Origin of the sequence: Bradyrhizobium sp. NDS-1 (genome assembly GCF_032918005.1) — a bacterium.
Classification (GTDB): Bacteria; Pseudomonadota; Alphaproteobacteria; order Rhizobiales; family Xanthobacteraceae; genus Bradyrhizobium; species Bradyrhizobium tunisiense.
The window spans coordinates 2,742,941-2,800,611 of sequence record NZ_CP136628.1; the positions used below are offsets into that span (position 1 = coordinate 2,742,941).

47 protein-coding genes (1 of these 47 cut by a window edge) are annotated in these 57,671 nt (G+C 64.9%); 35 read left to right on the forward strand and 12 right to left on the reverse strand.

Going from position 1 to position 57,671, the window contains the following annotated elements; genetic code table 11:
* Window positions 1-2,563, forward strand: the 3' portion of a protein-coding gene (locus RX330_RS12750; protein ID WP_317243244.1) for a GNAT family N-acetyltransferase. Its footprint begins 644 nt before the window's first position; 2,563 of the gene's 3,207 nt are visible here — the last part of the coding sequence; its start codon lies beyond the left edge, outside the window; its stop codon occupies window positions 2,561-2,563.
* Window positions 2,564-2,570: 7 nt separating this feature from the next.
* Here RX330_RS12750 and RX330_RS12755 read toward each other — a convergent pair whose 3' ends face one another.
* The gene (locus RX330_RS12755; protein WP_212090941.1) at window positions 2,571-3,056 is read right to left on the reverse strand and encodes a phage holin family protein; all 486 of its coding nucleotides are present in this window, start codon (window positions 3,054-3,056) and stop codon (window positions 2,571-2,573) included.
* Entirely contained in the window at window positions 3,057-3,449 is a 393-nt protein-coding gene (locus RX330_RS12760; RefSeq protein WP_249153543.1) for a hypothetical protein, read from the reverse strand.
* Window positions 3,450-3,507: 58 nt separating this feature from the next.
* Between RX330_RS12760 and RX330_RS12765 the strand changes: the two genes are divergently transcribed.
* Genes RX330_RS12765 through RX330_RS12775 form a run of 3 tightly spaced genes read left to right on the forward strand, consistent with a single transcriptional unit; the run spans window position 3,508 to window position 6,521 of the window.
* Window positions 3,508-4,644: an ABC transporter permease gene (locus RX330_RS12765; protein ID WP_317243209.1), complete on the forward strand. Its 1,137-nt coding sequence runs from the start codon at window positions 3,508-3,510 to the stop codon at window positions 4,642-4,644.
* Between the two features lie 2 nt (window positions 4,645-4,646).
* Window positions 4,647-5,414 carry an ABC transporter ATP-binding protein gene (locus RX330_RS12770; protein WP_317243210.1) on the forward strand — a complete coding sequence of 256 codons (768 nt, stop codon included), beginning with the start codon at window positions 4,647-4,649 and terminating at the stop codon, window positions 5,412-5,414.
* A gap of 3 nt (window positions 5,415-5,417) precedes the next feature.
* Window positions 5,418-6,521, forward strand: a complete 1,104-nt coding sequence (locus RX330_RS12775) for an ABC-type transport auxiliary lipoprotein family protein (RefSeq protein WP_212090962.1) — start codon at window positions 5,418-5,420, stop codon at window positions 6,519-6,521.
* Between the two features lie 3 nt (window positions 6,522-6,524).
* Here the strand turns inward: RX330_RS12775 and RX330_RS12780 are convergent, their stop codons facing one another.
* On the reverse strand, window positions 6,525-6,842 hold the full coding sequence (locus tag RX330_RS12780; RefSeq protein WP_212090965.1) for a c-type cytochrome: 318 nt from the start codon (window positions 6,840-6,842) through the stop codon (window positions 6,525-6,527).
* 154 nt (window positions 6,843-6,996) lie between these two features.
* Here RX330_RS12780 and RX330_RS12785 point away from each other — a divergent pair, with 154 nt between their 5' ends.
* The 3 genes from RX330_RS12785 (at window position 6,997) to RX330_RS12795 (ending at window position 8,934) form a co-directional block, all read left to right on the forward strand.
* A complete protein-coding gene (locus tag RX330_RS12785) occupies window positions 6,997-7,710 on the forward strand; it encodes a helix-turn-helix domain-containing protein (protein WP_212091669.1) in 714 nt (237 codons plus the stop codon).
* A 92-nt stretch (window positions 7,711-7,802) separates the two neighbouring features.
* Complete coding sequence (locus tag RX330_RS12790; protein ID WP_317244061.1) at window positions 7,803-7,931, forward strand: hypothetical protein; 129 nt, start codon at window positions 7,803-7,805, stop codon at window positions 7,929-7,931.
* Window positions 7,932-8,205: 274 nt separating this feature from the next.
* Window positions 8,206-8,934, forward strand: a complete 729-nt coding sequence (locus tag RX330_RS12795; protein WP_212090980.1) for a Crp/Fnr family transcriptional regulator — start codon at window positions 8,206-8,208, stop codon at window positions 8,932-8,934.
* A gap of 4 nt (window positions 8,935-8,938) precedes the next feature.
* Here RX330_RS12795 and RX330_RS12800 read toward each other — a convergent pair whose 3' ends face one another.
* Complete coding sequence (locus RX330_RS12800) at window positions 8,939-9,721, reverse strand: cyclase family protein (RefSeq protein WP_212090983.1); 783 nt, start codon at window positions 9,719-9,721, stop codon at window positions 8,939-8,941.
* Between the two features lie 292 nt (window positions 9,722-10,013).
* On the opposite strand from RX330_RS12800, the gene RX330_RS12805 reads away from it, so the two are divergent.
* From RX330_RS12805 to RX330_RS12825, 5 genes are all read left to right on the forward strand, one after another.
* Window positions 10,014-10,985: a TRAP transporter substrate-binding protein gene (locus RX330_RS12805; protein ID WP_212090986.1), complete on the forward strand. Its 972-nt coding sequence runs from the start codon at window positions 10,014-10,016 to the stop codon at window positions 10,983-10,985.
* 64 nt (window positions 10,986-11,049) lie between these two features.
* Window positions 11,050-11,598 (forward strand): TRAP transporter small permease, encoded by a 549-nt coding sequence (locus RX330_RS12810; RefSeq protein ID WP_212090989.1) that lies wholly within the window; start codon window positions 11,050-11,052, stop codon window positions 11,596-11,598.
* Window positions 11,589-12,881, forward strand: coding sequence for a TRAP transporter large permease (locus RX330_RS12815; RefSeq protein ID WP_212090992.1), 1,293 nt, complete (start codon window positions 11,589-11,591; stop codon window positions 12,879-12,881). The genes RX330_RS12810 and RX330_RS12815 overlap by 10 nt, the downstream gene beginning before the upstream one ends.
* A gap of 22 nt (window positions 12,882-12,903) precedes the next feature.
* Window positions 12,904-13,710, forward strand: coding sequence for an SDR family NAD(P)-dependent oxidoreductase (locus RX330_RS12820; protein WP_317243211.1), 807 nt, complete (start codon window positions 12,904-12,906; stop codon window positions 13,708-13,710).
* A gap of 155 nt (window positions 13,711-13,865) precedes the next feature.
* Window positions 13,866-15,980: a molybdopterin oxidoreductase family protein gene (locus RX330_RS12825; protein WP_317243212.1), complete on the forward strand. Its 2,115-nt coding sequence runs from the start codon at window positions 13,866-13,868 to the stop codon at window positions 15,978-15,980.
* On the opposite strand, the gene RX330_RS12830 is transcribed toward RX330_RS12825, so the two are convergent.
* Window positions 15,953-17,329 (reverse strand): caspase family protein, encoded by a 1,377-nt coding sequence (locus tag RX330_RS12830; RefSeq protein WP_317243213.1) that lies wholly within the window; start codon window positions 17,327-17,329, stop codon window positions 15,953-15,955. The two genes, RX330_RS12825 and RX330_RS12830, sit on opposite strands and share 28 nt — an antisense overlap.
* 168 nt (window positions 17,330-17,497) lie before the next feature.
* On the opposite strand from RX330_RS12830, the gene RX330_RS12835 reads away from it, so the two are divergent.
* Window positions 17,498-18,280, forward strand: a complete 783-nt coding sequence (locus RX330_RS12835) for an enoyl-CoA hydratase/isomerase family protein (RefSeq protein WP_317243214.1) — start codon at window positions 17,498-17,500, stop codon at window positions 18,278-18,280.
* 168 nt (window positions 18,281-18,448) lie between these two features.
* Here RX330_RS12835 and RX330_RS12840 read toward each other — a convergent pair whose 3' ends face one another.
* Window positions 18,449-18,877: a GlcG/HbpS family heme-binding protein gene (locus tag RX330_RS12840; RefSeq protein WP_317243215.1), complete on the reverse strand. Its 429-nt coding sequence runs from the start codon at window positions 18,875-18,877 to the stop codon at window positions 18,449-18,451.
* Window positions 18,870-21,878 carry an FAD-binding and (Fe-S)-binding domain-containing protein gene (locus RX330_RS12845; RefSeq protein WP_317243900.1) on the reverse strand — a complete coding sequence of 1,003 codons (3,009 nt, stop codon included), beginning with the start codon at window positions 21,876-21,878 and terminating at the stop codon, window positions 18,870-18,872. The genes RX330_RS12840 and RX330_RS12845 overlap by 8 nt, the downstream gene beginning before the upstream one ends.
* Window positions 21,879-22,083: 205 nt before the next feature.
* On the opposite strand from RX330_RS12845, the gene RX330_RS12850 reads away from it, so the two are divergent.
* The 7 genes from RX330_RS12850 (at window position 22,084) to RX330_RS12880 (ending at window position 33,058) form a co-directional block, all read left to right on the forward strand.
* Window positions 22,084-23,283: a pyridoxal-phosphate-dependent aminotransferase family protein gene (locus tag RX330_RS12850; protein WP_317243216.1), complete on the forward strand. Its 1,200-nt coding sequence runs from the start codon at window positions 22,084-22,086 to the stop codon at window positions 23,281-23,283.
* Window positions 23,284-23,328: 45 nt separating this feature from the next.
* Complete coding sequence (locus tag RX330_RS12855; protein ID WP_317243217.1) at window positions 23,329-24,126, forward strand: enoyl-CoA hydratase/isomerase family protein; 798 nt, start codon at window positions 23,329-23,331, stop codon at window positions 24,124-24,126.
* 564 nt (window positions 24,127-24,690) lie between these two features.
* Entirely contained in the window at window positions 24,691-28,599 is a 3,909-nt protein-coding gene (locus RX330_RS12860) for a beta strand repeat-containing protein (protein ID WP_317243218.1), read from the forward strand.
* Between the two features lie 200 nt (window positions 28,600-28,799).
* Window positions 28,800-29,774: a Bug family tripartite tricarboxylate transporter substrate binding protein gene (locus RX330_RS12865; protein WP_317243219.1), complete on the forward strand. Its 975-nt coding sequence runs from the start codon at window positions 28,800-28,802 to the stop codon at window positions 29,772-29,774.
* 181 nt (window positions 29,775-29,955) lie between these two features.
* Window positions 29,956-30,498, forward strand: coding sequence for a tripartite tricarboxylate transporter TctB family protein (locus tag RX330_RS12870; RefSeq protein WP_317243220.1), 543 nt, complete (start codon window positions 29,956-29,958; stop codon window positions 30,496-30,498).
* Between the two features lie 12 nt (window positions 30,499-30,510).
* Window positions 30,511-32,028, forward strand: a complete 1,518-nt coding sequence (locus RX330_RS12875) for a tripartite tricarboxylate transporter permease (protein ID WP_317243221.1) — start codon at window positions 30,511-30,513, stop codon at window positions 32,026-32,028.
* Window positions 32,029-32,188: 160 nt separating this feature from the next.
* Window positions 32,189-33,058, forward strand: a complete 870-nt coding sequence (locus tag RX330_RS12880) for an outer membrane protein (RefSeq protein ID WP_317243222.1) — start codon at window positions 32,189-32,191, stop codon at window positions 33,056-33,058.
* A 78-nt stretch (window positions 33,059-33,136) separates the two neighbouring features.
* Here RX330_RS12880 and RX330_RS12885 read toward each other — a convergent pair whose 3' ends face one another.
* Together RX330_RS12885 and RX330_RS12890 are read right to left on the reverse strand one after the other, a co-directional pair.
* Window positions 33,137-34,330, reverse strand: a complete 1,194-nt coding sequence (locus tag RX330_RS12885; RefSeq protein ID WP_317243223.1) for a CaiB/BaiF CoA transferase family protein — start codon at window positions 34,328-34,330, stop codon at window positions 33,137-33,139.
* Between the two features lie 116 nt (window positions 34,331-34,446).
* Window positions 34,447-34,752 (reverse strand): hypothetical protein, encoded by a 306-nt coding sequence (locus tag RX330_RS12890; RefSeq protein ID WP_212091037.1) that lies wholly within the window; start codon window positions 34,750-34,752, stop codon window positions 34,447-34,449.
* A 186-nt stretch (window positions 34,753-34,938) separates the two neighbouring features.
* On the opposite strand from RX330_RS12890, the gene RX330_RS12895 reads away from it, so the two are divergent.
* From RX330_RS12895 to RX330_RS12910, 4 genes are all read left to right on the forward strand, one after another.
* Window positions 34,939-37,557, forward strand: coding sequence for a M10 family metallopeptidase C-terminal domain-containing protein (locus tag RX330_RS12895; RefSeq protein WP_317243224.1), 2,619 nt, complete (start codon window positions 34,939-34,941; stop codon window positions 37,555-37,557).
* 487 nt (window positions 37,558-38,044) lie between these two features.
* Window positions 38,045-38,893, forward strand: a complete 849-nt coding sequence (locus tag RX330_RS12900; RefSeq protein WP_317243225.1) for a right-handed parallel beta-helix repeat-containing protein — start codon at window positions 38,045-38,047, stop codon at window positions 38,891-38,893.
* A gap of 63 nt (window positions 38,894-38,956) precedes the next feature.
* Complete coding sequence (locus RX330_RS12905) at window positions 38,957-39,805, forward strand: right-handed parallel beta-helix repeat-containing protein (protein ID WP_317243226.1); 849 nt, start codon at window positions 38,957-38,959, stop codon at window positions 39,803-39,805.
* Window positions 39,806-39,927: 122 nt separating this feature from the next.
* Window positions 39,928-40,485 (forward strand): tetratricopeptide repeat protein, encoded by a 558-nt coding sequence (locus RX330_RS12910; RefSeq protein ID WP_317243227.1) that lies wholly within the window; start codon window positions 39,928-39,930, stop codon window positions 40,483-40,485.
* 231 nt (window positions 40,486-40,716) lie between these two features.
* On the opposite strand, the gene RX330_RS12915 is transcribed toward RX330_RS12910, so the two are convergent.
* On the reverse strand, window positions 40,717-41,307 hold the full coding sequence (locus RX330_RS12915) for an A24 family peptidase (RefSeq protein WP_317243228.1): 591 nt from the start codon (window positions 41,305-41,307) through the stop codon (window positions 40,717-40,719).
* Between the two features lie 4 nt (window positions 41,308-41,311).
* Window positions 41,312-43,690, reverse strand: coding sequence for a type II secretion system secretin GspD (gene gspD, locus RX330_RS12920; RefSeq protein ID WP_375848841.1), 2,379 nt, complete (start codon window positions 43,688-43,690; stop codon window positions 41,312-41,314).
* A gap of 139 nt (window positions 43,691-43,829) precedes the next feature.
* On the opposite strand from gspD, the gene RX330_RS12925 reads away from it, so the two are divergent.
* The 9 genes from RX330_RS12925 to gspM are packed head-to-tail and all read left to right on the forward strand — an operon-like array spanning window position 43,830 to window position 51,317.
* Window positions 43,830-45,518: a GspE/PulE family protein gene (locus RX330_RS12925; protein WP_375848839.1), complete on the forward strand. Its 1,689-nt coding sequence runs from the start codon at window positions 43,830-43,832 to the stop codon at window positions 45,516-45,518.
* 3 nt (window positions 45,519-45,521) lie between these two features.
* Window positions 45,522-46,733, forward strand: coding sequence for a type II secretion system F family protein (locus RX330_RS12930; protein WP_212091112.1), 1,212 nt, complete (start codon window positions 45,522-45,524; stop codon window positions 46,731-46,733).
* A 39-nt stretch (window positions 46,734-46,772) separates the two neighbouring features.
* On the forward strand, window positions 46,773-47,228 hold the full coding sequence (gene gspG / locus RX330_RS12935) for a type II secretion system major pseudopilin GspG (RefSeq protein WP_212091116.1): 456 nt from the start codon (window positions 46,773-46,775) through the stop codon (window positions 47,226-47,228).
* Complete coding sequence (locus RX330_RS12940) at window positions 47,191-47,685, forward strand: prepilin-type N-terminal cleavage/methylation domain-containing protein (RefSeq protein ID WP_317243231.1); 495 nt, start codon at window positions 47,191-47,193, stop codon at window positions 47,683-47,685. The genes gspG and RX330_RS12940 overlap by 38 nt, the downstream gene beginning before the upstream one ends.
* A complete protein-coding gene (locus RX330_RS12945) occupies window positions 47,663-48,058 on the forward strand; it encodes a type II secretion system protein J (protein WP_212091122.1) in 396 nt (131 codons plus the stop codon). Before RX330_RS12940 ends, RX330_RS12945 begins: the two co-directional genes overlap by 23 nt.
* A 26-nt stretch (window positions 48,059-48,084) precedes the next feature.
* Window positions 48,085-48,789: a type II secretion system protein J gene (locus RX330_RS12950; protein WP_249153564.1), complete on the forward strand. Its 705-nt coding sequence runs from the start codon at window positions 48,085-48,087 to the stop codon at window positions 48,787-48,789.
* Window positions 48,786-49,700 (forward strand): general secretion pathway protein GspK, encoded by a 915-nt coding sequence (locus tag RX330_RS12955; protein WP_317243232.1) that lies wholly within the window; start codon window positions 48,786-48,788, stop codon window positions 49,698-49,700. Before RX330_RS12950 ends, RX330_RS12955 begins: the two co-directional genes overlap by 4 nt.
* A 1-nt stretch (window position 49,701) precedes the next feature.
* Window positions 49,702-50,739, forward strand: coding sequence for a PilN domain-containing protein (locus RX330_RS12960; protein ID WP_317243233.1), 1,038 nt, complete (start codon window positions 49,702-49,704; stop codon window positions 50,737-50,739).
* Window positions 50,736-51,317: a type II secretion system protein GspM gene (gene gspM, locus RX330_RS12965; protein ID WP_212091133.1), complete on the forward strand. Its 582-nt coding sequence runs from the start codon at window positions 50,736-50,738 to the stop codon at window positions 51,315-51,317. The genes RX330_RS12960 and gspM overlap by 4 nt, the downstream gene beginning before the upstream one ends.
* A gap of 30 nt (window positions 51,318-51,347) precedes the next feature.
* Here gspM and RX330_RS12970 read toward each other — a convergent pair whose 3' ends face one another.
* Window positions 51,348-54,965, reverse strand: coding sequence for an autotransporter domain-containing protein (locus tag RX330_RS12970; protein WP_317243234.1), 3,618 nt, complete (start codon window positions 54,963-54,965; stop codon window positions 51,348-51,350).
* 328 nt (window positions 54,966-55,293) lie between these two features.
* Here RX330_RS12970 and RX330_RS12975 point away from each other — a divergent pair, with 328 nt between their 5' ends.
* Both RX330_RS12975 and RX330_RS12980 read left to right on the forward strand, forming a co-directional pair.
* The gene (locus RX330_RS12975) at window positions 55,294-55,974 is read left to right on the forward strand and encodes a hypothetical protein (protein ID WP_317243235.1); all 681 of its coding nucleotides are present in this window, start codon (window positions 55,294-55,296) and stop codon (window positions 55,972-55,974) included.
* Between the two features lie 196 nt (window positions 55,975-56,170).
* Entirely contained in the window at window positions 56,171-57,670 is a 1,500-nt protein-coding gene (locus RX330_RS12980) for a lipopolysaccharide biosynthesis protein (protein ID WP_317243245.1), read from the forward strand.
* Window position 57,671: the final 1 nt, after the last annotated feature.

Below are 57,671 nucleotides of genomic sequence, written 5' to 3' on the forward strand. Positions count from 1 at the left end.
CGGCCTCGTCAATCCGCGCCATGCCGAAATCGGCGGCGTCGCCGCGGTGAAGAGTCTGGACCGGTTGGACTTCGTGCCCGAGCTCGTGGTCATCACGGCGCCAGCGCGCGAGATTCCCGCCATCATCGACCAGGCCGGGCGTCGCGGCTCGGCGGGCGCATTGATCGTTTCGGCCGGGCTTGGCCATGGACCGGGATCTCTGTACGAGGCTGCGATCACCGCGGCCCGCAAATACGGCATGCGGCTGATCGGACCGAACTGTCTTGGCATCATGATGCCGGGGGTCAGCCTCAATGCTAGCTTTGCGGCGCATATGCCGGGGGCGGGCAGCCTCGCACTGATCTCGCAATCGGGCGCGATCGCTGCCGGCATGGTGGACTGGGCTGCGCAGCGCGGCGTCGGCTTCTCCGGCATCGTCTCGATCGGCGATCAGATCGACGTCGATCTTGCCGATCTGCTCGACTATTTCGCGATGGATCACAAGACGCGCGCGATCCTTCTCTACATCGAGTCCATCAAGGATGCGCGCAAATTCATGTCGGCGGCGCGTGCCGCCGCGCGCGTGAAGCCCGTCGTCGTGGTGAAGTCCGGCCGCATGGCGCAGGGCGCGAAGGCGGCGGCCACGCATACCGGCGCGCTCGCCGGCGCCGACGCCGTGTATGACGCGGCGTTCCGCCGGGCGGGTGTGGTGCGGGTCTCCGATCTGCGTGAGCTGTTCGATTGCGCCGAGACACTCGGCCGAGTCGAATCGCCCGCGGGGAAGCGTCTCGCTATTCTGACCAACGGTGGCGGGATCGGCGTCCTCGCCGTCGATCGATTGGTCGAGCTCGGCGGAATCCCGGCGACCATCTCGGCTGAGGCGCGCAAGACGCTCGACGCGGTCCTGCCGCCGACCTGGTCCGGGGCAAACCCCGTCGATATCGTGGGCGACGCCGACGCCTCGCGCTACGCGGCGGCTTTGGAGGTGCTGCTGGCCGATCGCGACAATGATGCGGTCCTGGTCCTCAACGTGCAAACGGCGATTGCCTCGGCGGCCGACATCGCGACGACCGTGACGAACCTTGTCGGAAAATATCGCGAGGAGCATCGTCGCTGGGCGAAGCCCGTATTGGCGGCCTGGGTTGGAGCCGATCAGCACATCATTCAGGCGCTTTCCGGCGCCGGTATGCCGAACTACCCGACCGAAGACGACGCCGTGCGCGGCTTCATGCATCTGGTCCGACACCGCGAAGTGGTAGAGGAGCTGAGCCAGGTTCCTCCCGCGATGCCTGATACGTTCGTTCCGGACGCCCGGGAAGCGAGGCAGATCGTCATCGCCGCGATTGCGGACGGCCGCGAATGGCTCGAGCCTGTCGAGATCAAGAACCTGCTCGAAGCCTACGACATCGCGATGGTCCCGACCTATGCGGCAGCCGATGTCGAGCAGGCGGTGAGCTACGCAAAGGAGATCTTTGCACAGGGCGGCACCGTGGTGCTGAAGATCATGTCGCGGGACATCATCCACAAATCCGATGTCGGCGGTGTCGTTCTCAATCTGACGACGCCCGAGGCCGTGCGAGCGGCCACGTCCGACATTCTCGCCCGGGCGAGAAAGCTGCGGCCCGAGGCCCGCATTGGCGGCGTCATCGTCCAGGCGATGGTCGTCAAGGCGAAGGCGCGCGAACTCATCCTGGGCCTCGCCGACGATCCGACTTTCGGCACCGTGGTCGTCTTCGGCCGTGGTGGCACCGCGGTCGAGATCATCAACGACAAGGCGCTTGCGCTGCCGCCGCTCGATTTGCAACTGGCCCGCGACCTGATCGACCGCACCCGCGTGTCGCGGTTGCTGCCTGCTTATCGGGACGTGCCGGCGGTGAAGCCAGATGCCGTCGCCATGGTGCTGGTCAAGCTCGCGCAGATGGCGGCCGACATTCCCGAGATCCGCGAATTCGACATCAATCCGCTGCTGGCGGACGAAACCGGCGTGACCGCGGTGGATGCCCGCGTCGCGGTCGGGCCGCCGCAACGGAAGTTTGTCGGCTCCGGCCCGGCCAATTTCGCCGTTCGCGCCTATCCGTCGCAATGGGAGCGCCGCCTCAAGGTCAAGGACGACTGGCGCATCTTCGTGCGGCCGTTGCGTCCCGAGGACGAGCCGACCATCCACGAATTCCTGCGCCACGTCACGGCGCACGACCTTCGCCTGCGTTTCTTCGCGCCGATGAAGGAGTTTACCCACGAGTTCATCGCACGCCTCACCCAGCTCGACTATGCGCGCGCGATGGCCTTCATTGCATTCGACGAGGCCACCGGCGAAATGGTCGGCGTGGTCCGGCTCCATTCGGACTCGATCTACGAGAGCGGCGAATACGCGATCCTGCTGCGATCCGATCTCAAGGGCAGGGGGCTCGGCTGGGCCCTCATGCAGCTGATCATCGACTACGCCAAGTCGGAAGGTCTGAAGGTCATATCGGGCGACGTGCTCAAGGAGAACATCGTAATGCTCGAAATGTGCCGGGACCTCGGCTTCGAGGTCAAGCCGGATCCCGCCGAGCCAGATATCTGCGACGTCAAGCTGAAGCTCTGAGCGCGCTCTAGGAGCCCGCTTCAGTCGACGTTGCGGCAGACTTCCTGGCCGTTGTGCGCAAGTTCTTGACGATGATCGCGATCAACGGCACCAGCACAGGCACGATCGTGCTGAGCGGATGATGCACGGCGCCCGACACCTGGGCCTGGAGGGCTCGCGCTTCGAGCTGGAGAGCCTCGATGGAGGTGTCGTGAATTTCGCTGGCTAGTTCGAGGTCGCGCCCTGACGGAGCGCGGCCGGCGATCGCGAAGAGAACAGCCGCAATGGCAAAATTGACGGCGCCGAGGATGGCCGCCGCGGCAATCGCACTCCAGATCTGGACCAGCGCGAAATAGGCAGACAGCTCCAACATCAGAAGCCCGAACGCCGCGATCAGCGCCGCAAAGGCGCGCAGGCCGAGGCCGATCAACAGATGGCGCAGCCTGATGTCCGCGATGATCCGGTCGGTGCGCCACAGCGCGCGCAGATGTTTGACCACATTCTCGGTATTCACTTAGTGTCTCCTCAGCATGAAGCCGACAATCACGCCGAGTGCGAACGCGGAGGCGAGCGATGTGATCGGGCGCTCCGCGATGAGCCCCTGAAGCTGCTCCTGCTCGTCGTCGACGGTCTCGCCGAGTTCGGTGAGCGCGGCCCGGATCTGATCGGCGAGCGCCTCGGCGCGATCCTTCGAGCTCTCGAACATCTCTTCGCCGGCGGTGCTCAGCAAGCGTGTGACATCGACCTTCAGCGCCCGCAGTTCTTCGCTCATCCCGTCACTGTTGAACATGGACTTGGTATCCCCATTGAACGTGAGCAAGCCTAGGACCCGCGCGCGCGATCGCGCTTGATTTGCGTCAATCCGCGGCGTGGTCCGGGTCTTGAGACAGGTCAAGCCGGCGGCCATATGCTGGCCTAGAAATGCTGTCTGACTGGGGGCCAATTGCCCCGATGAGGTGGAACGCGTGAACCACGAACCGCTGTTGCTCGCAACGCCGTCCGGCGACGTGCTGAACTTGCGTCCCGAAGGGCCCTGGACCGCCGCGAATGTGGTCACGCTCGAGACGTTGTCGCGGTCGGTGGGACCCGACGTCGATCGGTCGCGCGTCGTCACCATGGACATGTCGGGCGTCAGCGCGCTCGACACGCTCGGGGCCTGGGTCCTGGAAAAGCTGTCTCGCAGGGCTTCGTCATCCGGCAGATCGACCGAGTTCGTCGGTGTCGCCGATCATTTCAGTGGGCTGATGGACGAGGTACGTCAGGTCAACCGCAATGCGCCGGCGCCGACGGCTGCGCCCAATCCGGTGCTGGCGAGGCTCGGCGATTTCGGAAAATCTACGGTTGGCGCGCGGGAAGACGTCACGATCTTCCTCCAGATGCTCGGCGCATTGTTCATGGCGGTGATCGGTGTGCTGCGACGGCCGCGTTCGCTGCGGTTGACGTCGCTGGTGTATCAGCTTTACCGCATCGGGTGGCAGGCGATTCCCATCGTCGCGCTGATCACCTTCCTGATCGGCGCCATCATCGCCCAGCAGGGCTTCTTCCATTTCCGCAGATTCGGCGCGGAGTCCTACACCGTCGACATGGTCGGCATCCTGGTGCTGCGTGAGCTCGGCGTGCTGATCGTCGCCATCATGGTCGCCGGCCGGTCGGGAAGCGCCTACACCGCCGAGCTCGGCTCGATGAAGATGCGCGAGGAGATCGACGCGCTCTCGACCATGGGGCTCGATCCCGTCGAAGTCCTGATCCTGCCGCGCGTTCTGGCCCTCATCATTGCGCTGCCGATTCTCACCTTCATCGGATCGATTGCCGCGCTCTATGGCGGCGGTCTCGTCGCGCAGTTCTATGGCGACATGGGGCCGGCGATCTACATCGCGCGGCTGCACGAGGCCATCACAGTCACACATTTCGAGGTGGGCATCCTGAAGGCGCCGTTCATGGCGCTGGTGATCGGGATCGTGGCCTGCAGCGAGGGATTGCGCGTCAAGGGCAGCGCGGAGTCGCTCGGACGGCAGACCACGACGTCGGTGGTGAAGTCGATCTTCCTGGTGATCGTGCTCGACGGCCTGTTCGCGATCTTCTTCGCGTCGATCGGAATGTGACGATGGATGCATCGCAAGACCAGTTCGCGATCCGCGTTCGCGACCTCGTGGTCGGCTTCGGCCGCCAGATCGTGCTCGACCATCTGTCGCTCGACGTCCGCCGGGGCGAGATCCTGGGGCTGGTGGGGGCGTCCGGCGGCGGCAAATCGGTGCTGATGCGGACCATCATTGGCCTCATTCCGCGCCAGGGCGGGGCCATCGAAGTCATGGGACAACCCACCGGTGGTCACGGCCGCGGCGCAGCCACGACATGGGGCATCCTGTTTCAGCAGGGCGCGCTGTTCTCCTCGCTGACGGTCCGCCAGAACGTCCAGTTTCCCTTGCGTGAAAATCTCGTCCTGTCGCAGGAGCTGATGGACGAGATTGCGATCGCCAAGCTCGAAATGGTGGGCTTGCGCGCCCAGGACGCGGACAAATATCCGGCGGAGCTGTCCGGCGGCATGACCAAGCGCGTGGCACTGGCGCGCGCGCTCGCGCTCGATCCGCCGATCCTGTTCCTCGATGAGCCGACATCCGGCCTCGATCCGATCGCCGCGGGCGATTTCGACGCGCTGATCAAGACGCTGCAGAAGACGCTGGGGCTGACCGTGTTCATGGTCACTCACGACCTTGCGAGCCTGACCACGGTCTGCGACCGCGTCGCCGCGCTCGCCGACGGCAAGATCGTGGCGATCGGCCCGATGCGCGAATTGCTGCAATCCGAGCATCCCTGGGTGCGCGCCTATTTCCACGGCAAGCGCTCGCAGATGCTGCAACACGAGATGAGATGAGACATGGAAACCCGCGCTCCCTACGTGCTGATCGGCAGTTTCGTGCTGGCCGCGATCCTCGCGGTGTTCGGCTTCGTCTATTGGCTGAACAACACCGGCGGCATCGGGCCGCGCACGAACTACCACGTGCAATTCCAGGGGCCGGTCCCGGGACTTCTGGTCGGCGCCGGCGTGCTGTTCAATGGTATTCGTGTCGGGGAGGTGACCCAGCTCGGGCTCGCGCCTGACAACCCGCGCTTCGTCAACGCGACGATCTCGGTTGCCACCGCCACTCCGGTGCGTTCCGACACCAAGGTCGGTCTCGAATTCCAGGGTCTGACCGGCGTGCCGGTGGTGACGCTGGAAGGCGGTGTGATCATGGCCAAGTCCGGCGAGCCCCTGACCCTGATCGCCGAGGCCGGCGCCGGTCAAAGCATGACCCAGGCCGCGCGCGATGCCCTGCGGCGGGTCGACACCGTCCTCGAGGACAATTCCGGTCCGCTGAAGGACACGATAGCCAATCTGAAGACGTTCTCCGATGGGCTGGCGCGCAACACCGGCAAGATCGACGGCATTCTGGCGGGCCTGGAGAAGATGACCGGCGGCGGTACGCCTGCGCAGAAGGTCACCTACGACCTGCACTCGCCGCAGAACCTCGGTCCGGCCGGCAAGACGCTCATGGCGTCGCTGGCCATTCCCGAGCCGAGCGCGGTCGCAATGCTGCAGACCCAGCGCATGCTGTTCGCGCCCGCCGGGGACAGACCGGGCTTTGCGGACTTCCTCTGGTCCGACAGCATTCCGAAATTGTTCCAGGCGCGCCTGATCGACAGCTTCGAGAATTACGACATCGCTCACGCCCCGCTGCGCACGTCCGACCTCGGCCAGGCGGATTATCAGCTCCTGATCGACATTCGGCGCTTTCGGATTGCCACGGAGGGTGAGCCACGGGTCGAGATCGGAGTGTCGGCGCGGATCGTCGACAAGAACGGCAAGGTGGTCGCCTCGCGCCTGGTCGAGACCAGCGAAAAGCTCGACAAGGTCGAGCCGGCCGCCTCAGTCGCCGCCTTCGACGCGGCCTTTGCCCGCATCGCCAAGGAGCTGATCGGGTGGACCGTGCAGGCGGTGTGACGCCTATTGCAGCGTCTTCAGGTAGGACAGAAGGTCGTGGATCTGGTCTGGACTGAGCTCGAAGGCGGGCATGTCGGCGTGACCGGTGTAGATCCCTTCGGCCAGCGCCTCACCGAGGGTCTCGATCGGATACCACCGATGCAGGGTGCGCAGCGGCGGCGCGCCCTCGAGCGGACTGCGGGAAACGCGGTCGATCGCGTGACAGCGTGCGCAGTTGGCCCGCGCAAAGGCCTTGCCGCGCTGTTCGGCGGTGGGAGCCGCCAGCGCAGGCGTAATCAGAAGCAGCCCAATCAGGCCGTGACGCAGGGCGCCTTGCAGCATGGAAAGTGATCCTGTCGAACGCTGGATGCAGAATAAGACGGGGATGCCACCCGAATTTGATCTGAGTCAACTGGCTTTGGCGCAGTGCAGTAAAATGCAGATGCGTGGCCGGCTCGGCCGGGGGGCGGAGCTGGATCGACGCGAGGAGCGGTGGATGAAGCCTTCCGTGGTCACGATTGAGCCGAGCGGGCACTTCTGCGACGATTGCGCCGTGCGAGGAGCGGCGGTTTGTTCGTCACTGGATGCGGCCGAGCTCAGGGAGTTCGAACATCTGGGACGCCGCGTTCATTTTGGCTCCGGCGAGACCGTGTTCTCCGAGGAGGACATCACCAGTTCGTTCTACAACGTTCTCGAAGGCGTCATGCGTCTGTACAAGCTGCTGCCCGACGGCCGGCGACAGATCGTGGGCTTTGCCTTGCCCGGCGATTTCCTGGGGATGAATTTGTCCGGCCGGCACAATTTTTCTGCCGATGCGATCGGCGCGGTCACCGTGTGCCAGTTCGGCAAAGCGCCGTTCGGCCGCTTCATCGAAGACCGGCCGCAGCTGCTCAGGCGGATCAACGAGCTGGCCGTTCGCGAGTTGAGCCAGGCGCGCGACCATATGGTCCTGCTCGGCCGCCGCTCCGCCGACGAGAAAGTCGCAGCCTTTCTGCTCGGCTGGCGTGGACGGCTGGTCGCGCACAATGGGCTGTCCGATACGGTCCCGCTTCCGATGAGCCGTCAGGACATCGCCGACTATCTCGGCCTGACCATCGAAACCGTCAGTCGCACCTTCACCAAGCTGGAGCGTCACGGCGTGATCGAGATCATTCACGGCGGCATCAGCCTGCTCGATCCTGCGCGCGCCGAAGCGCTGGCCGCAGCCTGACGGTCCGTCCGCGGCGCCCTGATCCTTTTTTGATCTCAATCAATGACGCCGGCCGGCCGCGGCAAATAATGGCGCAACCATCAGGGAGGAGCATGATGCCCGCTGACGCATTGTTGATGTCCATTGTCGTCGTCGCGATCTTCGTCGCATTCGCCGCAGCTCTGGCTTGGGCGGACCGGCAAACCAGCGCCGGCCGGCTCGATCCGGATTCCAAGCGCTGAAGCGCCTGAAGTCTTCGTCCGCTCAGACGAGCCAGCGGCCGACGCTCGTCCGGCTGGCTTAGGCCAGCGTCTCAACGCAATCGCGCGTTGCGCGGCCTGCAACTCTGCATCAATTAAAACGCATCGACGCATCCTTCGGATGTGGACTTCCGGCATGACCGCGGCTTTTTCGCGGCATTTGCCTCAAACCGCGCGCGTGCTTTCCGGTTGAAAAGCCTGATAACGTTGACTACGCAGGAACCTCAGTGCCTCGTAGTCTTAGGAGCCCCGCGGCGTGCCTCAGGACAAGACCGGCGACCCCCGACAGTCGGCGGGCAACAAACTATCGGTCCTGCGCAAGCACCCGATCTTCGCGGATCTGGAGCCGGAGGCTCTCGATCAACTCTGCCGCTACGCCAAGCACACCACCGTGAAGCGCGGAGCGACGATCGCCGCCAAGGGCGATCCAGGCAACAATCTGTTCGCGGTGATCTCGGGGACCGTGAAGATCTCCTCCTCGTCGCCAGATGGGCGGAACGCCATTCTCAATCTGATCGGTCCCGGGGAAATCTTCGGCGAGATCGCGGTGCTCGACGGCGCGCCCAGGTCCGCCGACGCCACCGCCAACACCAATTGCGAGCTCTATATCATCGACCGCCGGGACTTCCTGCCGTTCGTGAAAAGCCAGCCGGCTCTGGCGATGAAGTTCATCGAGCTGCTCTGTGCGCGGCTGCGCTGGACCAGCCAGCAGGTCGAGCAGGTCATTCTCCAGAACCTGCCGGGGCGGCTCGCCAGCGCGCTGCTCGGTCTCACGGAGGAGCGCAAGTTCGACTCCGGCAGCGGCACACTGGCCATCACGCAGCAGGAGATCAGCGAGATGGTGGGAATGACGCGCGAGAGCATCAACAAGCAATTGCGCGCATGGGCCGGCCGCAACTGGGTTCGCCTCGAGCACGGCGCCATCGTCGTGCTGGATACGGATGCGCTGCGCGAACTCGCCGAGAGCGGCCTCAACGGCGAGTGATGCCTCAGGCCTGATCGTCGATAATGGCGACCGCGCGGGTCCAGCCCGCGGAGGCGCGTTCGATCTTCACCGGGAAGCATGAGACCGTGAACCCGGTCGAGGGCAGTTGATCGAGATTGTGCAGCTTCTCGAGATGGCAATAGCCGATGTGCCGTCCGGCCTTGTGGCCTTCCCAGATCAGGCCGGCATCCTTTGTCTCGGCGTATTTCCTCGCGGTGTAGACGAACGGCGCGTCCCAGCTCCAGCCGTCGGTGCCGGTCAGGCGAACGCCGCGTTCGAGCAGGTACATGGTGGCCGCATAACCCATGCCGCAGCCGGAATTGACGTATTCGGCTTGGCCGAATTTGGCCCCGGCGCTGGTGTTGACGACGACGATCTCCAGCGGCGACAGCGTGTGTCCGATGCGCTTCAGTTCGTTCTCGACGTCGTCGGCGCTCGCCACATAGCCGTCAGGCAGATGCCGGAAGTCGAGCTTCACGCCGGGCTGAAAGCACCATTCCAGCGGGACTTCGTCGATGGTCCATGACCGCTCGCCGCGGTTCATGGTCGGATGGAAATGCCAGGGCGCATCGAGATGCGTGCCGTTATGGGTCGAAAGCGAGACCTGTTCGACGGCCCAGCCCTGTCCGTCCGGCAGATCCTGCGCCTCGAGACCATCGAAGAACTGCAGCATCCGGGGCAGGCCTTGCTGGTGATCGATATACTGGATCGTCGGATGGTTGCCCGGCGGATCGGCCGTCACGTCGTTTCGCAGCGGCACCGAGATATCGATCAGCTTCCGCGGCATGGGCATTCCCTCAACATGGTCCGCTGTTTCGAATATCTTGAGGGGCCCCTGTTGCCGGCGTCAAGTCACGTGGCGGCGACGATGGACACCAGCCGTACCCGCCATAAAGCGAATTGCGTCAGAAATTGATCGATGCAACTCTTGCATTGATCGATGCTGGAATTGGGTTGGACAGAGAATGCCGTCCGCCCTAGGGACGACTTGGTGCTTGACTTCACGCCTGAAGTGGAGCGACCCAAGGCGGCCCGCAGCCTGCCCGACAACGAAATAATCAACCCCGGAGGAAGCCCAGATGAAGACACTCACCGGTATCATCACAGCCGTTGCGCTGGCGCTCTCGGCGCCTTTGGCGACCGCACGCGATTTCCGCTCGGCCGACGTCCATCCGGCAGACTATCCGACCGTCGAGGCCGTCAAGTTCATGGGCAAGCAGCTCGCGGCGGCGAGCGGCGGCAAGCTCGGCGTCAAGGTGTTTCCGAACGGTGCCCTGGGCTCCGAAAAGGACACCATCGAGCAACTCAAGATCGGCGCGCTCGATATGATGCGGATCAACGCCTCGCCGCTGAACAATTTCGTGCCCGAGACCATCGCGCTGTGCCTGCCCTTCGTGTTCCGCGACACGCAGCACATGCGCACCGTCCTCGACGGGCCGATCGGCGACGAGATCCTGGCGGCGATGGCGCCCGCCGGCCTGGTCGGCCTTGCCTATTACGACAGCGGCGCCCGCTCCATCTACACCGTCAAGGCACCGGTCAAGTCCCTCGCCGACCTCAAGGGTCTGAAGATCCGCGTCCAGCAATCCGACCTGTGGGTCGGCATGATCCAGAGCCTCGGTGCCAATCCGACGCCGATGCCATATGGCGAAGTCTATACCGCGCTCAAGACCGGGCTTGTCGACGCTGCCGAGAATAACTGGCCCTCCTATGAGTCCTCGCGCCACTTCGAGGCCGCCAAGTTCTACAACATCACCGAGCACTCCCTGGCGCCCGAAGTTCTCGTGATGTCGAAGAAGGTCTGGGACACGCTGAGCAAGGAAGACCAGGCGATGGTCCGCAAGGCAGCCAAGGAATCGGTGCCCGTCATGCGCAAGCTCTGGGACGAGCGTGAGCAGGCCTCGCGCAAGACGGTCGAGGCGGCTGGCGTCCAGGTCGTGACAATCGCCAACAAGCAGGAGTTCGTCGATGCGATGAAGCCGGTGTACCAGAAGTTCGCCGGCGACGAGAAGCTGCAGGGCCTCGTCAAGCGCATCCAGGACTCGAAGTAAGCACAACGGCGTCGGGTCCGGAGTCGCCGACCCGCGACACCGGACCCAGGCGGGGAGGCGCGGGATGACAGACCCACACGTCGCAGATCATGAGCATGAGGCGGTCGGACGACCGTCCACCGGCTTGCTGTCACGGATCAACGCTCCAATTGCTCGCATCGGCATGTATCTGTCCGTGGCCGGCCTGCTCGTCATCGTCACCATCGTGTTCTATCAGGTGTTCGGGCGCTACGTTCTCAATTCCAGCCCGACCTGGACGGAGAACCTTGCACTGGTTCTGATCCTCTATGTCACGCTGATCGGGGCCGCGGTCGGCGTGCGCGATGCCGGACACATCGGCATGGATAGTCTGCTGGTCATGCTTCCGGATCATATGCGGGAGAAGATCGAGCTCGTGATCCACGTCCTGGTGGCCGTGTTCGGCATTGCGATGGCCTATAACGGCTGGATCCTCGGGTCTTCGGTCGGCACCGTGAAGATCCCCAATCTCGGCCTGCCCGAGGTGATCCGCTACGTGCCGCTCATCGCCTCCGGTCTCCTGATCGTTTCCTTTTCCATCGAGCACATCATGGCTCTCTTGCGCGGCGAAGAGGTCGTCCCCTCATGGAACTGATGATCCTCGGCGCCACCTTCTTCGGCTTCCTCGTTCTTGGCGTTCCCGTCGCCTTCGCCATCGGCCTCTCGGCGATCTGCACTATTCTCTACGAAGGCCTGCCCGTCGCGGTCATCTTCCAGCAGATGATGTCGGGAATGAACATCTTCTCCTTCCTTGCCATTCCGTTCTTCGTGTTCAGCGGTGAGCTGATGCTGCATGGCGGTGTTGCCGACAAGATCGTGCAACTCGCCAAGAATCTCGTCGGGCACATCCGCGGCGGGCTCGGCATGTCGAACGTGGTCGCCTGCACGCTGTTCGGCGGCGTCTCCGGATCGCCCGTGGCCGACGTGTCCGCCATGGGCGCGGTGATGATCCCGATGATGAAGAAAGAGGGTTTCGACACCGACTACGCCGTCAACGTCACCACCCACGCCTCGCTGGTCGGAGCTTTGATGCCGACCAGCCACAACATGATCATCTATGCCCTGGCCGCCGGCGGCAAGGTCTCGATCGGCGCGCTGATCGCCGCCGGCCTCCTGCCGGCGATCGTGCTGATGGTCTGCATGCTCGTGGCCGCCTACGCTGTCGCGGTGAAGCGCGGCTATCCGGCCGGCAAGTTCCCGGGCTGGGCCGAGGTGTTCCGCTCGCTCGCGGCCGCGCTGCCGGGTCTTCTGATCGTCGGCATCATCTTGGCCGGCATCCTGTCCGGCGTCTTCACGGCAACCGAATCTGCGGCCATCGCGGTCACCTACACGATCCTGCTGACCTTCTTCATCTACCGCACCATGACCTGGGGCAACTTCCTGCGTGCCGCGGCCAAGGCCGTGAAGACGACGGGCGTGGTGCTGCTGCTGATCGGGGTCTCCACCATGTTCCAGTACCTGATGGGACTCTACGAGGTGGCCGACCTGGCCGGCGAGATGATGAGCAAGGTGTCGACGCAACCCTGGGTCATCTTCCTGCTCATCAACGTCATCCTGTTCGTGCTCGGCACGTTCATGGACATGGCGGCGACCATTCTGATCTGCACTCCGATCTTTCTGCCGATCGCGATGAAGGCGGGCATGGACCCGGTGCAGTTCGGCATGCTGATGCTGATCAACTGCGCGCTTGGACTCAACACCCCGCCGGTCGGAACCACGCAGTTCGTGGGCTGCGCCATCGGCGGCATCTCGGTGGGTGCGGTGATGCGCACCATCCTGCCGTTCTATGCCGCGCTGATCGCAGCACTGATGTTCGTGACCTACGTCCCTGCATTCTCGCTGTGGCTGCCTCGCCTGTTGATGGGCTACAAGGGCTAGCAGCACCAGGGAGACACTATCAGTGACGGACTATCGCAAGCTCTTCGATCTCACCGGCAAGACGGCAGTCGTCCTCGGTGCCGCATCCGGCATCGGCAAGTCGTCGGCCGAGGCCCTCGCCGGGTTAGGGGCCCGTGTCGTTTGCGCCGATCGCGCGCTTGACGCTGCGGAAGCGACGGCCGCAGGTATTCGCGACAAGGGCGGCTGGGCGGAGGCAGCAGCGTGCGACGCCGCAAGCGCTGCGGACGTCAACGCGCTCGCCAGAATCGTGATGCAGAAATTTCCGCGGCTCGACATCGCCGTGACGACGCCCGGGCTCAACATCCGCAAGATCATCCTCGACTACACCGAGGAGGATCTCGACCGCGTCCTCAACCTGAACGTCAAAGGCACCGTCTGGTTCTTCCAGGCGTTCGGCCGCATCATGGTCAAGCAGAAGGGCGGCAGCATCATCGCCTGCTCCTCGGTGCGCGCGGTGACCATCGAGCCGGGCCTTGGTGTCTACGGCTCGACCAAGGCCGCCATCGGCCTGCTGGTCAAGGGCTTTGCCTCCGAGGTCGGCCACGCCGGCGTGCGCGTCAACGCGATCGCGCCGAGCATCGCCGAGACCGCGCTGACTGGCCCTTTCAAGCAGCGCCCCGACATCTACAATCTCTACGCCGGCCACACCGTGTTCAACCGCTGGAGCAGCGCCGATGAGGTCGCCACCGCCGTGGCCTATCTCGCCTCGGACGCCGCGAGCTATGTCAGCGGCAGCACTCTGTTCGTCGATGGCGGCTGGACCGCGGTCGACGGCCCGCCGACCGGTCTCACCCAGCTGCACAAATAGGTCGATCGGCGCACGAAAGCCGCGCCTCGTTCGGTGTTCCGGCTGCATTTCGCAGTTGCGACAAGACCTTGCAACGGGCACGGCTTGAGCAAATCGCATGGCAGTGCCGGATAAATGCGCTCGGCTGGCTGGTATTTTGGTGTTACCAATCTGCCATGAACCAGCACGCCAAGATCGAAATCCGCCATTCGACCTGCCCGCATGATTGCCCCTCGGCATGCGCTCTCGATGTCGAGGTGGTCGACGGCCGCAGCATCGGCCGCGTCCGTGGTTCGAAGCGGCAGACCTATACCGCTGGCGTCGTCTGCGCCAAGGTCGCGCGCTACGCCGAGCGCATCCATCACCCCGAGCGGGTGATGTTTCCGATGCGCCGCACCGGGCCGAAGGGTTCAGGTCAATTCGTGCGGATCTCCTGGGACGAGGCGCTGGACGAGATCGGCCATCGCTTCAATGCAGCCGAGCGCGAGTTCGGCGCAGAATCGATCTGGCCCTATTACTATGCCGGCACGATGGGCCTGGTGATGCGCGACGGCCTCAACCGTCTCACGCACGTCAAAAAATACTCCCGCTTCTATCAGACCATCTGCGCCAATGTCGCGCGCATCGGCTATGCCATCGGCACCGGCAAGATCGCCGGCGTCGATCCGCGCGAGATGGCGCTCTCCGACCTCGTCGTGATCTGGGGCACCAATCCGGTCAACACCCAGGTCAACGTGATGACGCACGCTTCCCGCGCCCGCAAGGAGCGCGGCGCGAAGATTGCCGCGGTCGACATCTACGACAACGAGACCATGAAGCAGGCTGATATCAAGATCATCCTGCGGCCCGGCACCGACGGTGCCTTTGCCTGCGGCGTCATGCACGTCCTGTTCCGCGACGGCTATGCCGACCGCGCCTATATGGACGAATACACCGATTGCCCTGCCGAGCTCGAGGCGCACCTGAAGACGCGCACACCGGAATGGGCGTCTGCGATTTGCGGCGTCCCGGTGGCGGAAATCGAAGCGTTTGCGAAAGCGGTTGGCGAGACCAAGCGCACCTTCTTCCGCTTCGGCTACGGCTTCACGCGCAGCCGCAATGGCGCCACGCAGATGCACGCGGCCAATTGCATTCCCGCGGTGACCGGCGCCTGGCAGCATGAAGGCGGCGGCGCCTTCTTCAACAATTACGCCCTGTGGCATTTCAACGAATCCATCATCGAAGGCCACGATGCCATCGACCCAAATGTGCGCGCGCTCGACCAGTCCAAGATTGGTCGCATCCTCACCGGCGATGCCGAAGCCCTGCGCGGCAAGGGCCCGGTCAAGGCGATGCTGATCCAGAACACCAACCCGATGACGGTGGCGCCGGAGCAGGCGCTGGTGCGCGAGGGTTTTGCGCGCGAGGACCTGTTCGTCGCAGTGCATGAGCAGTTCATGACCGAGACGGCGCTGATGGCGGACATCGTGCTGCCGGCGACCATGTTCATGGAACACGACGATCTCTATTACGGCGGCGGCCATCAACATATCTCGGTCGGGCCGAAGCTGATCGACCCGCCCGGCGAATGCCGCTCCAACCATCAGGTGCTGCAGGGACTGGCGCCGCGGCTCGGTGCCAGGCATCCGGGTTTCGAGATGACGCCGCGCGAATTGATCGACGCGACGCTGAAGCTCAGCAATCACGGCGACATTGCCGGCCTCGAAGCCGACCTCTGGCGCGACCTGCAGCCGGACTTCCGCACCTCGCATTATCTCGATGGCTTTGCCCATGCCGACGGGAAATTCCATTTCAGGGCGGACTGGGCCCATCCGCCGTTCGGCGTGACCATGGGCGATTTCGACAAGATGCCTGATCTGCCGGACCATTGGGCGGTGATCGAGCATTCCGACCAGGCCCATCCGTTCCGGCTAGCGACCAGCCCCTCGCGCAGCTTCCTCAACACCACCTTCAACGAGACGCCGTCCTCGCAGGCGCGCGAGGGCAAGGCGAGTGTGATGATCCATCCGCTGGATGCGGCCGCGCTCGACATCGCCAACGGCGATGCGGTGACGCTCGGCAATACCCGTGGCGAGACCACGCTGGTCGCGACGCTGTTTGACGGCGTGCGGCGCGGAGTCCTGATCGCGGAATCCGTTCATCCCAATAAGAACCATATCGGCGGGCGTGGCATCAACATGCTGACGGGAGCCGAAGCCGTCGCGCCGATCGGCGGGGCCGCATTCCATGACAACAAGGTCTGGATCAGGAAAGCCTCTGCAGCTCAGGGCACGCACTCCGTGACGCCATAGCCCGCGAACTCCTTCGCGATATCAGGGTTCATCGACTTCGCCTGAGCGATATCGATGGCACCGTCGCCGCCGCTCTTGCGCGTGGCGATGCCGCGGCCGAACAGCGACGACGACGAGCGCGGGTTGCGCTGGATCGCGTCGTTGTAGTCCTTGATCGCCTCATTGGTCCGGCCGAGCTTGAGGTTGACGAGCCCGCGGCTGTCGAGCGCATCGCTCAATCCGGGATTGATCTGGAGCGCCAGATTGCAGTCGGCCAGCGCGCCCTGCAGATCGCCGGTGGCAGCGCGTGTCCAGCAGCGGTTGTTGAGCGCCTCGCCATCCCTGGGATCCTTGCGGATCACGACGTCGAAATCCTGCATGGCGAGCGCGTAGGCGCGCTTGATCGCATAGACCTGGCCGCGCTTGTATCGCGAGGCGACGTCATTGGCGTTCGATGCGACCTTGCGGCTGAGATCGGCGATGACCGGATCCCTGGCGAGATCGCCGGCGTTCAGAGCAGGCTCTGGTTGCGGCGCGTCGCAGACCGGCTTCTGCGGCTCCGGCTTCGCCGGCTCGGCGGCCTTGTTGTCGGCCGGCTGCGCCACCGAACCTGCGAACGAGAATTCCGTGGTCAGCGAGGATGACAGCCACGGCACCTGTTCCCGTTTGGTGGCGGCGACCACGCCGTTCTTGGTGTTGGTCAAAGCCTGCTCGGCGCTGATATTCGGCGCGCGCATCTCGCGGAGCAACTCGGCGACGAACAGGCCGTGATCGGCCTTGCCCCCGGCGGCGACCGCGCCGAGCGCTGCGGAGTAGAGCACGAGCGAATTGCTCGGCGCGATCGCCGGCGCAAGGCCCGCCGAATAGCGGCGGAAGCGCCGTTCGAACGGGTTGCGGCGTGAGGCATCGATCAACGCGATCTTGATCGCAGCGCCGCGCGTGTTCATCTCGGCGAGAATGGTGTCGAGGCTGAAGCCGTCGCGCGCCACATCCGGCTCGGTCCAGATCTGCGCGTCGACCGGAAGCAAGTAGGTCTGCCGGTTGGACTGGATGGCAAAACCGTCGAAGAAGATCAACGCCACGGTGCCGCGTTCGATGCGAGCATAGAAGCGATCCAGCACCTGCCGCATGGCGTCGGCCGTGAGATTGCTCTGGCGATCGACGACGAAGCCGCCGCGCTTCAATTCCTCGGCGACGTCCTGGACATCGTTGGCGACCTCGCTCAGCACCGCTTCGTTGTCGGGGTATCTTGCGTTGCCGATCACCAGCGCGAGCTTGGCGGCGTCGGCCGCGCGGCTTGCGGATCCTGCGCTCAGCGCGAGCAGGCCTGCCAGCAACATCGTCATCGCGGCGCGCATGAAATGGCTCATCGGTGATCAAAATCTCCAGCCAGGATAGCGGCCGTCACCGCTAATTCAATCGCCGTGCGAATTTGTGCCCACACGCTATGGTGACATGGCGTTGCAGATTGCCCTTGCGCGCGCCGGCCGTCCTGCCGCAAATGGCCGCAAAACGGAACACAAGGAAGCGAACCCACCATGACCGACACCACGGCAATCATCACTGAGAAGCGCGGCCAGGCGTTCTGGATCACCATCAACCGGCCGGAGAAACGCAACGCGTTGAACGGCGAGGTCATCGCCGGCATCACCAAAGGCTATCGCGACGCGCACGACGACAAGGACGTCCGCGTCATCGTGCTGACGGGCGCGGGCGACAAGGCGTTTTGCGCGGGCGCCGACTTGCAGAATTCCGGCGCGGCTTTCGCGATGGATCATTCCAAACCAAATGTCGACTATGCCGATCTGTTACGTTTGTCACAGAACGCCACAAAACCGGCGATTGCGCGGGTCGGCGGCGTCTGCATGGCCGGCGGCATGGGCCTTTTGTGCATGACCGACATGGCGGTCGCGGCCGATCACGTCATCTTCGGTCTGCCGGAGGTGAAGGTCGGCGTGTTCCCGATGCAGGTGCTGAGCCTGTTGCAGAGCATCGCGCCCCCGCGCCTCGTCAACGAATGGGCGCTGACGGGCGAACCTTTCGACGTCAAGGCCGCGCAGGCCGCGGGCCTCCTCAACTACGTCGTGCCTGCGGCGGAGCTCGATGCCAAGGTCGACTGGCTGATCGGCCGCATCGTCGACAAATCGCCGACCGCGATCCGCCGCGGCAAATACGCCATGCGCGCCATCGCCTCGATGTCGTTCGACGAGAGCATCGCCTACACCGAAAGCCAGATCGCGCTGCTTGCGATGACCGAGGACGCCAAGGAGGGCCTGAAGGCGTTCAGCGAAAAGCGCAAGCCGGTCTGGACGGGGAGGTAGCTGCACGAGAGCGGGGTTTACCACCTCAATTCGATTTCAACGGAGGCCGCATTCCTCCGCCGTCATTCCGGGGCGCGCGTAGCGCGAGCCCGGAATCCATCGTGCAGCCAGCGACGCGGGAAAATGGATTCCGGGCTCGCGCCAAGTGGCGCTCCCCGGAATGACCATCTACCCCGCGTTTGCCTTCAGCCCCGCCGCCTGGATACCGGCCACTGCGCAGGCCTCGTCATTGTCGGAGGTGTCGCCGGAGACGCCGACAGCGCCGAGCAGGGTGGTGCCGTCCATGATCAGCACGCCGCCGGGCACCGGCACCAGGGCGCCTCTGGCCATGGTGTTCACGGCATCGATGAAATAGGCCTGCTCCTGCGCGCGCTGGAACAGGGCGCGCGAGCCCACGCCCATGGCGAGCGCGCCATAGGCCTTTCCATGCGCGATCTCGGCGCGCATCAGGCTGGTGCCGTCCTGCGCGGCCGCGAGCTTGAGCACGCCGCGGGCGTCGAGGATGGCGACGACCAGCGGTTTCAACTTGAGCTCGCCGGCCTTCACGAAGGCGGCGTCGAGGATCTTGCGGGCGGTATCGAGGGTGAGGTCAGCCATGACTGGTTTCCTTTTCAGCGAGAGACGTGGGATTGGACTTGGCGCGGTCGAGGCTCATCGCCAGCACGCGCGCGACGTGAAGCGCGTCGCGCTGGGCGCCGTCATGAATCTGGTGCCGGCAGGAGGTGCCGTCGGCAACGATGAGCGCAGTCTGGTCCGCACGCCGCACAGCCGGCAGCAGCGACAGTTCGGCCATCTCGATCGAGGCATCATAGGTGTCGGCACCATACCCGAATGCCCCGGCCATGCCGCAACAGCTCGACTCGATGGTCTCGACCTTCAGGCCAGGGACGAGCCGCAGCACCTGTTCGACGGGCTTGAAGGCGCCGAAGGATTTTTGATGGCAATGGCCGTGCACCATTGCCTTGTCAGCGATCGCGCCGAGCGGCAGTTGCAGCCGGCCGGCTTCGGCCTCACGCACCAGGAATTCCTCGAAGGTCAGCGCATGGGCGCCGACCGCCTTGGCATCGTTGTCCTGACGCAGCGCAGCGAGCTCGTCGCGCAGCGTCAACAGGCAGCTCGGCTCGAGGCCGACGATCGGCACGCCGCGCGCGGCAAAGGGCGCGAAAGCCGCCACGAGACGATGGAGCTCGGCTTTGGCCTCGTCGACGAGACCGGCGGAGAGGAACGTGCGTCCGCAGCAAAGCGGGCGGCTGCCGGCTAAAGGCTTGGGCAGGTGCACACGATAGCCGCCGGTTGTCAGCACGCGCAGCGCGGCGTCGAGGTTCTCGCGCTCATAGACGCGATTGAAGGTGTCGGCGAACAGCACGATTTCGCGGCCGCCCTCGGGGCCAACGCTATCAGCCGGCGGCGCAAACACGTCGCTGCGGAAGGCGGGCAGGGCGCGGCGCGCGCTGATGCCGGCAACGCGCTCGAACAGCTTTCGCAGTAGCGGGCTGCGGTTGCGCAAATTCGCCAGCGGCGCGAAGCGCGAGGCAAGGCCGGCATAGCGCGGCAGATAGCCGACCAGCCGGTCGCGCAGCGTCAGGCCGTGGGAGGCGGCGCGCGCGGCGAGCACTTCGATCTTCATCTTGGCCATGTCGACGCCAGTCGGGCACTCGTGGCGGCAGGCCTTGCAAGAAACGCAGAGCTTGAGCGTCTCCATCATTTCATCGGAAGAAAGCGCGCCCTCGCCGAGCTGGCCGGAGATCGCGAGCCGCAACGTGTTGGCGCGCCCTCGCGTGACATCCTTCTCGTTGCGCGTGGCGCGATAGGACGGGCACATCACGCCGCCTTCGAGCTTGCGGCAGGCACCGTTGTTGTTGCACATCTCGACGGCGCCCTGGAAGCCGCCGCCGGCCCCGGGCCAAGCCGACCAGTCGAGCCTGGTCTTGAGCTCGCCGACGCGGTAGTCGGGCTTGAAGCGGAACAGCGAGCGGTCGTCCATCCGGGGCGCATCGACGATCTTGCCGGGATTGAGGACGCCCTCGGGGTCGAAGCGCTGCTTCACCTCCCTGAAGTCGGCGACGAGACGCTCGCCGAACATCGTCTCGTGGAATTCCGAACGCACCAGGCCGTCGCCGTGCTCGCCGGAATGCGAGCCCTTGTATTCGCGCACCAGCGCGAACGCCTCTTCGGCGATGGCGCGCATTGCCTTGACGTCTTTCTCCAGCTTCAAATTCAGCACCGGACGGACGTGCAGGCAGCCCTCGGACGCGTGCGCATACATCGTGCCGCTGGTGCCGTGCCTGGCAAACACCTCGTTCAGTCGCGCGGTGTAGTCGGCAAGATGCGGCAGCGGCACGGCGCAGTCCTCGACGAACGAGACCGGCTTGCCCTCCTGCTTCATCGACATCATGACGTTGAGGCCAGCAGCGCGGAAATCGGCAATGCCGCTCTGCAGCGCCGGCTCAATGATCTCGACCACGCCGCCCCATTTGCGCGTCTCGTTGTTCCAGCCGAAGCCGAGATCGCTCATCAGCTCGCCGAGCTGCTTGAGGCGCACGAGGTTATCCGCCTGGTCTTCTTCGGCAAACTCGACCACCAGCACGGCGTCAGGATCGCCCTTGATCGCGGCGGAGATGATGGGGCGGAACATCGCGATGTCGCGCCCGAGCGCGAGCATGGTGCGATCGACCAGCTCGACCGCAATCGGTTTCAGCTTGACCAGGTGCTGGGCAGCATCCATCGCCTCGTAAAAGCTGCCGAAATGGCAGACGCCGAGGGCCTTGTTGCGGATCACGGGCCACAGCTTCAGCTCGACCTTGGTGGTGAAGGCCAGCGTGCCCTCCGAGCCGACCAGGAGATGCGCCATGTTGTTGCGCGCATTGCGCGGGACCAGCGCATCGAGATTGTAGCCGCCGACGCGGCGCTGCACTTTTGGAAAGCGAGTGGCAATCTCGTCGGCCTCGCGGGCGCCGAGATCGAGCAGGTCGCGGAACAGGGCGCGCGCACTGTCGCCGGCCTCGACATCGGAGAGATCGCGCGAGACCTCGCCGAAGCGGCTCAGCGTGCCGTCGGCGAGCGCAGCCTCCATCGACAGCGTGTTGTCGCGCATGGTGCCGTAGCGCAAGCTGCGGCCGCCGCACGAATTGTTCCCGGCCATGCCGCCGATGGTGGCGCGGGAGGCCGTGGAGACGTCGACCGGAAACCAGAGGCCGTGCTTCCTGAGCTGGCGGTTGAGGTCGTCGAGCACGATGCCCGGCTCGACCACGCAGGTCCGGCCCTCGACGTCGAGTGACAGGATCCGGTTGAGATGCTTGGAGAGATCGACCACGAGCCCATCATTGACGGTCTGGCCGCATTGCGAGGTGCCGCCGCCGCGCGGGGTGACCTTACGCCCCTCGTCGCGGGCGATCGCCAGCGCCAGCAACGCCTCGTCCATGGTCTTCGGGACCACCACGCCTGATGGCACGATCTGGTAGAACGAGGCGTCGGTGGCGTAGCGGCCGCGGCTGAAGGGGTCGAACAGGACGTCGCCGGTGATTTCCCGGGCCAGACGTGCGGCCAGGCGGTCCGTTTGGACCGATTCCGGTGATTTTCCAGCCACTTCCGCCGCCATGGTCCGCTCTCGCTGTTCGCCGGCACCGTCTTGCCTCCCGTCACGGCCCTTGGCAAGCGAGCCCTGCTTCTTGTGCATTGACGGACCCCGCCGGGCGAGGGACAAGCCCGACGAATAGTGATATGCGAGCGGCTCGCCGGAGCCTCGAATTCGGGCCCACCGACGCCAACGCCGAGACAAGCTTCAAAGACCGGGAAGGACGCCGATGACCGTGCACACTGGAAGGCATTTCCTACAGATTCCAGGACCGACCAACGTGCCCGACCGGGTGCTGCGGGCGATGGACATGCCGACGCTGGACCATCGTGGTCCGGAGTTCGCCGAGCTCGGTTTTGCGGTTCTCGCCTCGATGCAGCGGGTATTCCGCACCAAGCAGCCCGTGATCATCTTCCCCTCGTCCGGCACCGGCGCCTGGGAGGCGGCGATGGTCAACGTGTTCGCACCCGGCGACAAGCTCCTGATGTGCGAGACCGGCCAGTTCGCCGTGCTGTGGCGCGGCATCGCCGACAAGTTCAAGCTCGACGTCGACTTCATCCCGAGCGATTGGCGCCATGGCGCCGACCTCGCCGAGATCGAGAAGCGCCTGGTCGCCGACAAGCAGCACGCGATCAAGGCGGTCTGCGTCGTCCACAACGAGACCTCGACCGGCTGCGTGACGCCGCCGCTGGAGGTGCGCAAGCTGCTCGACCGCGTCAAGCATCCGGCGCTGTTGATGGTCGACACCATCTCCGGCCTCGGCTCGATGGAATATGAGCACGACGCCTGGGGCATCGACGTCTCGGTCGCCGGCTCGCAGAAGGGTCTGATGCTGCCGCCCGGCCTCGGCTTCAACGCCGTCTCCGAGAAGGCGCTCACCATTGCCAAGGCCAACCCCGGCATGCGCTCCTACTGGGACTGGCAGGAGGTGATCAACTTCAACAAGCTCGGCACCTTCCCCTATACGCCCGCGACCAATCTGCTCTATGGCCTGCGCGAAGCGGTCAAGATGCTGGAAGAGGAGGGGTTGGAGAACGTCTGGACCCGCCACAAGCGCCACAGCGCGGCGACGCGCGCCGCGATCAAGGTTTGGGGCCTTGAGACCCAGTGCGCCGACCCGGCTGCGCACTCGCCGGCGCTGACCGGCGTGCGCGTGCCGGATGGACACGACGCCGACGCCTTCCGCAAGGTGGTGCTGGAGAACTTCGACATGTCGCTCGGCACCGGCCTGAACAAGGTCAAGGGCAAGGTATTCCGCATCGGCCATATCGGCCATTTCAACGATCTGATGCTGATGGGCACGCTCGCAGGCGTCGAGATGGGCCTCGATCTTGCAAAGATTCCGCACCGGAGCGGCGGGGTGTTGGCGGCGATGGACGTCCTGAAGGGGCGCGACGCCGTGCCGATGACCAAAGCTCAGGTCGCCTAAGGGCCAAGGCGGCCTGAACCGACCTAACCAAGAAGAGAGCGCGCGATGAACGCACCGACCACCGCCAACGAAGACCTGCTCTACTCCGTCCAGGACGGCATCGCGCGGATCACCTTCAACCGACCCCAGGCCCGCAACGCAATGACCTTCGCCATGTATGACCGCATGGCGGAGATCTGCCAGGAGATCAACGCGGATCGCTCGATCAAGGCGTTGATCCTGACCGGCACCGGCGATAAGGCCTTCGCCTCCGGCACCGATATCTCGCAGTTCCGCGCCTTCAAGACCGCGCAGGATGCACTCGACTATGAGGCCCGCATCGACCGCGTGCTCGGCACGCTCGAACAGTGCCGCGTGCCCGTGATCGCGGCCATTGCCGGCGCCTGCACCGGCGGCGGCGCCGGCATTGCTGCCTGCTGCGACCTCCGTATCGGCACCGAGACGACGCGGATCGGCTTTCCGATTGCGCGCACGCTCGGTAACTGCCTGTCGATGTCCAACATCAGCCGCGTCGTCGCGCTGGTCGGTCCCGCCCGCACCAAGGATATGATTTTCAAGGCGCGCCTCGTCGAGGCGCCGGAAGCCCTTGCACTCGGCCTGCTCAACGAGGTCGTGCCCGACGTCGAGACACTTCAGCGCCGCGCGGACGAGACCGCAAAGCTCGTCGCCAGCCACGCGCCGCTCACGCTGGAAGCCACCAAGGAAGCGGTGCGCCGCATTCGCCGCACGCTGTCGCGTGAGGAGGGCGAGGACCTGATCCTGAAAGCCTACATGAGCGAAGACTTCCGCGAGGGCATGGACGCCTTCCTCAACAAGCGCACGCCGAACTGGAAGGGCAAATAGCCCGCGTCCTTCGCTGGTTGGGCCGCTCCGGATGCGGCGGGGGCAGAAGCGAGTGCTGATAGGCCAATCGTCGGCCATCCCGGGTAAATTGCAGTTGTCACAACCGGTTCCACCCTCCGGAACGCCATCGCGTGCGCCCGCGATGACGGGTCCACGTTGACGACGCGGCGAGCTCGGGCATAAGATCGTAGAGGTTGCATGATGCCTTCTCGTATTCTTCGTGCCGACAGGCCGGCCAGCAAGTCATTTTAGGCCTGATCAAATTGATTGACCGACGTGAATTGTGTGAAGCGTTCTGACCGACCGTGCTGCAACCTGATGTCATTGAACTGAAGACATAGTGACGTAATTTTCGACGACGCGAGCCGCCCTCAATTTCATTGCTGCTGACCATCCCAACGCCAGGCGCGGCCTCGCGAACAAGCCAAGCTCCTAGATCAAGACCCTAAGCCAACGCTTTGATGCAGGACCGTTGAGTCCAGTCTGATTTCTCAGACCGATTAGTCACGTCGCCGCGCTCTCGTGCGGCAGCAATTTCATGGCAACGCAGGCAGGGATTTTTCCATGACCAACCAAACGCCGGTTTTCACCTCGTCATCCGCGACGGGCAGCTTCACCGAATTTGCCAACCTCAACGATTCAACGACGCTGCACACGCTGTCGGGGACGATGAGCTTCAGGGACGGCGACAGGACCGACACCCATACGACGTCGGTGACGCTGCATTCCGCCGTGGTCTCGGGCGGAACGACCGTTCCGGCAGCCTCGCTTGCGCATTTTCAGACCGCGATGCAATCGCAGATCCTGAGCGATTCAAACGGCTCGGGTCAGCTCAAATGGAGTTTCAGCGACCAGGACCAGGATTTCGACTTCCTGGCCAAGAACCAGACGCTGGTCCTGATCTATGACGTCAAGGTGTTCGACAATCACGGCGGCTTCGCCATCCGGACCGTCAAGATCACGGTCACCGGCACCGACGACAAGCCCGTCATCAACATGACGACGGCGGCGACGGTCACCGAGCAGGCCAACCAGACGCTGTCGCTCACGCCCGACACGGTTCAGGTCGCGCTCAATTTCACCGATGACGACCTCGCCAATACCGGGCACACCGCGACCGTTACAGGCGTATCCGCCTCCGGCGCAACGGCCGGCCTGCTGCCGGGCCCTTTCGGCAATGCCGTGCTGATGTCGTTCTTCCACGTCGACAACGTCGTCAAGGCTTCCGGCTCCTCGACCGGAATCATCAACACCACCTTCTCCGCGCCAGATCTCGCTTTCGATTATCTGGCCGCAGGCCAGCATCTCGACATCACCTACACGGTGCAGCTCGATGATCATGCCGGCGGGGTCTCCACTCAGACGGTGACCGTGACGGTGGTCGGCACCAACGACAAGCCGGTGTTCCTCGGGCCGCCGGACTGCGCGAACCTGGTCGAGGACCAGAACCTGGATTCCTCGGGCAATCTGCACGCCAATGGCGATCTGCCCTTCATCGGCATCGATCTCGCCGACGCCCATATGGTCTCGACCAGCGTGACGGCGACCCGCTCGGGCGGTGGCGCAATTCCGCTCACCAATGCACAGCTGCTCGCGGCATTTGGCACCTCTCTCGACGATTCCACCGGTCACCTGTTCGGCGAGGTCGACTGGAATTTCGCGTTGCCCAATTCCTCAGCCAGTTTCCTCGGTGGCGGCGAGACACTGACGCTGGTCTATCACGTCACGGTCACCGATTCCGCCGGCGCCGCCACGACTCAGGACGTCACCATCACGATCCTCGGCATCAACGAGCCTGTCGTGATCACGAGTGGTCCACAATCCTCCACCGTGGTCGAGCAGGATGCCACCACGGGCTCCCTAGTCCTGGATACGACGCCGACGACCCCGGCGGGCACGCTCGCTTTCACCGACCAGGACGCCGGCGACACGCATACGGTCACGGTGACGCTGGACTCGACCTCAGGACCAACGCCGCCGGCCCCGACACAGGCCGACCTCGCGGGGGCGCTGACCACGACGCTACACGATTCCACGGGCACCGGCTCCGGCAGCATCGACTGGAACTTTGCGATCCCCGATCAGGACCTCGACTATCTCGCGTTCAACGAGACGCTGACGGTGACCTACAATATCGAGGTCGCGGACGGCTCGACCAGCTCTACGCAGACGGTCTCCGTCGTCATTACCGGCGCCAACGACGCGCCGGTGGTCACGAGCGGGCCGGGATCGGCTTCGCTGTCCGAGCAGCCGGGCGTGACCGGATCCCCGTCGCCCAACACCACGAGCCCGGTGCCGACGGGAACGCTGAGCTTCAACGACGTCGACCTGTCGGACACGCATTCGATCAGCGTGGTGCTGGATTACGCGCTGTGGTCGGCCAACAGTTTCTCGGTCCCGGCGCAGACGCTGGTGGACCTCCAATCGGCGCTCTCGACGGTGCTGCACGATTCCACGGGCAGCGGCAGTGGCAGTATCGACTGGACTTTCAGCATCGCCGATGCCGATCTCGATTTCTTGAGCCTCGGCGAGACGCTGACGGTGCAGTATGCCGTCAACGTCTGGGACGGGTTCACCAATTCGGTCCAGACCGTCACCGTCACCATCGATGGTGCGGCCGATCCACTGGTCCTGACGCCGCTGACGATCGCGACGTCCGACACCGCGGGTCCGGATGCCGGCATGCCCATCGCGACCGGTGCCATCTTCGAGATCACCCAGCCGGTGGATTCGAGCACACCGCGGACCATTACCGAAATCAACGGCAGCGCTGCCAATGTCGGTAGTTCGGTGGCCGGTACGCATGGAACGCTGGTGCTCAACGCCGACGGCTCCTACGGCTATGTCGCGGACGCGTCGGTCGATGCGCTGCTCGCCGGCGAAAACGTCACCGACCAGTTCACGTTCACCGTCGACGACGGCCAGGGCCATCAGGCCTCGACCACGCTGACATTCGACATCGCCGGCGCCAACGACAATCCACAGGTCACCGCGGCCAATCTCAGCGGATCGATCACCGAGGACGCCGGCCCGCCGGTGATCCTCAACGGCGATTTCGAGATGGGCAATTTCGCCAACTGGACGGTGAGCGGCGGCGGCCACATCCACGTGACGCAGCTCGAGCTCGGCGGCAGCTTCGGCCATTATTCGGTCGAGCTGCTCCCCAACAGCAGCCCGGAAACGCTGTCGCAGAACGTCGCGACCACGCCGGGCCAGCACTACTTCGTCAGCTTCGACGTCATCGGCGATCCCGAGAGCGTCAGCGCGCCGTTCACGGTGTCGTGGGACGGCGTGACGATCCTCGCGCTCGCCAACGTGCCGGCCGGTGTCAACCATTATTCCTTCGACGTGCTCGGCGACGGCCTGCTGTCGTCCACGCTGCTCCAGTTCTCCTATGAGAACGACGGCACCGGCATGATCCTCGACTCCGTCAACGTCAGTCCGGCGACGGGACCTGCCACCGAATCCGCCGCAGGCTCGCTGTCGTTCTCCGACGTCGATCCCGGCGATACACACAGCGCCAGCTTCGTGCCGGGCGACGGCCGCTATTTCGGTACGTTCTCGCTCGATCCGGTCAGCGAGGCCGGCGGCGCCGGAACCGTCGCCTGGCATTTCACGGTCGACAATTCCGACATCCAGTTCCTGGCGCAGGGGCAGACACTGACCCAGGACTATCTGGTGACGATCGCCGACAACAATGGCGGCTCGACCACGCAGAGCGTCACCGTGACCATCATCGGCACCAATGACGCGCCGACCGCGGTCGGCGAGACCGTGATCACCGATGTCGGCCCCAACGCGACCGTCGAAATCCCCAGCTGGGCCCTGGCCTTGAACGACACCGACCCCGACACGATCGACCAGCTGTCGCTCGGCAGCATCACGGCGAGTTCCGGCGGCGGTGCCGTCGCGTTCGGGAATGCCTTCTTCAGCGATGACGCAACGCTCGGCGGCTCGTTCAGCTACACGACTTCCGACGGCTCGACGATTTCGTCCAATGTTGCGACCGCGACCATCATCAACAACGCGGCCGGCGCGACCGTGCTGACCGGCACCGGTGGCGATGACATCCTGATCGCGGTCAACGGAACCGAGACGGTGAACGGGGGCAGCGGCAGCGACGTCCTGATCGCCACCGCGGGCGGCAATGCCATGACCGGCGGCGGTGGCAATGACACCTTCGCCTTCCTCCAGCCGTCCGGTCCGAGCACGATCGGCGACTTCAACAATTCAACCGAGCAGGACCACATCGCGGTCTCGGCAAGCGGTTTTGGCGGCGGGTTGACGGCTGGGATGGACGTGACGTTCGAAACCTCGGGTGACGATGTGTTCTCGGGACTCTCCCAATTCCATTTCGACACCAGCAGCCAGACGCTCTATTACAGCGCCGACGGGACGCAAGGCGCGGCTGTTGCCGTGGTCAGCGTCCAGAGCGGCGTGATGCTCAATCAGCACGACATATTGGTCGTGTAGGCTCTGCCATCGAGCCGAGCCGCGGGCCCTACAGCGGGCCCGCGCTTTTTTGCGCCGCGCCATTCTCATTCCAAAGTCATAACCGGGATGACGCGGGGTGGCTTGAACTCGGCTGGATTACCCAGCACAATGGACGCCGAATTCGTCTCTGAATTTCCAATCCAAACAAGAACATAGGGAAGACGCACGTGGGACATGGAATGAAGGCCGCAATTGCGCTTGCCGCCGCGCTTTGCGGCACGCCGGCTGTTGCGGCCTGGGAGCCGGCAAAGCCGGTCGAGATCGTGGTGGCGGCGGGCGCGGGCGGCGCCTCCGACCAGATGGCGCGGATGATGCAGGCCGCGATCCAGAAGAACAATCTGATGAAGCAGCCGGTGGTCGTCTCGCTCAAGGGCGGCGCCTCAGGCGCGGAAGCGCTGATGTACATGAAGTCCAGCGAGGGCGATCCGAACAAGGTGCTGATCGCCTATTCGCTGATCTACATGCTGCCGCTGTCGGCGAAGATCCCGTTCAACTGGCGTGAGCTGACCCCGGTTTCCGTGGTCGCGCTCGACCAGTTCGTGCTCTGGGACAACAGCGCTGGCCCCAAGACGGTGAAGGAGTTCGTCGCGGCCGCGAAGGCGGCGAGCGCGCCGTTCAAGATGGGCGGCACCGGCTCCAAGCGCGAGGATCACGTGCTGACCGTCTTCCTGGAGCAGAAGACCGGCGCGAAGTTCTCCTATCTGCCCTACAAGTCCGGCGGCGAGGCCGCGACCCAGTTGGTCGGCAACCACACCGAAGCCAACGTCAACAATCCGTCCGAGAATCTCGAAGTCTGGCGTGCGGGCCAGGTGCGTCCGCTCTGCGTGTTCGACAAGGAGCGCATCGCCTACACCACCAAGGTGACGGAGACGCAGTCCTGGGCCGACATCCCGACCTGCAAGGAGGAGGGCGTCGACGTCCAGTATCTGATGCTGCGCGCGATGTTCCTGCCCGGCAAGGTCACGCCGGAGCAGCAGGCTTTCTACGTCGATCTCTTCCACAAGGTGACGCAGACCGCCGAGTACAAGGAGTACATGGAGAAGCAGGCGTTGAAGCCGATCTTCCTCACCGGCAAGGACATGGTGCAGTTCCTCGAGGAGGACGATGCCGTCAACAAGTCGCTGATGACGGAAGCCGGATTCGTCGCGAAGTGACCTCTTCACCTCGCCCCGCATGCGGGGAGAGGTTGGATTGCATCGAAGATGCAATCCGGGTGAGGGGGACTCTCTGCGCGAGTCCGACTTTCACTGTCCCCGTGGAGACTCCCCCTCACCCCGACCCTCTCCCCGCAAGCGGGGAGAGGGAGGATTGACCGCACTCCGTCCCTGACAGCTCATGTCCCAAACCGATATCGAAATCGTCGTCGACGATCCGACCGCGCCTGAAGACGACTCGCCTTCTGTCGTCTCTTCCGGCACGATCGAGATCGTCGTCTGTCTCCTGCTGTTCGCGCTGGCCGTCACGCTCGGCTACGACAATTGGCGAACGGGCGCTGCCTGGGATGCGACCGGGCCCGAGCCCGGCTATTTCCCCTTCTACCTCTCCATCATTCTCGGCGGCGGCAGCCTCTACGGCCTTGTCGCGGCGCTGCGCACGCAGCGCGCGGTGCGCCAGACCTTCGTCACGCGCGCGCAAGCCCGCCGCGTGATGGCCGTATTCGTGCCGACGCTGCTGTTCTGCCTGGCGATGCAGTTCCTCGGCCTCTATGTCGCAAGCTTCCTTCTGATTTCCGGCTTCATGCGCTTCGTCGGCAAGATCGCGCTGTGGAAGTCTCTGCTCACCGCTCTCGTGTTCACGGCGATCATGTTCGTCACCTTCGATGTCGCCTTCGACGTCATCATGCCGAAAGGGCCGCTCGAAGCGGCCTTCGGTCGCTAGGCGGGTCCCGCGATGGAAGCTCTCGGTCTCCTGCTTCACGGCTTCGCCGTCCTGCTGACGTGGAAGACGCTCGTGCTGATGATGGTCGGGCTGGTGCTCGGGATCTTCGTCGGCGTGCTGCCGGGGCTCGGCGGCCCCAACGGCGTTGCGATCCTGTTGCCGCTCACCTTCACGATGGATCCGACCTCGGCCATCGTGATGCTGTCCTGCATCTATTGGGGCGCGCTGTTCGGCGGCGCGATTACATCGATCCTGTTCAACATCCCCGGCGAGGCCTGGTCGGTCGCGACCACATTCGACGGTTATCCGATGGCGCAGCAGGGCAGGGCGGCCGAAGCGTTGACCGCGGCGTTCACGTCCTCCTTCATCGGCTCGCTGGTCGCGGTGATGCTGATCACTTTCCTCGCGCCGATGATCTCGTCCTTTGCGCTGAAGTTCGGCCCGCCCGAGTTCTTCGCGGTGTATCTGCTCACCTTCTGCTCCTTCGTCGGATTGGGGCGCGAAGCCAAGCACAAGACGGTCATCTCGATGTCGCTGGGGCTGCTGCTGGCCGGCATCGGCATGGATACCGTATCGGGCAATCTGCGCATGACCTTCGGCTCGGCCGAGCTTCTACGGGGCATCAACTTCCTGGTCGCGGTCATCGGCCTTTTCGGCATCAGCGAGATTCTGCTGACGATGGAGGAGCGGCTGGCGCTGCGCGGACACGCGGCGAGCATCTCGCTCCGCGTCGTGCTCGGCGTCTGGAGAGATCTGCCGAAATATTGGATGACGCTGCTGCGCTCCTCTTTCATCGGCTGCTGGCTCGGTATCACGCCGGGCGGTGCGATCGCTGCCTCCTTCATGGGCTACAATCTGGCAAAGCGCTTCGCCAGGGACCCCGAGGGTTTCGGCAAGGGTCGCATCGAAGGCGTGTTCGCGCCCGAGACGGCGGCGCATGCCTCCGGCACAGCGGCCTTGCTGCCGATGCTGGCGCTCGGCATCCCCGGCTCCGGCACCGCCGCGATCCTGCTCGGTGGCCTGATGGTGTGGGGCCTCAATCCCGGCCCGCTGCTGTTCGTCGAGCACAAGGACTTCGTCTGGGGCCTGATCGCCTCGATGTATCTCGGCAATGTCGTCGGCCTCGTGCTGGTGCTGACGACGGTGCCGATCTTCGCCTCGATCCTGCGTGTGCCGTTCGCCGCGGTGGCGCCGATGATCGTGGTGTCCTGCGCGATCGGCGCCTATGCGATCCAGAACGCGATGTTCGACATCTGGCTGATGCTGGGTTTCGGCGTGGTCGGCTACGTCTTCAAGAAGATCGGCATCCCCTTGGCGCCGTTCACGCTGGCGCTCGTGCTCGGCAACCGCGCCGAGGACGCCTTCCGCCTGTCGATGATCGGTTCGGGTGGCAACCTCAAGGTGTTCTGGTCGAATGGGCTGGTCGGCTCGATCACGACATTGGCGATCGTGCTGCTGTTCTGGCCGGCAATCGACGGCTTGCTCGCCCGTGTCGGATTGACGCAGGGGAGCAAGCCAGCGTCCAGCTAGGGAGAAAGATCTTTAAAATTCAACGGTATAATGGCGGTGTCGCCCTGGTCCTAGCCGCTATACGCCGCGATTATTTCTGGTTGTTGCTGGCCCGGCACAGCACTTGGGCACGCCTCGACGTATGGTTTCATCACGAAATTGTGCAGCGGGGGGATTCTCCATGAAGCGGATTGTGATTGGAATGGCGGCGGCGATGTCGCTGTTTGCGACGGGCGCGGTTGCTGCCGATCTCGCGGCAAGGCCCTATGTCAAGGCGCCTATCGTCGATCCGGTCTGGAGCTGGACCGGCTTCTATGTCGGCGCCAACGGCGGCTACAGCTGGGGCCGTTCGCGCACCGACGTCTCCTATTTCAACACGCCAACCGGCGCACCCATCGCGCCTCCGGCCGGGTCAATCACCAGCGCGGCGTTCGACATGAACGGCGGTATCGCGGGCGCCCAGGCCGGCTACAATTGGCAAAACGGCAACTGGGTGTACGGCATCGAGGGCGACCTGCAATGGTCGGGTGAAAGAGGCAGCGCCCTATATTCCTGCGCCCCTGCAGCAGGGCCCGTTCCGGGCGTTTGTAATCCCCTTCTGACGTTCCTTCTTCCCGGGACCGTCGGCGGCACCACCTTGGCAATCGACCAGAAGCTGCAGTGGTTCGGCACGTTGCGCGGTCGCGTCGGCATCTTGGCCACCCCGAAGGTGCTGTTCTATGGCACCGGCGGTCTGGCCTTCGGCGAGATCAAGACCACCGGCACCATGACCGGCCTCGACGGTTTCAGCCTCCCGATCACGTCGGTCGCCTCGAACAGCACTACCCGTGCCGGCTGGACTCTCGGGGTCGGCGTCGAAGGCAAGATCACCCAGAACTGGAGCGCTAAGCTCGAATATCTCTACATGGACCTCGGCCGCTTCAGCTCCGGCCCGTTCACGCTGGCGCCGGGCTCGGACATCAGCGCCAACGTCTCCTCGCACTTCACCGATCACATCCTGCGCGCAGGCATCAACTATCAGTTTGGTGGTCCGATCGTCGCCAAGTACTGATATCAAAATAGGCGTCCAACAAGAAGCAAAGCCCGGCCTCGCGCCGGGCTTTGTCGTTGGAGACGGTGCAAATGACGTTCACACCACCTTCGCGTCCCGCAGCCTGCTGATCTCGTCCGCACTGAGGCCGAACTCCTTCAGCACCTCGTCGGTCTGCTCGCCGAATTCCGGTGGCCGCGCCACCATCCTGCTCGGCGTGCGTGACAGCGTCACGGGCTGGCCGACCAGGCGGATCTGGCGGCTCTCGTCGTTCGGCACGTCCTGCGCGATGCCGAGATGCTTGACCTGGGCGTCCTCGAACATCTGGTCGATGGCGTAGATCGGCCCGCAGGGCACGCCGGCCTCGTTGAGCTCGCGGACCCAGGTCTCGGTCGACTTCGTCACCGTGTGCTTCTCGATCTCGGCGTTGAGGGCGTCGCGGTTCTTGGAGCGGGCAGGGGCCGTCGCATAATCGGGATGGGCATAGAGCTCCGGCGCGCCAATCGCCTGGGCGCAGCGCTCCCAGATCCGCCCGCCCGTCGTGGCGATGTTGATGTAGCCGTCCGAGGTCTTGAACACGCCGGTCGGGATGCTGGTTGGATGGTTGTTGCCGGCCTGCTTGGCGACCTCTTTCTCCATCAGCCAGCGCGCTGCCTGGAAGTCGAGCATGAAGATCTGGGCCTGCAGCAGCGAGGTCTGCACCCATTGGCCCTTGCCCGAGACCTCGCGCTCGAGCAGCGCGGTGAGGATGCCCATGGCGCAGAACAGGCCGGCCGTCAGATCGGCGACGGGAATGCCGACCCGCATCGGGCCTTCGCCCGGTGCCCCGGTGATCGACATCAACCCGCCCATGCCTTGCGCGATCTGATCGAAGCCGGGCCGCTTGTGATAGGGCCCGTCCTGGCCGAAGCCGGAGATGCTGCCGTAGACGATGCGTGGATTGATCTCGGCGAGACTTCCATAGTCGATGCCGAGCTTCTTCTTCACGTCGGGCCGGAAATTCTCGACCACGACGTCGGCCTTGGCGGCGAGGCGCTTGAACACGGCGAGCCCGCGCTCGTCCTTCAGGTTCAGTGTCATGGCCCGCTTGTTGCGATGCAGATTCTGGAAGTCGGAACCTCGGCGCGGGCCGCCCGGCTGCTCGCCGCCAGCGTCCTCGGTCAGCGCATCGATCTTGATGACATTCGCCCCCCAGTCCGCCAGTTGCCGCACGCAGGTGGGCCCGGAGCGGACGCGGGTCAGATCGAGCACGGTGAAGCGCGACAGGGCTTCCGAGGCATGCGGAAAAGGCATCTTGAGTGGCTCCGGGGCAGATTGCGGGCCTACCATAGTGCCGAAAGATCATGCGACAAGCCGGCCCGGCGCCGATGCAGCCTGCCGAAATGCCATGCCTGATGCGGTACCTGAGATCAGCGCGAGAGGCGCTTCAACTCCGCGCGCGCGCGTTCGGCGAGGGGGTCATCGCCGTGACGGGCGATAAAGAGCTCGAAGGCCTCCCGCGTTCCCTTCCGGCGGGCGGCTTCGTATTCCTCTGCCACGGCGGCGGCAGGATCTCGGGCCATCGGCATGGAGGGCGCGCGTCCCGCCTTGCCGTTCTCGTCCGCATTGGCCTTCTCCACCATGGCGGGCAGTCCTCCGAAAGATTGGTGATCCAGTCCGGCCAGCGCGATCAGAGTACCGAACAACAGACCGGCCAGGAACGAACGTCGTTTCATTGAAACCCTGCAAATGACGCGTGCCGCGGGAACTGAGGGACCGTATGACTACGGGATTTGATGGCTAACATAGTCTTATGGAAGGCGCGCGGACGCCGCTGCCCAATTTAAACCAAACGTTTAACTCCCAAGCTAGAATCATCTGCTTTATTCCGAATCGCGCGATGCGTTGCTCTGGAGAGTCCATTGGCTACCGCCGTTAATGTCAGTGCCACCAACAATGCCGAGATCGACGGCCTGCTGTCCGGCGTCAAATGGACCGGCACGATCACCTATAGCTTTCCCGACGCATCCAGCGACTACCCCAATCCCTATTACGGCGGCGACAGCGAGCCGACCACATCGGGCCTTGCCTCGGCGCCCACCCAGATCAAGGCGGCGATCAATTACGCGGTCGGGCTGATCCTCAGTTACACCAACGCCAACATCCAGTACGCGGGAACGAACGGCGCCGACATCATGATCGCGCAGTCGCCCGCGGCCAATCCAACGGCCTATGCCTACTATCCCGGGAATTATGCGTCCGGCGGCGACATCTGGTTCGGCACTCAATACAACTTCTCGCTCGCCAAGCTCGGCAACTATTACTTCACGACCGCGATGCACGAGCTCGGCCACGCCCTCGGTCTCAAGCACAGCCAGGAGGCCGGCGGCCCCGGCAACGTCGCTGTGCCGAGCGCGCACGACAGCAGCGAATATACCGTCATGAGCTATCGCAGCTATGTCGGCGCTTCGACTACGAGCGGCTACACCAACGAAGCGTACGGATATTCGCAGACCTACATGGCCAACGATATTCTCGCGCTCCAGGTCATGTACGGCGCGGACTACACGACCCAAAGCAGCAACACCGTCTACACCTGGAATCCGACCACCGGGCAGCAGTTCATTAACGGCGTCGGGCAGCTCGCGCCGGGCGGCGGCGTCGGCGGCTCGGCCAACCGCGTCTACGAGACGGTCTGGGACGGCGGCGGCGTCGATACTTACGATCTGTCGAACTACACGACGAACCTGAGCATCAACCTCAATCCCGGTGCCTCGTCGGTGTTCTCCTCCGTGCAACTGGCCAATCTCGGCAACGGCCATTACGCATCGGGCAACGTCTACAACGCCTATCTGTACAACGGCGACGCGCGCTCCTACATCGACAACGCCACCGGCGGGTCCGGCAACGACACGCTGGTGGGCAACGCGATCGCCAACGCGCTGAACGGCGGCGGCGGCAACGACACGATCGTCGGCGGCGCGGGCAACGACGGCATCAATGGCGGCTCGGGCAGCGACACGGCGGTGTATTCGGGCAGCCGGGCCAACTACCTGGTCTCGTATAATTCCGCGACCCAGACGTTCACTCTGACCGACCAGCGCAGCGGCGTGCCCGATGGTACCGATACGGTCACCGGCGTCGAATATTTCCAGTTCGCGGGCGTTACGGTTGCCGCCGCCAGCCTCGTGCCGAGCGCGATCGAGACGTTCGGATCGACGAGCGTGGCTCTGACAGGCGGTAACTATTATCTGAACAGCATCTCGACCGGCACCGGACCGGTCCTGAAATATGCCGGCGCCGCGGTGATCGCGGCCAATTACAGCACGTGGTCGGTCATCGGCGCCGAGCAGGTGACGGGCGGCGGCTACGACGTGGTCTGGAAGAATTCGGCGAACGCCCACTATTCGGTCTGGAGTACGGACAGCACCGGCAATTTCATCACGACTCTCGGCTCGGCTCCGGAGATGCTGGGGACGGACGCCTCGCTACAGGCGCTGGAATCGACGCTGCAACAGGATCTCAATGGCGACGGCACGACAGGGGTGGTCAGCATCCCCATCGTCAGCGGCGTCGAGATCGAGACGTTCGGATCGACCAGCGCGGTCCTGTCTGGTGGAAACTATTACCTGAACAGCATCTCGACTGGCACCGGACCGGTCCTGAAATATGCCGGCGCTGCGGTGATCGCGGCCAATTACAGCACGTGGTCGGTCATCGGCGCCGAGCAGGTGACGGGCGGCGGCTACGACGTGGTCTGGAAGAATTCGGCGAACGCCCATTATTCGGTCTGGAGCACGGACAGCAACGGCAACTTCCTAACCACGCTCGCCGCGGCTCCCGAAGTGCTAGGCATCGATGCGTCGCTGCAGGCGCTGGAGCCGACGCTGCATCAGGATATCAACGGCGACGGCACGATCGGTCTCTCCTTGGTTCCCGTCAACGGCGTCACCATCGAGGCATTCGGAGCGACCCGTGCAGTCTTGTTTAGTAGCAACTACTATCTGTACGATGCGGCCGGTACCGGCCCCACCTTGAAATACGCTGGCTCGGTCGTGAATGCGGCCAATTACAGCACGTGGTCGGTGATCGGCGCCGAGCAGGTGTCCGGCGGCGGCTACGACGTGGTCTGGAAGAACTCGGCGAACGCCCACTATTCGGTCTGGAGCACGGACAGCAATGGCAACTTCCTGACCACGCTCGCCGCGTCTCCGGAAGTGCTGGGAACCGACCCATCCTTGAAGGCGCTGGAGCCGACGCTGTACCAGGACCTCAATGGCGACGGTGCCATCGGTGCAGCGTCGCCCGCCACGGCGGGGGCCGGGACGTCCGGTGACGGCTTTGCGTTCAACTTCACCGAGGGCGGGACCCCATTGACCACTTCGTCCGAGCTACCGGATGCCATGCCCGCGCCAGCCAATGTGCAGACCACGTCGGAGCAGTGGTCTCAACTGACGGGAAGCCACGACACGGCTGCTGCGTTCGACATAGTGGCCGATTTTCTTCACAACCTGCACGGGCCCGGCTTCCTGCTGACCTGACGGCATGGGTCTCGTCGCGTCCAATCGACGCAGCGCGGGCCATCATTCCCGTCATGGCTGGCCTTTAACGTAGCCATCGTGTGTCATGCACGATGTGTTTGCGATCGAGTCTCGGTCCTGGCGGCCGTCATGGACGAGGTTCGTGACGTCGTGGGCACGCTCCTGGCGTAAAAGTCCTCACAGAAATTGATAGATCGAGTTGAACCTTGCCTGATCCGGCGCGACCACTAGAAAGTCCGCGGTACGTCGCGCAACAGTTGCGCGATCCGAGGTGCCAAGAAGCCTGCATCCATTTTTCCCAGTAGCATTGCGTACCCAATCATTCGAACGCGAAGGCCGTATTGCGAGCGCCGAAAGCGGCGGGGGAAGTTTCAGCGAAATATGGAGAATGATGCCGTAAAGCCGCGCGAGCTGCGGGCTGCGGCAGCGAAGATGTGTGCATAGCAGCAGGCTGGGGCTCTCAGCTCAATCTCGGGGAGGAAGGGAAATGCGCCGAATTGCACTCTTGGCTGTGGTTGCGGGGATGTTCGCACCAGTGATCGCATCGCAGCCGGCGCATGCTCAGGCCACCAGAACGTGGGTGTCGGGCGTGGGCGATGATGCCAATCCGTGCAGTCGCACCGCCCCGTGCAAGACCTTTCCCGGCGCGATCTCGAAGACAGCCGCGGGGGGCGAGATCAATTGTCTCGACTCGGGCGGTTTCGGCGTCGTGACCATCACCAAGGCGATCTCGATCTATTGCGAAGGCGTTGTCGGCGGCATCCTCGCAGCAGGGAGTTCCGGCGTTGTCATCAACGCGGCCGCGACCGATCACATCGTGCTGCGCGGTCTCGATATCGACGGGGCGGGAACCGGAATCAAGGGTGTCAACGTCCTTCAGGCAGCCTCGGTGGTCATCGAGCACTGCTTCATCAGGAACTTCAACAGCGCAGGCGGCGTCGGCGTCTTCGTCAATCCGTCGAACTTCAACTCGATGCTCTTGATCCGCGACAGCGTGATTTCGCACAACGGCACCGCGGCCAACGGAGCTGGGGTCAGCATCAACACCAACGGCGGCAGCGCGCGGGGCCTGATCAATAACACGGCGATCCACAAGAACTTTATCGGCGTGAGCGTGCAGGGATCGGCCAACGTTCAGATCAACAACACCAACATCTCGGAGAATCTCGGTACGGGCCTCGCGCTTACCGGCGGTGCGGGGGTGCGGATTGGCCGCTCGGTGATCGTCAACAATCTGGGGGCGGCCACCTCCGGCAATGTGCTGTCGTATCTGGACAACCAGATCAACGGCAACGCCCCGGACACGACGCCGGCCACCGCTGGTGGTTATCATTAAGTCCTGGGAATCTACTGGCCTGACAATAACGTCAAGTTTTCCGTTCAATTCTGGAGGTTCAATATGCGCCGTATTGCTCTATGGACTCTTGTCGCGGGATTTCTCTTGCCATTCGCCGTGTCGCAGCCGGCTCATGCCCAGGCGACCAGGACGTGGGTGTCCGGTGTTGGCGATGACGTCAATCCGTGCAGCCGCACCGCGCCGTGCAAGACCTTTGCCGGCGCGATCTCGAAGACCGCCGCGGGCGGCGAGATCAACTGCCTCGATTCCGCCGGCTTCGGCACAGTGACCATCACCAAGGCGATGACGATCTATTGCGAAGGCGTCGTCGGCAGCATCCTGGCGTCCGGCACCAATGGCATCAACGTCAATGCCGCGGCGACCGATCACATCGTGCTTCGCGGCCTCGACATCGAAGGTGCCGGCACCGGTCTCAAGGGCGTCAACATCCTCCAGGCGGCCTCGGTGGTCATCGAGCACTGCTTCATCAGGAACTTCAACGGTGCGTCCGGAGCCGGCATCTTCTCGAATCCGTCGAACTTCAACTCGATGCTGATGATCCGCGACAGCGTGATCTCCCACAACGGCGCCGCCGCCGCTGGCGCCGGGATTAACATCAACACGAACGGTGGCAGCACCCGGGTCCTGATTAACAACACGGCCATTCACAAGAACTTCGTCGGCCTGAACGTGCAGGGATCGTCCAACGTCCAGGTCAACAACACCAGCATCTCGGAGAATGTGAGCACGGGCCTCGCCCTCAGCGGTGTTGCAGCGGCACGTATCGGTCGATCGATGATCGTCAACAATCTCGGCGCAGCCACGACGGGCAACGTGCTGTCCTATCTGGACAACCAGATCAACGGCAATGCGCCGGACACGACGCCGGCTACCGCTGGCGGGTATCACTAGGCCTGTCCAATCGACGAGCTCCGGGCGCGATGCGCCCGGAGATTTTTTTGTCCCTGGCACCGCTATGGATTTCGGGACGCCTGCAGACTAGTCTGGCCGCGTACGCAGGGAGCGCGGGTGGCATGGAGACCCTCGACAGTCAGAATTCGGGGCTTTGCCGTTCGGCGCCGCAAACGCGCGGTTGGTCGCGACGGGCGGGGTGGGGCTGTGCTGCCGTTCTGCTGACGCTCGCCTTGGCAGTCCCGGCCTACGCCCAATCGTTCCGTCAGGGCGTCTCCGCTTTCCATCGCCAGGACTATTTGACGGCGTCCCGCATCTTCATTCCACTCGCCGAGCGGGGCAATGCCGCTGCACAGTCCTATCTTGGTTTCCTGTTCGAGACCGGCCGCGGCGTGCCGCAGAACTATACGGAGGCCGCGATGTGGTACCGGCGCGCGGCAGAGCAGGGCGACAGCCGCGCCCAGTATTCGCTGGGCCTTCTTTACGACCGCGGCCAGGGCGTTCCGCAGGACATCGTCGAAGCCTCCAAATGGCTCAATCTGTCCACGGCCGCCGCACCGCCGCCGGCGCGCGAAGCGCGGGCTCGGATCCGCGATGCCGTCACCACCAAGATGACGCGCGGAGAGATCGCCCAGGCCCGCCTGCGGGCGCTGGAATGGGCGCCTAGCCGCGAGCACTGAGCGCTGCGGCTTGCCCGCCAATCGGCGCGGTTGCCTATCGGTTCGTGATTCGGGGGAAGGGCAGTGCAATCGCCGTGATGGCCGGTGTTTTGCCCGATTTGTCAAATCGCTTCGTAAAATCCTCAAAGTGGCCGCCTAGTAAGTCATTGAAAAACCTGACCCCGCCTACTGTGCATGGGGTTGTTTTCGCGATTCTGTGGGCGGGGCCGACGATGATCCCGATCCCAGGCTTCAGCCCGGCCAGCCGCCGAGCCAGTTGGTGTACCAGGTTTCGCCGAGCCAGCCGATCCAGATCGCCGGTGCCAGGAACAGCCCGAACGGCAGGTACGCCGTGGCGCGCAGCGGCTTCCGTTGCAGGGCGGCATTGGCCAGATAAGCGCCGATCGCAAACAGCGCCGCAAGCTCGATCACCGCGACCACGGTCGCAAGCTCGAGCCAGGCGCCACAGACGGCGGCGAGCTTGACGTCGCCGAGCCCGAGCCCGTCCCGGCCGCGCCAGCGGCGGTAGAGCAGCATCAGGAGCAGCAGCGGAAGGCCCGTGGCCGTGGCGCGGATCAGCGGCCAAAGCAGCGCTTCGGCGGCGATGTCGGGCACGAACGCGCCGGCGCGGAGCAGCGCGAGCGCGAACGCGGCGCCGGTCAGCTCGTTCGGAATGCGGTAGTGGCGCGCATCGTTCGCCGCGGTCGCCAGCATCAGGGCGGCCAGGAACGCGCCGTACAGGCCTTCGGTGCCCGGCGCGGCGACGAGGCTTGCGAGTACGCCGAGCAGCAGGAGGATGGCGAGCGGAGCCCCCGTCCCGGCATTCGCCGCCCGATCCGTCACGCCCTTAGCGCGCCGCCTTGGGCGGGTTCACGGGAATCACGGGATTGCTGGTGCCGACGAGGCGGCTGTTCATCTTGCTGCGCATTTCCTCCGCAATGACGTGCGCATCGACGCCATCCTTGATGACGGTCGGGCGGATGAACAGGATCAGCTCGGTGCGGGCGCGCGTGCTGCCCTGGTGCGAGAACGCATCGCCGACGCCGGGAATGGAGTCGAGGATTGGAATTCCCTGGCGTTGCTTGTTCTCGGTCTCGCTGATCAGGCCGGCGAGCAGTACGGTCTGGCCGCTCGTCACCGCGATCGAGCTCTTGACCCGGCGCTGCGAGATCGTCGGCGTCAGCGAGCCGGTGCTGCCGGCGGCCACGCTCGAGATCTCCTGCTCGACGTCGAGCACGACGTTGCCGTTGGCGTTGGCGCGCGGCAGCACGCGCAGGATGATGCCGGTGTTCTTGTAGTCGATGGTGTTGACGACGGTGTTGTTGGCGGTCAGCACGGTCGCGGTGCCGGTCGAGAACGGCACCTGGTCGCCGACCTGTAAGGTCGCCGGCTGATTGTCCAGCACGACCAGCGACGGGTTGGACAGCACCTTGACGGTGGTGACGTTGTGGAGCGCATCGAGCACCACGCGCGGAGAGTTTTCCGCGCCGATCAGAAAGTTGAAGCCGGGCAGGGCGCGGCCGAGCAGCGCGCCGGCGGCTGCGTTGACCGCGCCGGTCTGCTGCTCGATGTTGCTGCCGACCGAAGCGCTGTTGCTCACGCCGCCAATGGTGTTGGAAACCGAGCCGTGCTTGCTGGCGATGAAGAACTGGACACCGTAGTTCAAGGCGTCGTTCAGTGTGACTTCGGCGATCGTCGCCTCGATCGCGATCTGGCGCTGCGGCCGGTCGATCTGCCGGATCGTCTGCTCGACGACGCGCTGTGATTCCGCGTTGGCGTAGACCAGCACCGCGTTGTTGGTGACGTCGGCCGTGATCCGCACGTTTTGAAGGATCGCATTGTTGACGGGCTTTGCGCCGGTGCCGAGCAGGGAGCCGTTGTCCTGGCCGGGAAGGCCGGCCGCAGCAGGGGCGGGGCGGGCGGCCAGCGACGAGCCGGGAGCGCCGGTGACCGGGGTCGCGGCACCTGCCGCTGCGGTCGGAAGTGCGCTGAGGGAGGCGATCGGATTGGTGCCGGACGAGGACGTCGCGATGCCCGCGCCCGGCGAGATCTGGCCCGCCGAATTGTCGAGCGAGGAGGTGCTGGTCGCGCTCTGGCTGAACAGGATCTCGTTCAGCAATGCCACCACCGCCTTGGAGTTGCCGTAGCGCAGCGGGTAGGATTTCAGATTCACGCCTTCCGTGTCGGAGCGGTCGAGCCGCGCGATCCATGTCTGCGCGCGCTTGAGATATTCCGGCTTCTGGCTGACGACCAGAATCGAATTGAGGCGCCCGATCGGCTGGAATTTCACCACGTTCTGGCCCAGGCCGCCTTCGCCCGAATCCATGATCTTTTCGATCTCGGAGATGAGCGGCTCGGGCGTGGAGTTCCGCACCGGGAAGATGCCGACCGATTGCCCCCGCATCCAGTCGGCGTCGAAGGAGAGAATGGTGTCGACCGCGGTCGCCCGGTCGGTGCCGCTGCCGCTGACGATCAAGGTGTTGCGGGCGCTGTCGGGACGCATGGTCTGGGCCTTCACGCCGAAGGCATCGAGCAGCTTGAAGATGTTCTGCGCCGAGACGTAGCGAAGCGGCACCACGGTGATGCCCTGGCCGGCCGCAGCGTTCAGCGAGCGATCGATCCCGCCAGGGCCGGCTTCGGGCGCCGGCAGCAGGCGATAGCCGGTGCGGTCACGGACCAGCGCGACACCGGACATGCGCAGCGCGTTTTCCAGCACGTAGAGCGCATCCGCCTTGGGCACCGGCCGCACCGACGCCAGGGTCACGGTTCCCTGCACGCGCGGGTCGATCGTGTAGCCGACGTTGAGTACGTCACCAAGAACGACCTTTGCGACGGTGGCAACCGGGGCGTTCTCGAAATTCAGGTCGTAGCCGCTGCCGCCGGCATCGTCGCGTTCGGCCAGCGCACCGCCCTGCGGCGTTGCACCATCGCTGAGATAGATCGCCGGCTTTGACGATCGCGCCTGCGCAATGCCGCTCGCGCCAGCGTCGGCGGGTTGACGCGGCTGAAGATCGAGGGAGCGGACCTTGTCGGCGATGTCCTGGGCGCGCGGGTCCTTTGGATCGGCTTCGATCGACTGGTCGGCGGTCACGATACAGGCGCCGAGCACGAAAGCGGACGACAACAGGAGGAGCGTTCCAGACAACGCTGAGCGAAGGCGCAAAAGCGGCTGGACCACCTTGAACAAAATACGCCTGCCCACGCTGATATTGATTGAAAATTGCATCCGATCCCCCTTTGGTTCGGACGCGCAATAATTTGCGCCACGATTATGTTTTTGCTAATAAATAAGTCAAGGGCAAAGGGCCGATCGTCACCCGCCGAAGTTGTTGCTTTCAGGTCACAAGGTCAACGCCGTGAATGCGATGCGCGACCGCTCCGCAGATAGCTTCCGGCAGCACCTCCTGGAAAAATACTCATTGCCGCCGCGGGCGCAGGCCCATGTCGACAAATCGGCCAACACCGCGCTCGTGCGTCCCTTGCGGGAGTTGTGGGAGGCCACCGATCTTTCCGCCGCCGAATTCGCAGATGAAGTCTCCGATCATTTCGGTCTGACGCGGCTGAGCCTGCCGCAACTGCTCGCAGCCACGCCTTGCCTCGACGGCTTCTCGCGCCGCTTTCTGCGTGAATCCACCATCTTTCCTTTCAGTGCGCCCAACGACGTATTTCGGCTGGCTGTCGCCGATCCCTCGGACACGGCTGCCATTCGTGCTGCCGAAATCGTGTTCGGAGCGCCGGTCGATGTCGTCGTGGCCTCATACGAGGACATCACCACGGTCCTCGATCAACGGGCCGATGCCGACGACGCAAATGCCGATCGAACCGGCAGGAGCGTTGCACAGCAGTCGGACGACGACATCGAGAGCCTGCGCGATCTCGCCAGCGGCGCACCGGTGGTGCGCGCGCTCAATGATCTCCTGGAGCGCGCCGTGGACTTGCGTGCCAGCGACATTCACGTCGAGCCGTTCCGCGCCGGACTCGTCGTGCGCATGCGCGTCGACGGCCTGCTGCGTGCGCTGCCATCGCCGCACGGCATTCCGCCGCAGGCGCTGATCTCGCGCATCAAGATCCTCGCCAGCCTCAACATCGCGGAGCGGCGCCTGCCGCAGGACGGCGCCGCGCGCGTGCGGGTCGGGCGCAGCGAGATCGACGTTCGCGTCGCGACCATGCCGACGCAGCACGGCGAGAGCGCCGTCATCCGCCTGCTGCCGCGCGACCGTGGTCTCCTGGAGATGAGCAAGCTCGGTCTCGCCGCGCGCGACGAGAGCGTGATGACGCGGCTGCTCGCGATGCCGCATGGCATGATCGTGATCACGGGCCCGACCGGCAGCGGCAAGACCACAACGCTTGCGACCATGCTGTCGATCCTGAACGAGCCCACGCGCAAGATCCTCACCATCGAGGATCCCGTCGAGTACGAGATTCCCGGCATCAACCAGTCCCAGGTCAAGCCGTCCATCGGGCTGACCTTCGCCTCCGCCATGCGCGCCTTCGTCCGACAGGACCCCGACGTGATCATGGTCGGCGAGGTCCGCGATGCGGAGACCGCGCATATCGCCATTCACGCGGCACTCACCGGCCACCTTGTTCTGACGACGCTGCACACCGAGACGGCCGCGGCCGCCGTGCCGCGGCTGATCGACCTCGGTATCGAGGGCTTCCTGCTGAAGTCCACGTTGCGCGCGGTGGTGGCGCAGCGCCTGGTGCGCGTGCTCTGCGACCGCTGCAAGGTCCCGCATGCGCTGACCGAGGCCGATCTCGCCGAGGACCCGCGCTTTGCGGTGATCGGCTTCAAGTGCGGCGAGGTCGTGCACGAGGCCGGCGGCTGCGAGCGCTGCGGCGGCACAGGCTATCGCGGCCGTAATGGCGTGTTCGAGATCCTCGAAATGTCCGACGAGGTGCGTACGCTGATCGGCCCGCAGACCGACTCGCACTCGATCGACGCCGCCGCGATGCGGGCCGGCATGACGACGATGCTGGAGGATGCGGTCGCAAAATGCCGGGCAGGGCTCACCACCGTGCCCGAGGTCTTCCGCGTCACGACGGTGCGCTGACGCATGCCGAACTATCGCTACCGCGCGCTCAACGCCAACGGCGAACTGGTCTCCGGCGCCATTGCCGCGCCCGCGCCGGGCGACGTCGCGCAGCGGATCGAGCGGCTCGGTCTCGTGCTGGTCGACAACGTCACGCCGGAAGAGGGCGGCTCGGCCGGCCGCGTGTTCAGCCTCTTCAACCGGCCCAAGCCGGAAGACGTCACAATCTTCACCCGCGACCTCGCGCTGCTGCTGCGCGCCGGTGCCCGCATCAATGACGGATTGGAACTGCTCGCGGCCGACCCGGATTTCGGTCGGCTGCGTCCGGTTGTCGCCGACATCCGTTCGCGCGTCGTCGCGGGCGAGAGCTTTGCCGAAGCGCTGGCGCGGCACGAGGGGCTGTTCCCGCCAATGTATGTCGCACTGGTGCGGGTCGGCGAGGCTTCCGGATCGCTGGACCAGGTGCTTGAGGTGCTGGCCGGCGAGCGCACGCGCAGCGAGGGGCTGAGGCGGCGATTGTCGGATGCTATCCGCTATCCGCTGTTCGTCTTGGGCGCGGCGGGTTGCGTGCTGCTGTTCTTCCTCACTTTCGTGCTGCCGCAGTTTGCCAGCGTGCTGCAGGACTTCGGCGCCAAGATTGATCCGGTGGTCGGAATTTTTCTCAACATCTCCACCTTCCTTCGCGGCAATTCGGATGCTGTGCTGGCTGGCCTTGCGGCGACCATCGCCGCGGCTTGGCTCCTGCTCCGGCAAGAGCGCGTCCGGCGCGGCGTCACCAATGCGATCACGCGGCTGCCGGCAATCCGCAACGTGATGAGCGCATACCGGACGGCACTGTTCTGCCGCAATCTCGGCCTGCTCCTCGGCAGCGGCGTCAATCTCACCATCACGCTGCGCATCCTCGTCGACATGATGGCGACAACCGGTCCGTCCGCGGTCTGGAGCAATGCCGCCGACCGCGTCCGCCATGGCTCGAAGCTGTCCGATGCGCTGGCCGAGACGGAAGCACTGCCCGCGATGGCGGTCCGCATGCTCCGGCTCGGCGACGAGACCGGGCAATTGCCGATGCTGTCGGGACGGATCGCAGAATTCTACGAGGCCAAATTGCAGCGCACGCTGGACCGCGCGGTCGGCATCGCGGGCCCGGCGGCGATCATCGCGATTTCGCTGGTCGTCGGCGGCCTGATCACGTCGGTGATGACGGCGCTGATGTCGGTGAGCCAGATTGTCGGTTAGTTGGGCCAGATGGCAAGCAGGTAACGGGAGAGGCTTGGAGTGACCAAATATCGAAGCGCGAAGCGCGGCCGGCGGCGCGCCGGCCGAGGGGAGGCGGGCTTCACCCTCGTCGAGATGCTGGTCGTCATCACCATCATCGGGATGATCATGGCGCTGGTCGGCCCGCGGGTGCTGAACTATCTCAGCGAGTCCAAGGCGAAGGCGGCCAAGATTCAGATCGAGAGCTTTTCCAGCGCGCTCGATCTCTATTTTCTCGATCTCGGCCGTTATCCCACATCGAACGAAGGCCTCACCGCGTTGACCCGCAGCACCAATCAGGCCGGCTGGAACGGGCCGTATTTGCGCGGCGGGGTAGTCCCAAACGATCCCTGGGGGCACATTTATGTCTATCGCGCTCCGGGCGCGAGCGCGCCCTATGAGATCATCTCGCTGGGATCGGACGGTCAGGAAGGCGGCAGTGGAACGGCGGCCGACATTGTCAGCGGCGCGCGCTGAGGGCATCGGCGATGCGCGTGGCTTCGCGCTGATCGAGATCCTGTGCGTGCTCGCGATCATCGGCCTGCTGGCGGCAATCATCCTGCCGGCTGTCCCGCGCACGACGACGCGCGCCAGGCTGGAGAGCTACGCGGTCGAGACCGCGGCGCTGCTGAAAGCCGACCGCAACGCGGCGCTGCGCCGGCAAACCAGGGTGGCGACTCAGGTGGACGCGGAGGCGCGCGCGATCCGTTCCGGAGTCACCGGCCGGACCATCCGCCTGCCTGATGACGTGGTGGTGCAGGCGATGCTGGCCTCGCGCTGCGCCGACAGGGCCGCGGGCCGGACGATCGATTTCTTTCCGTCGGGCATGTCGTGTGGCGGGGTGATCGCGTTGGCGAGGCCGGGTATCGGCTATGAGGTGCGTGTCAACTGGCTGACCGGAGGCGTTGAGATTGTCCCGCAGAAGCTGCTCTGACACCGCCGGTTTCACCCTGATCGAGGCGCTGGTCGCGCTCGCGATCATCGCGGTCATGCTCGGGACGATCGGCTCGGTCATCGCCACGACGGTGAAGGGGACGCGCGCGATCGACCAGCGTCTGGCGCTCGCAGGCACGGCCGAGACCCTGCTCGCAGACCTGCCGCCGCGCTCTTTGCTGAAACCCGGCCGGCGGAGCGGCGAACTGGCCGGCAGCCGCTGGCGGGTCGACGTTGCGCCGATGAAGATGCCGGGCGGTGATCCCGCCAGCGATCGCTTCGTGCCGTTGGCCGTCAATTTGCGCCTGCAGCGGGCCGACGGTAGCGCGATCCAGGTCACGACGGTGAAACTGGTGCCGAGGGCGGCGCAATGAAGGGTTTGGCAACGAAACGCCTGGCAATGAAGCGCCTGCGCCGCGCGCTGGCCAACGAGGCCGGCTTCACTATGCTCGAAGTGCTGCTCGCAACCCTGCTGATGACCGTCATCCTTGCGACGCTGGCGACCGTGACGGCGCAATGGCTGCCGAACTGGAATCGCGGCATTGCCCGCGTGCAGCGGGCCGAGCGTCTTGCGACCGGGCTCGAGCGCATCGTCGCCGACCTCTCCGTCGCCGAGCAGATGACAGTGAACGGCGACGCCAGGGTGCCGTTGTTCGACGGCGGCGAATTGTCGGTGACCTTCCTGCGCACGGCGCTCGGCCCGAGCGCGCGTCCAGGCCTCGAATTCGTCCGTCTGATCGAAAAGGCCGACGCTCAAGGGCTCGCCCTGGTGCGCGAGCGCGCGCCGTTCCAACCGATGCCGACCGACGGGCAGATCCGCTTCGTCGATCAGGTCGTGCTGATCCGGGCGCCGTTCCGCGTCAGCTTCGCCTATGCCGGGCCCGACGGTCAGTGGCAGCCGATCTGGCGGGGGCAGCCGCAGCTGCCGGATCGCATCCGCATTACCGTGCGGGACAGTGCGACCGGGCAGGTGCTCGCGGTCTCGGGCGCGGCGGTCCCGCGCATTACGGCGCCGGCCGAATGCGCCCGGGCCAAGAACCCGGCGACCTGCGTCACGGCGCGCTCTCGGCCGGAACAGGCGGAGAAAGAGGAGCAGCAGCTTTGAGCGGAGCAAGGGACGCGCATGCAACGCTTCGCGACGGCCGCGGCTTCATCGTCGTCGCGGTGCTCTGGATGCTGGCGGCGCTGGCGGCGCTGGCGCTGATCTACCTGACCTATGTGACCAACACGGCGGTCACGGTCTCCGTCAATGCCGACCGGTTGCAGGCCGATGCGCTGGTGACCGCGGGGATCGAGCTCGCGGCCTATCGTCTGACGGCGCAGAACGAGGCGCTGCGTCCGACCAGCGGCACCTTCAATGCCCGGGTCGGTGCCGGTCGGGTGAGCGTGACGTTCCGTTCGGAGGCTGCGCGCGTCGATCTCAACATGGCACCGAAGCCGCTGCTATCGGGCCTGATGACGGCGCTCGGTGTCTCCGCGACGGACGCACCCGTCTATGCCGACCGGATTCTCGCCTGGCGCGCATCGACCGAGCCCGGCCAGGAGAATGCGGAAGATTCCTACTATCGCACGCTCGGCGCGCCTTATTTGCCGCGTCACGCGCCGTTTCCGCATAGTGACGAACTCTGGCTAGTGCGCGGCATTCCGGCCGCCGTCGTGGAGCGCGTGCTGCCCTTCGTCACGGTGTTCAGCAACATGCGGACGGTGAACGTGCTCGACGCCGCGCCGCAGGTAGTGGCGGCGCTGCCGGGCATGTCACCCGGGCTATTGCAGCAGGTGCTGCGTGACCGCACCGATCCCAACGTCGATTCCCGGGCCTTGGTCGGGCTTGCCGGCAGCACCAATGCGACGATCGAAGGCTCGAAGGCGTACCGGTTGACGGTCGCGGTCGAGCTGCCGTCGCATCGGCGGAGCTCGGCCGAGGTCGTCATCCTGCTTCTCGAAACCGGCGATGAGCCGTATCGTGTATTGTCGTGGCATAACGCCGTCGACGGCTCCGCCGGAAAGCCTCTGTGAGATGAGCTCACTCGTTTCTCTTCGCGCTATTCTCGATGCCTGGACCGGCACTGTAGCCGGCACGATCGTTCGCGCCATGGAGCGGGCCGTGTCGCCGCGGGTGGTCCGGCTGGTCGAAAGCGAGACCGGCACGTTCGCGCTGGAAGCGGCCAAGTCGGAGAACGTCCCGAAGGAGATTGTGTTCGAGGATGGCAAGTTTGCAAGCGCCAATCTCGCGCAGATCGTCCGCGGCAGCCGCGTCGAGATCGTGCTGCGGTCGTCGCGCTTTTTGTTTCGTCCGCTGGAACTGCCGGCGCGTGCCGCCGATTTCCTCGACGGCATCGTGCGGGCGCAGATCGACCGGCTGACGCCGTGGACCGCGAACGAAGCGGTGTTCGGTTGTCGCGCTCCGGCGGCGCATGGCCGCGACAGCATCACCACGGAGATCGCCGCGGCGCCGCGCAAGCTGGCGATGAGCTATGTAGATGCCGTCTCCCCGTTCCATCCGTCGGCGGTCGCGATCGCGACGGAGGCGAGCGCGGGCGGACGCATCAAGGTATTCGAGCAGAGGTCGCGCGGCGCGGTCGATCCGGCGCGGTTGAGCCGGGCGCTGCAAGCGGTGCTGGCTCTTGCCGCCGTCGCCGCGGTGACGGGATCGGTCGCGGCAAGCTATCTTGCCGACGGCCTCGGCGCGCAGGAGAAGGAGCTCGAACGGCAGATCACCCAGCGCCGCGCCGCGCTTCGCGGCAGCGATGGCGGCGAGCGATCCCCACTCGCGCTGCTCGAACGCCGCAAATACGAGACAGCGGCGAGTGTGATCGTGCTGGAAACGCTGAGCCGGGTGTTGCCGGACCATACCTATGTCACCGAGCTGCATCTTGTGGGCAACAAGCTGCAGATCGGCGGCATCACCCGCGATGCGCCCTCGCTGATCCCGTTGATCGAGCAATCCGGACATTTCAACCGCGCGACCTTCTACGCCCCGACGACGCGCAGCTCCTCCGATCCCGGCGAGCGCTTCCATATCGAGGCGCAAATCGAACCGAGGAACGTGCCATGAGCAGTGCCAAGCTCACCGGCGGCAATGCGGTCGCGCGGGCGCTCGCGAGTTCGCCGCTGATCGCGGTTACGCTCTATGTGGCGATTGCCGGCGCGCTGCTGCTGACGACGGGGCTGTCGATCGCCGAGATCGTCGCCCATCGGCAAGCGCTGGCGCAGACTTCCGACCTGCTCGACCAGTTGCGTGGCCGCAAGGGAGGCGCCAAGAATGCCGCCGCGTTATCGGCCGAGCGGCCGGGTACGCCGTTCCTGGAGGGGCCGACCGTGACCGTCGCGGGCGCCAATCTGCTGCAGAGGGTTGCCGCTGCTGTCAGCGATGCCGGCGGCCAGGTCCAGTCCTCGCAAGTTGACGTATCCGGCGCGCGAACCAAGGATGGCTTCGTCGGCCTCGTCGTGAGCTGCGAGCTGGAACAGCCCGCGCTCCAGAAGCTGCTCTACGATATCGAGGCCGGCATGCCGTTCCTGTTTGTCGATCAGCTCGACGTCCAGGTGCCGCAGACCACCGCGCTGAGCGACGCGGGCACCGGTCGCGTCAGGGTGATCCTGGGCGTCTCGGGCCAGTGGCAGGCGGGGAAGTAGGTCGGCCAAATCAAGGCGGACTGGTCAGCCTCACCAAGCGTACCTGAACACGCCCTTGCCGGAATAGCTGGTGACGTTGCCGGAGAACTCGCCGTCGAAGGTGGCGGCGATGGAGAAGCCGCTCAGCCACTTCATCTCGGCGCTGCCGCTCACGAGCGCGGAGTCGGCATCGACCCTGGCGCCGTTCACGACGAAGCCGGTGCCCGGCAAGGTCTGGAACAGGGCGGTGACGGCGCGGCTCGGATTGTAGTCGTGCGCCCAGGCGGCACGGCCGCGCAGCGTCAGCACGCCGCTCTGCATGGCGTAAGACTTGTCGGTGCGTAGGCCGAGTTCGGAGCGGGTATTGGTCAGAGACTGCGAAGCATAGTTCAGCGCGAACAGGCCGCCGCCGTTGAGGCTGACTTCGGAGTAGTTGGGCAGGTTGAAGTTCGTCACCTGCGCCGCGGCATAGGGCGTGATGCCGATCAGCGGCGTCGTGAACCGATAGCCGCCCTCGAAGCGCGCCGAGAACGTGTCGGCCTTGAACCGGCCCTGGAGCTGGTCGGCCCCGGCGAGCGCCACGGTGCGGTTGGTCGTGACGTCGTGCCAGCCATAGGCAAGCGCGGCCGAGACGTAGGCCGCTCCGAAATTGTGCCGGCCATAGACACCGGCCTGGAACAGGTCGGCCGAGCCTGCGCCCATCGCATTGGCGAGCGAGTAGTTCAGTCCGCCGCCGCCGAGCGCAAAGCCGACCAGCGTGTCCACCGAGATTCGGTAGTCGGCACCGGCCGCGCCGCCCCAGACCCGCGCGGTCAGGTCCTGCGAGCCGACCTGCGCATTGCCGCCGACCCCGGCCGAGCCGCCATAGCCGGCTGCCCAGACGCTCCAGCGGCTGCTCGGCTGCGAGGAGAACAGCGGCGCCTTGGTCGCCATCGCATAAGCCTCGCGCTCGCGCGCGGTGGCGGGCCGCTTCGACGCGTAGGCCGCCGCCTCGTTGCTCTCGGCGAACTGCGCGACGCTGCCCGCCTTGGCGAAGCCGCCGCTACGCCCGACGACGGTCGGGTCGAGCATCAGATTCAGAAACTGGCCGTCGGCGTTGATTGCAGACTGGATGATGCCGGTGCCGAGCTCACCCGATGCGGTCGTCAGTCCCGCCGGCGTCAGCGCGGCGAATGCCGCTGGAATGCCGCCGGTGGTGTTGAAGAAATTGGTCAGCGTGTTCGCGACGTTCTGCTGGTTGACGTTGAGCCCGGCGCCTTGCGCGAAATTGACATTGACGTTGAGGAACACGTTGTTGGTGTCGTAGCTCAGTGTCGCGTTGAGCGTCGGCATGTTCGACAAGACTGTCGGATTGAAGGTACTGCCGGCCAGGGTGCCGGCCGCGGTCAAGATCGTGTACTGCTTCTTGACCGTGCCCGAGGTGAAGTTCGCGCGCACCGTTGCACCGCCGAGGTCGGCCGCGCCATTGACCTGGGCGAGGCTGGCACTGGTCGAGGAAACCTGCACCAGATAGGTCGAGGCGGCGGTGAAGATCAGCGATCCACTGATGGTCATCGTGCCGAACGGATTCGCCGCGCTGCCGGGCGCCAGCGTGCCTCCATTGACCGCGACGCCCGCGATCGTGCCGCTGCCGGCGAGCGTGCCGCCGGTGTTGATGGTGGTCAGGCTGTTCAGAAGCGAGCCGTCCACCACCAGCGTGCCGCCGTTCACGGCGGTGGCGCCCGTATAGGTGTTGACGCCGGTGAGCGTCTGCGTGCCGCCCGTCAGAGCAAGTCCGCCGCCGGCGGCGCCATCGGCGATGACGCCGGAAAAGGTGCCGTTGCCGTTCGTGATGGTCAGCGTGTTGGCGCCGAGATTGACGTTGCCCGCGCCCGAGAGCGACTTGATCGCGGTGCCGGTACTCAAGGCGGCGATGTCGAAGATGCCGTTGGCGATGACGCTGCTCGAGGTCGCGATGCTGCCGTCGCTGCCGCCGAAATTGACGAGATCGAGTTCGCCGCCGCTGGCGATGGTCGTGGTGCCGGTATAGGTGTTGGTGCCGAAGAGCTGCTGCAGCCCTCCGTTCGCGATCGCAAGATTGCCTGCGGTGCCGCCGCCGATGCCGCCGTCCTGGATCACGCCGCCGAAGGCGGTGCCGCTGCCAGCCGTAATTGTCAGCGTCTTCGATCCCAGCGCGACGACGCCATTGGTGCCGAAGGAGAGCAGCTGAGTCACCGATGCCCCGGACGTGGTCTGGGAAATATCGAGCGTCGAAGCCGCGCCCGAGAAGGCGACATAAAGCGAATTTGCAATCGAGCTGCCGCCCTTCAGTGCCAGGGTTGCGCCCGCGTCGATCTGCGTGACATTGGTGTAGGTGTTTAGGCCCGAGAGCGTCTGCGTTCCGCCGAAAACCTCGAGCCCGCCTGTGCCCTGGATCACACCCGAGAACTCGGTCGAGCCGTTGGTAATGACCAGATTGTTGGCACCCAGGTTGACGGCGCCGCTCGAACTGCCGGCAAGCGTCGTGATGGCGTTGAACGGAACCGCGGATGCCGAGATGTCGAAGGTCGCGTCCACCGTGACGACGCTGGATGACGAAATACTGCCGAAGCCGGAGATTGCCAATGTTCCGGCCGAGATCGTCGTCGCGCCCGTGTAGGTGTTGGTGCCGGTCAACGTCAGCGTGCCTGCGCCGACCTTGGTCAGGCCGCCGGTGCCGGAGATGATGCCGTCGACCTGGGTCGAGGTGTTGAGGCTGCCGGTGGTAAGCGTATTGGCGCCCAGAGCATAATTGCCGGCGCCTTCAATCGAGCCGGACGTCATCCCGCCGCTGGTCAGGCCCGAAATGTCGACGGTGCCGCCGGCGTTGGTGATGAAGCGCGCGCTGCCGCCGGTCGCCGACCCGCTGAAGTTCGTCGTTGCACCATTGTTGGTGGTGATGGTGGCGCTGCCGGCGGTGGCGGAGCCGTCGAAATTCAACGTTCCGTCGTTGATGATGGACGAGGTGGCGGCGGTGGTGGTGTTGTGGAAGCTCAGCACTCCCCCTGCGCCGTTGTTGATCGTAGCCGTGCCGGCCGAAGCATTGCTGAAGAAATCGATCTGGCCGGTGGCGTTGTTGGTGATCTGGGCGCTGCCGGCAGAGGCCGAATCCTCGAACGTGACGAAGCCGCTGTTGGCGAGAGTTGCCGTCCCTGCGGTGCTGTCCTGGATGAAGTTGACGTTGCCGCCGACATCGTTGGTGATGGTCACGGCCCCGGCGCCGCCGCTCGCCGTGCTGCTGTTCTGGAACACCAGGTTGTTGCCGGCGGTGACTCCAAAATTCTGGGTATTGCCCGTATCGTTGTTGATGATGCCCGTTGCATTGACGATGAACGGGTTGCCGATCGTGAACGTATAGGCCTGCGAGGCGTTCGAGAACTGGATCGTGCCGATGCTGACGACGCCGTTGTTGTTGTCGACCGCCGTGCTTCCGGTGTTGCTGAAGGTCGCGGTCTCGTCCGGCACGCTCGGGTTGGATGACCAATTGGTGGGATCCGTCCAGTCTGTGGAGCCGCCGGTCCATGTGCCGTCCACGGCATGCGCGGCGACGACGCCGAGTGCCGTGGTGGCGAGGAGTGTCGCCAGGGAGTGGCGCACGACGGATCGCAGCCCGTATCCGATTCGCCCACCTGCCATTGTCGGTCCAGCCATCCGATCGTCTCAAAACATCAAAGAAATCATCGCGAGCATGCAACCTGGGCGCGTACGGAGGCCCGGCGCCCACGCTATGATCTCATGGCGCCGCGACGGCCTGCAATGAATGGGTATCCATTTGTGCCCGGTTCGGACCTGTTCCGCCTTGTATTTTCAGCCATCGTGGCCGTCGGGCAACATATTCGTGCATTGCAACAGGTTCAGCACGGAATGCGCGTGCTCGTTAGGGTGGCAGGATGGGTTGATGGCGCCGTGGATCGGAACTAGTTTGGCCCCGATGCCTCGCCGTCGTCGTGGCGTGGCCCGTCGTCGCAGGGGAATATCGATGTCCGGCTGGCTGAAGCCGACAGGATTGGCCGTGCTGTGTGTGGTGCTGGGCGCTGCCGGAACCATGGCGGCCACCTCGTCGCGGGTGGACGTCCTGTCGGACGACGCGGCCGGCAGCCCTGCTGAAAGTGTCGACGTCGGAACGGTGAGACCGATCGCGCGGCCCGCGCAGCAAACGCCGGGCAAGCCTGTCCCTCGCGGCAATCCGCTGTGGTCGGTGCCGCTTTCGGCGCTGAGCGCAACCCAGGAACGCCCGATCTTCTCGTCCATGCGCCGGCCACCGCCGCGCGCGGTCGCCGCTTCGCCGGTCGAGGAAAGTCCTGCGGCAACGCCCAAGCCGGTCGAGGCGCCGCCGCCGTTGTTGCTGGTCGGGGCCGTGGTGGGCGAAGGCGACGCGATTGCAATTCTCGTCAACCGCGCCGATCAGAAGGTCGTGCGTCTGCGGCAGGGCGAATCGCTCGCTGGCTGGTCGCTGACGTCGGTGCAGCCGCGCGAGGTGACGTTCAAGCAGGGCGAGCGCAGCGAGGTGCTGGTGCTCCAGCGGTCGGATGCAGCCGCTCCCGCGGGCCCGCCCGCGGATGCCGGGGGCAAGCTGACGATGCCCGGCCCGGCCGATCCGGCGTTCTCTCCCTTCGTGCCGCGTTCGACGCCGAAGAACGGCGAGTCGGATGGACTCTGAGCGCTGGCAGGCGCGCCGGGCCCCTGTAGACTATCGACTATCGACATTCCCTGGATCGGCTGCTAGCCCGAATTCGCGCCCCTCGCGGGACCCGATCGGAGATGCGGCAAGGGCTTGGTGAGGTGATGGCCGGTTGGCTGGCATGACGTTCAGGAAAAGACCCCCCGACCTGCTGGGAAACTCCGCGTGGAATGCGATGGCCTTCCTGCTGGCGGTGGTGCTGAACCTGGCCATCCTGCCTTTCGTGATCGTTCACCTCGGCCTCACCGCATTCGGCATCGCGGGGCTTGTCACCGCATGCATTGCGCCTGCCCTTGTGTTCAGCAACACGCTCGGATTGTCGACGGCGCGCGAGCTTGCGCAGCGACTGGAGCCGTCCGACCGCGACGATGCGCGACGCCTGTTCGCGACCGCGGTCATGCTTGCAGCTGGCGCGGGCGGCCTGATCACCATTTTCTTTCTGGTCGCCGGAGCTCCGCTTGCGCGGCTCGGATTTCATCTGGCCGGTCCAGTCGCCGAGGACCTTGGATGGGCCTTCGCGTTGGCCGCTCTCGGTTGGCTGAGCCAATGCGTGTCGGCGGTCTTCATTTCCTTGTTCACCGCGCGGCAGGACTACCGCCGGATCGCTTCGACCGGCATTGTCAGCACCGTGGTCTCGACCGTTTCAATGCTCCTCCTGATCCCTGCCGCCCCCCACGCATCGACTTTCCTCGGCTGCCAGGCGCTGGGGTTCGCGACCAGCCTGCTGATCGCAGTGGCCTGGTCGTGCGGTACACTGCGCGAATGGCTGGCACCGCCAGCGTTGCATCGCGAGGCGCTTGGCAGGCTGCTCCGGTTCGGCAGCTGGCAGGTCGCCGCGCAGGGCGGTGCGCTGCTCGCCGGGCAGGCCGATCGATATCTGCTCGGCGCGCTGCTTCAACCGCAGTTCGTCGGTTTTTATGGTGTTGCGCAACGTCTCCAGGAGGCGACCTATATCGGTATCCTGAAGGTCGGCGAAATCCTGTTTCCATACTTCAGCACGTTGCAAGGCGAGAGCGAGGACCGAAAGGCCGATCTGCTGTTCCGGTCTTCGTGGATTCTCAACGTCCTGGCCGCAAGTGCCCTGGGTGGATTGATTTCGGTGGCCGGCCCGCTGCTGCATGTCTGGACCGGCGCCGAAGTCGCGGCCGAGGCTGCGCGGGTTCTCGTCGTGCTGTCGATCGCCGGAATACTCGGATCGAGCGCGAACGTCTTCGGTTTTTACCTGCTGGCGCAGGGGCGGTCACGCTCCAACGCGCTCATCGCATTGATCACGGGTGTCGTCACACTCGTCACCAGCGCGTTCGCGTTGCCGCGTTTCGGATGGCATGCCGCGGGCTGGAGCGCATGCGCCGGCATGATCGCGCAGATGCTGACTGTCGTCTTCCTGCTGCGGCGCAATTTTAAGCTCGCCGGCATGTGGTCGCGTGTCGCGCATTGCGTATTGACGCCGCTTTGCATCGGGATCGCGATGGCGCTGGCAGTGCGGTACGGTCTCGACCGCATGCCGCTCCGGCTCGCGCCGTCCTGGTGGTCGGTGGGGGCCGTCTCGTCGCTGACGGCTGCGATCATCCTCGTGGTCGCGGTTGCCGCTTCGCAGTTGGGCCCGTATCGGAAGGTGTGCCGGCAAGATATTCGTTCGATCCTCGCTCGCTTCCTGCCCCTCAAGGCCGTCTAGG

Bases quoted from the DNA above. Each gene is read 5' to 3' on its own strand.
- RX330_RS12760 (WP_249153543.1), bottom strand. From the start codon at position 3,449: ATGGCCGCCGGCTTGACCTGTCTCAAGACCCGGACCACGCCGCGGATT.
- RX330_RS12770 (WP_317243210.1), top strand. From the start codon at position 4,647: ATGGATGCATCGCAAGACCAGTTCGCGATCCGCGTTCGCGACCTCGTG.
- RX330_RS12775 (WP_212090962.1), top strand. From the start codon at position 5,418: ATGGAAACCCGCGCTCCCTACGTGCTGATCGGCAGTTTCGTGCTGGCC.
- RX330_RS12780 (WP_212090965.1), bottom strand. From the start codon at position 6,842: ATGCTGCAAGGCGCCCTGCGTCACGGCCTGATTGGGCTGCTTCTGATT.
- RX330_RS12785 (WP_212091669.1), top strand. From the start codon at position 6,997: ATGAAGCCTTCCGTGGTCACGATTGAGCCGAGCGGGCACTTCTGCGAC.
- RX330_RS12790 (WP_317244061.1), top strand. From the start codon at position 7,803: ATGATGCCCGCTGACGCATTGTTGATGTCCATTGTCGTCGTCGCGATC.
- RX330_RS12800 (WP_212090983.1), bottom strand. From the start codon at position 9,721: ATGCCGCGGAAGCTGATCGATATCTCGGTGCCGCTGCGAAACGACGTG.
- RX330_RS12805 (WP_212090986.1), top strand. From the start codon at position 10,014: ATGAAGACACTCACCGGTATCATCACAGCCGTTGCGCTGGCGCTCTCG.
- RX330_RS12810 (WP_212090989.1), top strand. From the start codon at position 11,050: ATGACAGACCCACACGTCGCAGATCATGAGCATGAGGCGGTCGGACGA.
- RX330_RS12815 (WP_212090992.1), top strand. From the start codon at position 11,589: ATGGAACTGATGATCCTCGGCGCCACCTTCTTCGGCTTCCTCGTTCTT.
- RX330_RS12825 (WP_317243212.1), top strand. From the start codon at position 13,866: ATGAACCAGCACGCCAAGATCGAAATCCGCCATTCGACCTGCCCGCAT.
- RX330_RS12830 (WP_317243213.1), bottom strand. From the start codon at position 17,329: ATGAGCCATTTCATGCGCGCCGCGATGACGATGTTGCTGGCAGGCCTG.
- RX330_RS12835 (WP_317243214.1), top strand. From the start codon at position 17,498: ATGACCGACACCACGGCAATCATCACTGAGAAGCGCGGCCAGGCGTTC.
- RX330_RS12840 (WP_317243215.1), bottom strand. From the start codon at position 18,877: ATGGCTGACCTCACCCTCGATACCGCCCGCAAGATCCTCGACGCCGCC.
- RX330_RS12845 (WP_317243900.1), bottom strand. From the start codon at position 21,878: ATGGCGGCGGAAGTGGCTGGAAAATCACCGGAATCGGTCCAAACGGAC.
- RX330_RS12850 (WP_317243216.1), top strand. From the start codon at position 22,084: ATGACCGTGCACACTGGAAGGCATTTCCTACAGATTCCAGGACCGACC.
- RX330_RS12855 (WP_317243217.1), top strand. From the start codon at position 23,329: ATGAACGCACCGACCACCGCCAACGAAGACCTGCTCTACTCCGTCCAG.
- RX330_RS12860 (WP_317243218.1), top strand. From the start codon at position 24,691: ATGACCAACCAAACGCCGGTTTTCACCTCGTCATCCGCGACGGGCAGC.
- RX330_RS12865 (WP_317243219.1), top strand. From the start codon at position 28,800: ATGAAGGCCGCAATTGCGCTTGCCGCCGCGCTTTGCGGCACGCCGGCT.
- RX330_RS12870 (WP_317243220.1), top strand. From the start codon at position 29,956: ATGTCCCAAACCGATATCGAAATCGTCGTCGACGATCCGACCGCGCCT.
- RX330_RS12875 (WP_317243221.1), top strand. From the start codon at position 30,511: ATGGAAGCTCTCGGTCTCCTGCTTCACGGCTTCGCCGTCCTGCTGACG.
- RX330_RS12880 (WP_317243222.1), top strand. From the start codon at position 32,189: ATGAAGCGGATTGTGATTGGAATGGCGGCGGCGATGTCGCTGTTTGCG.
- RX330_RS12885 (WP_317243223.1), bottom strand. From the start codon at position 34,330: ATGCCTTTTCCGCATGCCTCGGAAGCCCTGTCGCGCTTCACCGTGCTC.
- RX330_RS12890 (WP_212091037.1), bottom strand. From the start codon at position 34,752: ATGAAACGACGTTCGTTCCTGGCCGGTCTGTTGTTCGGTACTCTGATC.
- RX330_RS12900 (WP_317243225.1), top strand. From the start codon at position 38,045: ATGCGCCGAATTGCACTCTTGGCTGTGGTTGCGGGGATGTTCGCACCA.
- RX330_RS12905 (WP_317243226.1), top strand. From the start codon at position 38,957: ATGCGCCGTATTGCTCTATGGACTCTTGTCGCGGGATTTCTCTTGCCA.
- RX330_RS12910 (WP_317243227.1), top strand. From the start codon at position 39,928: ATGGAGACCCTCGACAGTCAGAATTCGGGGCTTTGCCGTTCGGCGCCG.
- gspD (WP_375848841.1), bottom strand. From the start codon at position 43,690: ATGCAATTTTCAATCAATATCAGCGTGGGCAGGCGTATTTTGTTCAAG.
- RX330_RS12925 (WP_375848839.1), top strand. From the start codon at position 43,830: ATGCGCGACCGCTCCGCAGATAGCTTCCGGCAGCACCTCCTGGAAAAA.
- RX330_RS12930 (WP_212091112.1), top strand. From the start codon at position 45,522: ATGCCGAACTATCGCTACCGCGCGCTCAACGCCAACGGCGAACTGGTC.
- RX330_RS12950 (WP_249153564.1), top strand. From the start codon at position 48,085: ATGAAGCGCCTGCGCCGCGCGCTGGCCAACGAGGCCGGCTTCACTATG.
- RX330_RS12960 (WP_317243233.1), top strand. From the start codon at position 49,702: ATGAGCTCACTCGTTTCTCTTCGCGCTATTCTCGATGCCTGGACCGGC.
- gspM (WP_212091133.1), top strand. From the start codon at position 50,736: ATGAGCAGTGCCAAGCTCACCGGCGGCAATGCGGTCGCGCGGGCGCTC.
- RX330_RS12970 (WP_317243234.1), bottom strand. From the start codon at position 54,965: ATGGCTGGACCGACAATGGCAGGTGGGCGAATCGGATACGGGCTGCGA.
- RX330_RS12975 (WP_317243235.1), top strand. From the start codon at position 55,294: ATGTCCGGCTGGCTGAAGCCGACAGGATTGGCCGTGCTGTGTGTGGTG.
- RX330_RS12980 (WP_317243245.1), top strand. From the start codon at position 56,171: ATGGCCTTCCTGCTGGCGGTGGTGCTGAACCTGGCCATCCTGCCTTTC.